58 protein-coding genes and 1 riboswitch (1 of these 59 only partly in view) are annotated in these 56790 nt (G+C 63.2%); of the genes, 35 read left to right on the forward strand and 23 right to left on the reverse strand.

All coding sequences use genetic code 11. The annotated features are described in order from the left end of the window. Positions 1-90 precede the first annotated feature (90 nt). Complete coding sequence (locus M1L53_RS25260; protein WP_003944557.1) at positions 91-2049, reverse strand: glycoside hydrolase family 15 protein; 1959 nt, start codon at positions 2047-2049, stop codon at positions 91-93. Positions 2050-2131: 82 nt separating this feature from the next. Between M1L53_RS25260 and M1L53_RS25265 the strand changes: the two genes are divergently transcribed. From M1L53_RS25265 to M1L53_RS25285, 6 genes are all read left to right on the forward strand, one after another. Next, positions 2132-2338 carry a hypothetical protein gene (locus tag M1L53_RS25265; protein ID WP_003944489.1) on the forward strand — a complete coding sequence of 69 codons (207 nt, stop codon included), beginning with the start codon at positions 2132-2134 and terminating at the stop codon, positions 2336-2338. Between the two features lie 123 nt (positions 2339-2461). Then, on the forward strand, positions 2462-2551 hold the full coding sequence (locus M1L53_RS34815; RefSeq protein WP_309599318.1) for an Ms4533A family Cys-rich leader peptide: 90 nt from the start codon (positions 2462-2464) through the stop codon (positions 2549-2551). Between the two features lie 196 nt (positions 2552-2747). Beyond that, positions 2748-3779, forward strand: a complete 1032-nt coding sequence (locus M1L53_RS25270) for a sulfate ABC transporter substrate-binding protein (RefSeq protein WP_003944569.1) — start codon at positions 2748-2750, stop codon at positions 3777-3779. 7 nt (positions 3780-3786) lie between these two features. Further along, positions 3787-4635, forward strand: coding sequence for a sulfate ABC transporter permease subunit CysT (cysT, locus tag M1L53_RS25275; RefSeq protein WP_030536617.1), 849 nt, complete (start codon positions 3787-3789; stop codon positions 4633-4635). Continuing rightward, positions 4632-5438: a sulfate ABC transporter permease subunit CysW gene (gene cysW / locus M1L53_RS25280; protein ID WP_003944503.1), complete on the forward strand. Its 807-nt coding sequence runs from the start codon at positions 4632-4634 to the stop codon at positions 5436-5438. Before cysT ends, cysW begins: the two co-directional genes overlap by 4 nt. Continuing rightward, on the forward strand, positions 5435-6484 hold the full coding sequence (locus tag M1L53_RS25285; RefSeq protein WP_007731046.1) for a sulfate/molybdate ABC transporter ATP-binding protein: 1050 nt from the start codon (positions 5435-5437) through the stop codon (positions 6482-6484). Before cysW ends, M1L53_RS25285 begins: the two co-directional genes overlap by 4 nt. A gap of 125 nt (positions 6485-6609) precedes the next feature. On the opposite strand, the gene M1L53_RS25290 is transcribed toward M1L53_RS25285, so the two are convergent. From M1L53_RS25290 to M1L53_RS25320, 7 genes are all read right to left on the reverse strand, one after another. After that, entirely contained in the window at positions 6610-7506 is an 897-nt protein-coding gene (locus M1L53_RS25290; protein WP_003944544.1) for a universal stress protein, read from the reverse strand. A 55-nt stretch (positions 7507-7561) separates the two neighbouring features. Then, positions 7562-8338: a DUF998 domain-containing protein gene (locus M1L53_RS25295; protein WP_030536614.1), complete on the reverse strand. Its 777-nt coding sequence runs from the start codon at positions 8336-8338 to the stop codon at positions 7562-7564. 94 nt (positions 8339-8432) lie between these two features. Beyond that, positions 8433-9188: a sirohydrochlorin chelatase gene (locus tag M1L53_RS25300; RefSeq protein ID WP_007731050.1), complete on the reverse strand. Its 756-nt coding sequence runs from the start codon at positions 9186-9188 to the stop codon at positions 8433-8435. Positions 9189-9192: 4 nt separating this feature from the next. Further along, positions 9193-10479 (reverse strand): sulfate adenylyltransferase subunit 1, encoded by a 1287-nt coding sequence (locus M1L53_RS25305; protein WP_020969973.1) that lies wholly within the window; start codon positions 10477-10479, stop codon positions 9193-9195. Further along, entirely contained in the window at positions 10479-11414 is a 936-nt protein-coding gene (gene cysD, locus M1L53_RS25310) for a sulfate adenylyltransferase subunit CysD (protein ID WP_007731054.1), read from the reverse strand. Before cysD ends, M1L53_RS25305 begins: the two co-directional genes overlap by 1 nt. Then, positions 11411-12124 carry a phosphoadenylyl-sulfate reductase gene (locus M1L53_RS25315; RefSeq protein ID WP_047270796.1) on the reverse strand — a complete coding sequence of 238 codons (714 nt, stop codon included), beginning with the start codon at positions 12122-12124 and terminating at the stop codon, positions 11411-11413. Before M1L53_RS25315 ends, cysD begins: the two co-directional genes overlap by 4 nt. Beyond that, positions 12121-13851: a nitrite/sulfite reductase gene (locus M1L53_RS25320; RefSeq protein WP_042450188.1), complete on the reverse strand. Its 1731-nt coding sequence runs from the start codon at positions 13849-13851 to the stop codon at positions 12121-12123. Before M1L53_RS25320 ends, M1L53_RS25315 begins: the two co-directional genes overlap by 4 nt. Before the next feature lie 502 nt (positions 13852-14353). Here M1L53_RS25320 and hemW point away from each other — a divergent pair. Continuing rightward, positions 14354-15580, forward strand: a complete 1227-nt coding sequence (gene hemW / locus M1L53_RS25325) for a radical SAM family heme chaperone HemW (protein ID WP_042450186.1) — start codon at positions 14354-14356, stop codon at positions 15578-15580. A 35-nt stretch (positions 15581-15615) separates the two neighbouring features. Continuing rightward, complete coding sequence (locus M1L53_RS25330; RefSeq protein WP_054187696.1) at positions 15616-16236, forward strand: CG0192-related protein; 621 nt, start codon at positions 15616-15618, stop codon at positions 16234-16236. Between the two features lie 26 nt (positions 16237-16262). On the opposite strand, the gene M1L53_RS25335 is transcribed toward M1L53_RS25330, so the two are convergent. Further along, on the reverse strand, positions 16263-16586 hold the full coding sequence (locus M1L53_RS25335; protein WP_003944521.1) for a type II toxin-antitoxin system VapB family antitoxin: 324 nt from the start codon (positions 16584-16586) through the stop codon (positions 16263-16265). Positions 16587-16743: 157 nt separating this feature from the next. Here M1L53_RS25335 and hrcA point away from each other — a divergent pair, with 157 nt between their 5' ends. From hrcA to M1L53_RS25360, 5 genes are all read left to right on the forward strand, one after another. Then, complete coding sequence (hrcA, locus tag M1L53_RS25340; RefSeq protein WP_003944583.1) at positions 16744-17787, forward strand: heat-inducible transcriptional repressor HrcA; 1044 nt, start codon at positions 16744-16746, stop codon at positions 17785-17787. Positions 17788-17867: 80 nt separating this feature from the next. Beyond that, the gene (dnaJ, locus tag M1L53_RS25345; RefSeq protein ID WP_003944460.1) at positions 17868-19019 is read left to right on the forward strand and encodes a molecular chaperone DnaJ; all 1152 of its coding nucleotides are present in this window, start codon (positions 17868-17870) and stop codon (positions 19017-19019) included. Positions 19020-19021: 2 nt separating this feature from the next. Further along, on the forward strand, positions 19022-19783 hold the full coding sequence (locus tag M1L53_RS25350; RefSeq protein WP_003944495.1) for a 16S rRNA (uracil(1498)-N(3))-methyltransferase: 762 nt from the start codon (positions 19022-19024) through the stop codon (positions 19781-19783). 123 nt (positions 19784-19906) lie between these two features. Next, complete coding sequence (locus M1L53_RS25355) at positions 19907-21145, forward strand: Ig-like domain-containing protein (protein WP_054187678.1); 1239 nt, start codon at positions 19907-19909, stop codon at positions 21143-21145. A gap of 14 nt (positions 21146-21159) precedes the next feature. After that, a complete protein-coding gene (locus tag M1L53_RS25360; RefSeq protein WP_050654648.1) occupies positions 21160-21936 on the forward strand; it encodes a S9 family peptidase in 777 nt (258 codons plus the stop codon). Here the strand turns inward: M1L53_RS25360 and M1L53_RS25365 are convergent. Then, a complete protein-coding gene (locus M1L53_RS25365; RefSeq protein ID WP_054187677.1) occupies positions 21928-23532 on the reverse strand; it encodes an MFS transporter in 1605 nt (534 codons plus the stop codon). The two genes, M1L53_RS25360 and M1L53_RS25365, sit on opposite strands and share 9 nt — an antisense overlap. A gap of 128 nt (positions 23533-23660) precedes the next feature. Here M1L53_RS25365 and M1L53_RS25370 point away from each other — a divergent pair, with 128 nt between their 5' ends. From M1L53_RS25370 to era, 5 genes are all read left to right on the forward strand, one after another. Then, positions 23661-24356, forward strand: coding sequence for a TetR/AcrR family transcriptional regulator (locus M1L53_RS25370; RefSeq protein ID WP_083471188.1), 696 nt, complete (start codon positions 23661-23663; stop codon positions 24354-24356). Positions 24357-24468: 112 nt separating this feature from the next. Further along, positions 24469-25557, forward strand: coding sequence for a PhoH family protein (locus M1L53_RS25375; protein ID WP_003944580.1), 1089 nt, complete (start codon positions 24469-24471; stop codon positions 25555-25557). A 48-nt stretch (positions 25558-25605) separates the two neighbouring features. Then, positions 25606-26148 carry an rRNA maturation RNase YbeY gene (ybeY, locus tag M1L53_RS25380; RefSeq protein WP_003944525.1) on the forward strand — a complete coding sequence of 181 codons (543 nt, stop codon included), beginning with the start codon at positions 25606-25608 and terminating at the stop codon, positions 26146-26148. A gap of 21 nt (positions 26149-26169) precedes the next feature. Further along, the gene (locus M1L53_RS25385) at positions 26170-27474 is read left to right on the forward strand and encodes a hemolysin family protein (protein ID WP_003944509.1); all 1305 of its coding nucleotides are present in this window, start codon (positions 26170-26172) and stop codon (positions 27472-27474) included. A gap of 24 nt (positions 27475-27498) precedes the next feature. After that, positions 27499-28416 carry a GTPase Era gene (era, locus tag M1L53_RS25390; RefSeq protein WP_003944451.1) on the forward strand — a complete coding sequence of 306 codons (918 nt, stop codon included), beginning with the start codon at positions 27499-27501 and terminating at the stop codon, positions 28414-28416. On the opposite strand, the gene M1L53_RS25395 is transcribed toward era, so the two are convergent. Together M1L53_RS25395 and M1L53_RS25400 are read right to left on the reverse strand one after the other, a co-directional pair. Next, positions 28413-28964 (reverse strand): TetR/AcrR family transcriptional regulator, encoded by a 552-nt coding sequence (locus tag M1L53_RS25395; RefSeq protein ID WP_054187676.1) that lies wholly within the window; start codon positions 28962-28964, stop codon positions 28413-28415. The genes era and M1L53_RS25395 overlap by 4 nt on opposite strands. 4 nt (positions 28965-28968) lie before the next feature. Next, positions 28969-30387, reverse strand: a complete 1419-nt coding sequence (locus tag M1L53_RS25400; RefSeq protein ID WP_050654651.1) for an amidase — start codon at positions 30385-30387, stop codon at positions 28969-28971. 329 nt (positions 30388-30716) lie between these two features. Between M1L53_RS25400 and kdpF the strand changes: the two genes are divergently transcribed. The 6 genes from kdpF to M1L53_RS25430 are packed head-to-tail and all read left to right on the forward strand — an operon-like array spanning position 30717 to position 38484. After that, positions 30717-30815, forward strand: coding sequence for a K(+)-transporting ATPase subunit F (kdpF, locus tag M1L53_RS25405; RefSeq protein ID WP_007731078.1), 99 nt, complete (start codon positions 30717-30719; stop codon positions 30813-30815). Further along, the gene (kdpA, locus tag M1L53_RS25410; RefSeq protein WP_003944472.1) at positions 30815-32500 is read left to right on the forward strand and encodes a potassium-transporting ATPase subunit KdpA; all 1686 of its coding nucleotides are present in this window, start codon (positions 30815-30817) and stop codon (positions 32498-32500) included. Before kdpF ends, kdpA begins: the two co-directional genes overlap by 1 nt. Then, positions 32497-34602 carry a potassium-transporting ATPase subunit KdpB gene (kdpB, locus tag M1L53_RS25415; RefSeq protein ID WP_054187675.1) on the forward strand — a complete coding sequence of 702 codons (2106 nt, stop codon included), beginning with the start codon at positions 32497-32499 and terminating at the stop codon, positions 34600-34602. Before kdpA ends, kdpB begins: the two co-directional genes overlap by 4 nt. Before the next feature lie 6 nt (positions 34603-34608). Then, positions 34609-35259, forward strand: a complete 651-nt coding sequence (locus M1L53_RS25420) for a potassium-transporting ATPase subunit C (protein WP_007731080.1) — start codon at positions 34609-34611, stop codon at positions 35257-35259. A gap of 7 nt (positions 35260-35266) precedes the next feature. Then, complete coding sequence (locus M1L53_RS25425; protein WP_003944466.1) at positions 35267-37807, forward strand: sensor histidine kinase KdpD; 2541 nt, start codon at positions 35267-35269, stop codon at positions 37805-37807. Continuing rightward, positions 37804-38484, forward strand: coding sequence for a response regulator (locus M1L53_RS25430; protein WP_003944545.1), 681 nt, complete (start codon positions 37804-37806; stop codon positions 38482-38484). The genes M1L53_RS25425 and M1L53_RS25430 overlap by 4 nt, the downstream gene beginning before the upstream one ends. A gap of 9 nt (positions 38485-38493) precedes the next feature. Here M1L53_RS25430 and M1L53_RS25435 read toward each other — a convergent pair whose 3' ends face one another. Both M1L53_RS25435 and M1L53_RS25440 read right to left on the reverse strand, forming a co-directional pair. Beyond that, positions 38494-39474, reverse strand: a complete 981-nt coding sequence (locus tag M1L53_RS25435) for a zinc-binding alcohol dehydrogenase family protein (protein ID WP_042924097.1) — start codon at positions 39472-39474, stop codon at positions 38494-38496. After that, on the reverse strand, positions 39471-39932 hold the full coding sequence (locus M1L53_RS25440) for a MarR family winged helix-turn-helix transcriptional regulator (RefSeq protein ID WP_007731082.1): 462 nt from the start codon (positions 39930-39932) through the stop codon (positions 39471-39473). Before M1L53_RS25440 ends, M1L53_RS25435 begins: the two co-directional genes overlap by 4 nt. Before the next feature lie 121 nt (positions 39933-40053). Between M1L53_RS25440 and dinB the strand changes: the two genes are divergently transcribed. Continuing rightward, positions 40054-41352, forward strand: a complete 1299-nt coding sequence (dinB, locus tag M1L53_RS25445) for a DNA polymerase IV (protein WP_007731083.1) — start codon at positions 40054-40056, stop codon at positions 41350-41352. On the opposite strand, the gene M1L53_RS25450 is transcribed toward dinB, so the two are convergent. Both M1L53_RS25450 and M1L53_RS25455 read right to left on the reverse strand, forming a co-directional pair. After that, positions 41349-42629 (reverse strand): LLM class flavin-dependent oxidoreductase, encoded by a 1281-nt coding sequence (locus M1L53_RS25450; protein WP_054187674.1) that lies wholly within the window; start codon positions 42627-42629, stop codon positions 41349-41351. The genes dinB and M1L53_RS25450 overlap by 4 nt on opposite strands. Then, complete coding sequence (locus M1L53_RS25455) at positions 42629-43393, reverse strand: 3-oxoacyl-ACP reductase (protein WP_046379952.1); 765 nt, start codon at positions 43391-43393, stop codon at positions 42629-42631. The genes M1L53_RS25450 and M1L53_RS25455 overlap by 1 nt, the downstream gene beginning before the upstream one ends. 17 nt (positions 43394-43410) lie before the next feature. Further along, positions 43411-43504: riboswitch (TPP riboswitch) on the reverse strand. A gap of 138 nt (positions 43505-43642) precedes the next feature. On the opposite strand from M1L53_RS25455, the gene M1L53_RS25460 reads away from it, so the two are divergent. Beyond that, the gene (locus M1L53_RS25460) at positions 43643-44083 is read left to right on the forward strand and encodes a DoxX family protein (protein WP_003944516.1); all 441 of its coding nucleotides are present in this window, start codon (positions 43643-43645) and stop codon (positions 44081-44083) included. A gap of 103 nt (positions 44084-44186) precedes the next feature. Beyond that, a complete protein-coding gene (locus M1L53_RS25465) occupies positions 44187-45176 on the forward strand; it encodes a diiron oxygenase (RefSeq protein WP_003944493.1) in 990 nt (329 codons plus the stop codon). Here M1L53_RS25465 and M1L53_RS25470 read toward each other — a convergent pair. Continuing rightward, the gene (locus M1L53_RS25470; RefSeq protein ID WP_054187673.1) at positions 45173-45922 is read right to left on the reverse strand and encodes a TetR/AcrR family transcriptional regulator; all 750 of its coding nucleotides are present in this window, start codon (positions 45920-45922) and stop codon (positions 45173-45175) included. The two genes, M1L53_RS25465 and M1L53_RS25470, sit on opposite strands and share 4 nt — an antisense overlap. Before the next feature lie 96 nt (positions 45923-46018). Here M1L53_RS25470 and recO point away from each other — a divergent pair, with 96 nt between their 5' ends. The 3 genes from recO to M1L53_RS25485 are packed head-to-tail and all read left to right on the forward strand — an operon-like array spanning position 46019 to position 48028. Then, positions 46019-46834 (forward strand): DNA repair protein RecO, encoded by an 816-nt coding sequence (gene recO / locus M1L53_RS25475; protein ID WP_029255636.1) that lies wholly within the window; start codon positions 46019-46021, stop codon positions 46832-46834. Next, a complete protein-coding gene (locus M1L53_RS25480; RefSeq protein ID WP_003944543.1) occupies positions 46791-47609 on the forward strand; it encodes an isoprenyl transferase in 819 nt (272 codons plus the stop codon). Before recO ends, M1L53_RS25480 begins: the two co-directional genes overlap by 44 nt. Next, positions 47606-48028, forward strand: a complete 423-nt coding sequence (locus tag M1L53_RS25485) for a YbjN domain-containing protein (protein ID WP_019749000.1) — start codon at positions 47606-47608, stop codon at positions 48026-48028. Before M1L53_RS25480 ends, M1L53_RS25485 begins: the two co-directional genes overlap by 4 nt. Positions 48029-48033: 5 nt before the next feature. Here M1L53_RS25485 and M1L53_RS25490 read toward each other — a convergent pair whose 3' ends face one another. Continuing rightward, entirely contained in the window at positions 48034-48465 is a 432-nt protein-coding gene (locus tag M1L53_RS25490; RefSeq protein ID WP_003944514.1) for a Fur family transcriptional regulator, read from the reverse strand. A gap of 11 nt (positions 48466-48476) precedes the next feature. Next, positions 48477-48860, reverse strand: coding sequence for a metalloregulator ArsR/SmtB family transcription factor (locus M1L53_RS25495; RefSeq protein ID WP_003944457.1), 384 nt, complete (start codon positions 48858-48860; stop codon positions 48477-48479). A 198-nt stretch (positions 48861-49058) separates the two neighbouring features. On the opposite strand from M1L53_RS25495, the gene M1L53_RS25500 reads away from it, so the two are divergent. Beyond that, the gene (locus M1L53_RS25500) at positions 49059-50450 is read left to right on the forward strand and encodes a glycine--tRNA ligase (RefSeq protein ID WP_003944491.1); all 1392 of its coding nucleotides are present in this window, start codon (positions 49059-49061) and stop codon (positions 50448-50450) included. Between the two features lie 94 nt (positions 50451-50544). After that, a complete protein-coding gene (locus M1L53_RS25505; RefSeq protein ID WP_054187672.1) occupies positions 50545-51126 on the forward strand; it encodes a dihydrofolate reductase family protein in 582 nt (193 codons plus the stop codon). On the opposite strand, the gene M1L53_RS25510 is transcribed toward M1L53_RS25505, so the two are convergent. Both M1L53_RS25510 and M1L53_RS25515 read right to left on the reverse strand, forming a co-directional pair. Next, the gene (locus M1L53_RS25510) at positions 51101-51592 is read right to left on the reverse strand and encodes a MepB family protein (protein WP_054187671.1); all 492 of its coding nucleotides are present in this window, start codon (positions 51590-51592) and stop codon (positions 51101-51103) included. The two genes, M1L53_RS25505 and M1L53_RS25510, sit on opposite strands and share 26 nt — an antisense overlap. 48 nt (positions 51593-51640) lie before the next feature. Then, complete coding sequence (locus tag M1L53_RS25515; protein ID WP_054187670.1) at positions 51641-52006, reverse strand: nuclear transport factor 2 family protein; 366 nt, start codon at positions 52004-52006, stop codon at positions 51641-51643. Positions 52007-52144: 138 nt separating this feature from the next. On the opposite strand from M1L53_RS25515, the gene M1L53_RS25520 reads away from it, so the two are divergent. Then, entirely contained in the window at positions 52145-52951 is an 807-nt protein-coding gene (locus M1L53_RS25520) for a helix-turn-helix domain-containing protein (RefSeq protein WP_054187669.1), read from the forward strand. On the opposite strand, the gene M1L53_RS25525 is transcribed toward M1L53_RS25520, so the two are convergent. Further along, positions 52926-53663, reverse strand: coding sequence for a polyprenol monophosphomannose synthase (locus tag M1L53_RS25525; RefSeq protein ID WP_003944487.1), 738 nt, complete (start codon positions 53661-53663; stop codon positions 52926-52928). The two genes, M1L53_RS25520 and M1L53_RS25525, sit on opposite strands and share 26 nt — an antisense overlap. A gap of 99 nt (positions 53664-53762) precedes the next feature. After that, positions 53763-55832, reverse strand: coding sequence for a TPM domain-containing protein (locus M1L53_RS25530; RefSeq protein ID WP_054187668.1), 2070 nt, complete (start codon positions 55830-55832; stop codon positions 53763-53765). Between the two features lie 180 nt (positions 55833-56012). Between M1L53_RS25530 and M1L53_RS25535 the strand changes: the two genes are divergently transcribed. Both M1L53_RS25535 and M1L53_RS25540 read left to right on the forward strand, forming a co-directional pair. Next, a complete protein-coding gene (locus M1L53_RS25535) occupies positions 56013-56591 on the forward strand; it encodes a YdcF family protein (protein ID WP_128638009.1) in 579 nt (192 codons plus the stop codon). A gap of 5 nt (positions 56592-56596) precedes the next feature. Then, positions 56597-56790, forward strand: the 5' end (the start) of a protein-coding gene (locus M1L53_RS25540; RefSeq protein ID WP_261949279.1) for a deoxyguanosinetriphosphate triphosphohydrolase. The gene runs 1105 nt beyond the window's last position; only the first 194 of its 1299 coding nucleotides appear in the window; the start codon lies at positions 56597-56599; the stop codon falls past the right edge of the window.

The raw sequence follows: 56790 nt of genomic DNA on the forward strand, positions 1-56790 counted from the left end.
CACCAGCCGAAGGTGCGTTGGACTACGCCTAGAAACTGCTGTGCGCCTTTATTAAACGCGGGCGGTTAATAAAGGCGCACAGCAGGGGGTCTAGGTCGCGTTGTGCGCGGGCTGGAAAGCTCCGGCTTCGGCAGCTTCCTCGGCGCGGATCACGTGGACCACGGCGTTGATCAGCGCCAGGTGTGTGAACGCCTGCGGGAAGTTACCCAGATGGCGACCGGTGTGCGCGTCGATCTCCTCCGCGTACAGCTTGAGCGGGCTCGCGAACCCGAGCAGACGCTCGCAGAGATGCTTTGCCCGATCCAGTTCGCCGATCTCGACGAGGGCGGAGACGAGCCAGAAGGAGCAGATGGTGAACGTGCCCTCTTCTCCGCTCAATCCGTCGTCGGTGGTGTCGACGCGATAGCGCAGGACCAACCCCTCTTCGGTGAGCTCGTCGGCGATCGCCAGCACCGTCGCCCGGATGCGCGGATCGTCGGCCGGCAGGAAGCGCAGCAGCGGTGCCAACAAGAGCGACGCGTCGAGTGAATCGTGGCCGTACCGCTGTGTCAGAACTCCGCGCGAGTCGACACCGTGCGCGAGGATGTCGGCCTTGATCTCGTCCGCGATGGCCGTCCATTGCTGTGCAAAGCTCTTCTCGCCCTGCATCTCTGCCAGCTTGGCGCCGCGATCGAGAGCGACCCAGCACATGATCTTCGACGACGTGAAGTGCTGCGGTTCACCGCGCACCTCCCAGATCCCGCGGTCGGGCTGGCGCCAATGCTTGATCGCTTCCTCGACCTGCTTCTTGAGCAGCGGCCACAACGCCTCGGGGACGCGCTCGCGGGTACGGATGTGGAGGTACACCGAGTCGAGCATGGTGCCCCAGATGTCGTGCTGCTGTTGATCGAACGCCCCGTTGCCGATACGCACCGGACGGGCGCCGTCGTAGCCGGACAGATGGTTGAGTTCGGATTCCTCGAGCGTGCGCTCGCCGCCGATGCCGTACATCACCTGCAAGGGATGCGGCTGACCGTTGTCCGAACTCGACACGTCGTAGATGAAGTTGAAGAAGTCGTTGGCCTCACGGTCCAACCCGAGCGTGTAGAGGCCCCACAGTGCGAAGGTGGAATCGCGAACCCACGCGTAGCGATAGTCCCAGTTGCGTTCTCCGCCTGGTGTTTCCGGTAGCGAGGTCGTCGAAGCCGCGAGTAGGGCTCCGGTCGGTGCGTAGGTGAGCCCCTTGAGTGTGAGCGCACTGCGCTGTAGGTATCCGCGCCACGGGTGATCGGGGAACTTGCCGATCGTCACCCACTCACGCCAGGACTTCGACGTCTGCCACATCTTGTCGGCGGCCTCGTCGAACGTCTGCGGCGCGGGAAGATCCGACCACGAGAGCGCGACGTACACGTTGTCGCCTTCGACCAGTCGCGTCCGGGCCCGTGCCTCACGACCTTCCAGACCCAGTCGGAGATCGGTGGTCAAGCGCAGAGTGGGATGGTCGCCGGGCTTGGCGGAGCGACACGTTGCCGTTGCTTCCTCGTAGACCTTTCCGGTGTACTCCCAATTCGCCGTGCCACGGTGATAGTCGAACGCGGGCTCACAGCTCATCTCGAGTTCGACGGTGCCGCTGACGCATTTGACCGTACGGAGAAGGGTGTGTTCGGCATCCCAGTCGGTCGGTGTGCGCTTGTGCGTGTTCGATCGCTTGTCGACGTTGTGCCAGGGACCGAGAACCAGGGCGTCGCGGACGACGAGCCAGCCGGTCTCGGTCTGCCAGGTGGTCTCGAGAATGAGTCCACCCGGCAGATAGCGCCGAGCGGCCGGCACGTTCTGGCCGTAGGGGCCGATACGGAAATGGCCTGCGCTGCGGTCGAGGATGGCACCGAACACGCTTGGGGAGTCCGGGCGGGGAACGCACATCCACTCGACAGATCCGTTACGGGCAATCAGGCACGAGGTTTCGCAATCGGAAAGAAACGCATAGTCGTCGATCGGGGGAAAGTTGCTTCGATGGTGACCCGTGGAGGCGGGAGGAATCGTCTGCACCACTTCGTCGTCAGCACTCATTCGGCCATCATCCGGCCAGAATCGGCACACGTCCAATCCACACGCTGTCGGGACCGTATCGTCCGAAGGATAGGGTGTTGGCGTGGATCGGATAGCGGATTGGTGGGACAGCTTCGAGCTGTGGATGGCGGGGCTCCCGTTCATCCCGCAGGTCGCGTTGGTCCTGATCGTCGTCGTTCCGCTGTGCCGCCTGGTGGCCATCGGTCTGGATCGCGCGTTGGCCGCCGTTCTCGCTCTGCCGCTCTTCGGCTGGTTGCGTAGGAATTCTCGAGAAGTAGAGGAAAGCTGATGCCCCGCTCACGGGTCACTCTCGCCCTGATAGCCCTGATTCTCCTCGTGATCGTCGCGTGGCTTCTCACCCGTTAGTTCTCCCGATTAGAGCGGGCGCCGGTGCTCTGCTAAAGTCCACCGCGTGTCCGAAGCAACAGCTCCCGTAATCCGCCACCAGTTGGCGTTGATTGCTGTCGGCATGCTCGACGTCGCTGACGTCGCCTGTTGTTGATTTCCTGAGTTCGACCTCTCCGGTGGTGCTGCGCACCCCACTCGAACTTCTCTGCGCGTAACTCGCGCCCCCGATTCAGGGCTCATCGCCCGTCGGCTCTCCATGTCTGAACATCCCGATGGAATCAGCCCCAGAGGTCTCGGACTTGTCGTTTGACCAACCCTCGTTTGTCAGTCCTTTCAGGAAGGTACCTGCAATGAAACGCCGTTCCCGCACACTTCTCACTGCTATCGCGACCATGGGGGCCGTGGTACTCACAGCGTGCAGTGGTGGCTCGAGCGACACCGTGGGTGGTGACAGCGCCGCCAGCGACGGTAGCGCCGGCACGATCAACCTGTTCGCCTACGCCGTGCCGAAGCCTGGCTTCGACAAGCTCACCGCAGCCTTCCAGGCGACCGACGAGGGCAAGAACGTCAACTTCAATCCTTCCTACGGCGCCTCGGGCGACCAGTCGCGCAAGGTGAAGGACGGTGCCGAGGCAGACTTCGTCAACTTCTCCGTCGAGCCCGACATCACCCGTCTGGTCGATGCCGGTCTGGTAGATCAGAACTGGAACCAGGACGCCTACAACGGAATTCCGTTCGGATCGGTAGTCACCATCGTGACGCGTCCGGGCAACCCGAAGGGCATCAAAGACTGGGACGACCTGCTTCAGCCCGGCCTCGAGGTCGTCACGCCGAACCCGTTCAGCTCCGGCTCGGCCAAGTGGAACCTCTTGGCGCCGTACGCCGCGAAGAGCGACGGTGGCAAGAACCCGCAGGCGGGTCTCGACTACGTCACCGCCTTGGTCAACGACCACGTCAAGATCCAGCCCAAGTCGGGACGCGAGGCTTCGGAAGCCTTCCTGCAGGGTAGCGGTGACGTTCTGATCAGTTACGAGAACGAGGCACTGTTCATCGAAGGCAACGGCGACCCGGTCGAGCACGTCACCCCGCCCACGACCTTCAAGATCGAGAACCCCGTTGCCGTGATCTCGAACAGCAAGGTCCTCGACAAGGCGACCGCGTTCAAGGACTACCTGTACACGACCGAGGGTCAGACGCTCTGGGCCGAAGCAGGATTCCGTCCCGTGGATCCCGCCGTCGCTGCCAAGTTCACCGACAAGTTCCCCGAGCCGACCAAGCTGTGGACCATTGCAGACCTCGGCGGCTGGAAGGCCGTGGACAGTGCTCTGTTCACCAAGGACACCGGTTCGATCGCAGTGATCTACGACAACGCGACCAAGTAAGACTGACGTGACTGACACTATTGACCCCACCCCCGTGGCTCGTCGGCGAAAACTCGCGCGGGTCACGGGGAGTGTGGGGCCGCTCGGAATCGGAGTGGCCACCCTGTGGCTCTCCGTCATCGTTCTGCTTCCGCTCGCCGCGTTGACCGCCACCGCGTTCGACGAGGGGATCTCCGGATTCTGGGACGCCGTCACCGCACCCGTCGCCTTGGCGTCGTTGCGCGTGACGTTGTTGGTCTCGGTGATCGTGGCATTGATCAACGTCGTGATGGGCACGATCATCGCGTGGGTGCTGGTCCGGGACGACTTCCCGGGCAAGCGCATCGTCAACTCGATGATCGATCTGCCGTTCGCGCTACCGACCATCGTGGCATCGATCGTGCTGCTGTCCCTCTACGGCCCGCAGTCACCGATCGACATCCATCTCAATGCAACTCAGCCCGGACTGATCGTGGCATTGGCCTTCGTGACCTTGCCGTTCGTCGTCCGTTCCGTGCAGCCGGTGCTGATGGAGGTCGACCGCGAAGTCGAGGAAGCCGCTGCGTCGTTGGGAGCTTCCAACTGGACGATCTTTCGCTCGGTTGTTCTCCCGACGTTGGCGCCTGCCGTCATCTCCGGTGCGGGCCTCGCGTTCGCCAGAGCGATCGGTGAATACGGCTCGGTCGTTCTGATCGGCGGCAACATCCCACGCGTGACACAGATGACGTCGCAGTACATTCAGCAGCAGATCGAGATCGATCGTCCGACCAACGCCGCTGCCGTCTCGGTAGCGTTGCTGGCCATCGCATTCGTGACGCTGTTCGTCCTGCGAATCTTCGCCTCGCGGGGACAGCGACGTGAGGAGAGTTCCCGATGAACGTGTCCAGAGGATCGAAGATCGGTCTGCGGACCATCGCTCTCGTCTACCTGTTCGTGTTGCTGGTCGTGCCGATCGGTGTGATCCTGACGCGAACGTTCGAGAACGGAATCGGCCCGTTTCTCGAATCGATCACGACACCGGCAGCGATTTCCGCGCTGAATCTTTCGCTGATCATCGTGGCGATCGTGGTTCCGATCAACGTGGTGTTCGGTGTCGTCACGGCTCTGGCACTCGTGCGTGGGCGTTTCCCGGGCCGCGGAGTTCTGCAGTCGGTGGTCGACCTGCCCTTCGCGGTCTCGCCCGTCGTCGTCGGTGTGTCGTTGATTCTCCTGTGGGGTGCCAACGGTTGGTTCGGCGGCATCGAATCGTTGGGGTTCAAAGTCATCTTCGGGTTGCCAGGCATGGTGATCGCGACGATTTTCGTGACGCTGCCCTTCGTCGTCCGGGAAGTCGAACCCGTACTTCACGAGATCGGCGACGAGCAGGAACAAGCGGCCGCGACGCTCGGTGCCTCGGGCTGGCAGACGTTCTGGCGGATCACCTTGCCCGCGATCCGTTGGGGCCTGACGTACGGAATCGTGTTGACGGTGGCGCGTTCGCTCGGTGAATTCGGCGCAGTCATCATGGTCTCTTCCGGCTTCCCGGGGGTATCCCAGACACTGACATTGCTGGTGCACTCGCGATACATCGACGACCACAACACCTTTGGTGCGTATTCGGCGGCAACGCTGCTGATGGGCATCGCCATCATTGTCCTGTTGCTGATGACGCTGCTGGACCGTAAGAGGAGCACCACATGATCACAGTGACCGGGGCCCGCAAGAACTACGGTGATTTCGCGGCGCTCGACGACGTGACGGTCAACATTCCCTCGGGTTCGTTGACGGCATTGCTCGGGCCCAGTGGCTCGGGAAAGTCGACGTTGCTGCGTTCGATCGCAGGGCTCGAAGAACTCGATTCGGGAACCATCACCATCGCAGGCAAGGACGTCACCGGCGTCTCGCCGCAGAAGCGTGACATCGGTTTCGTGTTCCAGCACTACGCGGCGTTCAAGCACATGACCGTGCGGGACAACGTGGCGTTCGGGCTCAAGATCCGCAAGCGCCCGAAGCCGGAGATCGAGAAGAAGGTCAACGAACTACTGGGGATCGTCGGTCTCGACGGGTTTCAGCATCGGTACCCCGCGCAGCTCTCCGGCGGTCAGCGTCAGCGCATGGCGTTGGCGCGCGCTCTGGCTGTGGATCCACAGGTGCTCCTGCTCGACGAGCCCTTCGGCGCGCTCGACGCGAAGGTGCGTGCCGACCTGCGCACGTGGTTGCGTCGCCTGCACGACGAGGTGCACGTCACCACCGTCCTGGTCACCCACGACCAGGAAGAGGCTCTCGACGTCGCCGACCGCATCGCGGTGCTGAACAAGGGGCGGATCGAGCAGATCGGTGAACCTGCCGACCTGTACGACCGCCCGTCCAACGACTTCGTGATGTCCTTCCTCGGATCCGTCGCGAAGCTCAACGGGCAGTTGGTCCGTCCGCACGACATCCGCCTCGGCCGCGATCCGAGCATGGCTCTCGCGCAGGAATCCGGAACGGCCGAGTCGCTCGGCGTCACACGCGCAACAGTCGAGCGCGTCGTGTACCTCGGCTTCGAGGTTCGAGTGGACCTGCGCAACGAGGCAACCGGCGAGCTCTTCTCGGCTCAGGTCACGCGCGGTGACAGTGCAGCGCTGCACCTCGAGGCGGGGGAGACGGTGTACGCGCGTGCTACCCGGGTGCCGGATCTGCCGGAGACCCCGGTGTCGACGCCGGTGCAGGAGCCGGTCACGGTGAGCGTGGTCGGCCAGGTATGACCCGCTCGCCCTGTTCGACCTGTTGTACCCCCACTCCTGTTTGAGCGAACGGCACTTTCGGCCTCCTGATGGCGCCGAAAGTGCCGTTCGCTCAGAGTTGGGGGCCGGGCAACAGCGAGACGAGTTCAGCCCTCTCGGCAGACGAGGACCGGGCATTGGGCGTGGTGGATGAGGCTCTGACTGGTCGATCCGACTATCGACGCCATGAACGGGCTGCGGCCGTGGCTACCGACGACTACGAGTTGCGCTTCCGCCGAGTGCTCGAGCAGTGCCTTCATCGGTCCGCTGCGCTGGACACTGCGGGTGACTTCGACATCGGGGTACTTCTCCGTCCAGCCGGCGAGGCACTCGGACAGCAGTGCATGCTCATGCTGTTCGTACGGTCCCCAGTCGACGAAGCGCCTGGCTTCGGAGTACCCGCCCAGCGAGGCGTGCTCGTTCCACGTGTGGACCGCAACCAAAGGTGCGCCGAGGAACGCGGCAAATTCGAAGGCATGCGCGACGGCGAGTTCGCTGAGCTTGCTCCCGTCGACGCCGACGACGATGGGCCTGGTGTCGGCCATCGCGTGATCACCCGTACCGCGGAATACGGCCACGGGACAGTGCGCGCGGTTGACCACCCGAATGGTGTCGGATCCGAGAAACACGGACTGCATTTCGCTGGTGCCGGCCTGACCCAGTGCAACGATGCGAGCCGACTTCGAGAGTTCGACGAGTGTGGTTGCGGGAGTACCGGTCACGAGGCCACGTTCGACGGTGACGTCGGTGTGATCATCGCGGATGGCGTCCTCGGCCTCGTCGAGCAGTTTTGCACCCTCGACGCGAAGGTGGTGGTCGAACATCTCTTCGTCGGTGACGTTTGTACCGCCACCGGACTCGGGTTGTCCTGGCAGCACGTGGGTCAGGCGAAGTGGTTCGTCGAATCTCTTTGCAGCCGAAGCTGCCCACCTCGCGGCGTTGACCGCGCTTGCCGAGCCGTCGATACCGGCCACGATTCCGTGTCGAACAGATGCACTGGTCATGGAAGTCTCCTCGCGTCGCCTCCTTACCAGTGTGTCCCTGCTCACCCCCGGTTCGCTACAAACCGGTCAGCTCCCGTGGTGCGAGAACGTCGGTGGGCACTGCCGCGCGAGATCGACGCGGGCGCAACGACAACAGAGCGGTGATGAATCCGTTACCGGACAGTGTCAGTTCCACGTTCTTCAACACGGTTCGGCGCATCAACGCGAGCAGGGCCGCGACGCCGGTGACGGCCATCCACATAGGCAGCGGGTACAGCGTCAGGCGTTCACCAAGGCCGAAAGTGAGGGTTCGTCCGAGAAGCAGTACGGCACCGACGATTCCGGTAGCCGCGCACAGCCCTGACCACACTGCGATCCATTTGCTGTGCTTCCAGAATTGAATTGCCATGAGGACGAGAACGGCATGACGTGCGACGAAGCCGGGAAGTACGGCGGTCCAATGAACGAAGGTCCCGTCGTTCGCCGGGAAGAGGCCGGTGGCCGCGGTGCTCAATGCAACGACGACGGCAAGACCGAGAATCCACTTCTTCGCACGACCGTCCGGAATGTACTTGTGCAGCAAGGCTGCACCGAGGATGGTGAGCGCACCGAGGATCATGAAGGCCGCGTTCATCACGTCGTGCATCGGCGAACACGAATCCACGCTGCATGTCGTCACGCCCAGCGAACTGATGGAGTCGCGCGCGAAGCTGTACGGCGTCTTCCATGCTCCGGCTGTGAAGATTTCGACAAGCAGGTAGAGCACCGACAGGACCCATGCGATGCCGGCTGTGCCGAGGCGAAGATTGTGAGTGATGGTGTTCCCTCTCGCGGCGCTCTGAGGGGATTGCACCCAAAGATCTGTTTCGCAGGCGAAGGAGGTACCTTCGCGAGCTGGACAGATCCAACACTACGGTAACAATCTGATAACGGCCTGTGAAACCGGATCAGGCGGAGCGGACCAGACGGTCGGGTAGTGCATCAGCGACTTGTCGGTAACGGTCGATCATCGTTTCGATCAGTAGAGAGTGCCCACCGATCGTGTCGGCGAAACGCGCGCGCGGACATGCAGTTGCTGCGGCAGCGCTGAGTCGATCGGTCAGTAGGCCGGGAGCCAAGAACCACGGTGCGACGACAACACGTTCGGCGCCGTCCTGCTCGAGTGCGGAGATCGCCTGGGCAACTGTCGGTTCCGCGGATGTCGCGAAACAGATTCGAACGCCCGACCAGTTGGTTCCGCCGAGGAGAGTGGACGCCAATTCTGCGGTCGCGGCATTGGCGCGCGCGTCGGACGAGCCGACTGCCGCAAGAGCGACACCGACCGACGGATCGTCCGGGCGGGCACCCGCTTCGAGAATTCGCTCGCGTACTGCCTCGATCAGCCGAGCATCGCGACCCAGCACGTCTGCTTGGAACACGGTCAACTGGGGGTGGCGTGTCGCGGCAGCGGCCAAGAGTCCGGGCAGATCTACCCGGGCGTGGAAGGCATTGCCCAGCAGCATCGGAACAACAACGGCGTGAGTGTGGCCGTCGTGTGCAACTCCGTCCAGGACCTGATCGATGGACGGTGCATTGAGGTCGAGGAACGCCAGCCGGACATCGAGGTCTGGCCGGACTTCACGAAGAGCTGCCACAGCAGCCGCGATCACCCGAGCAGAACGGGGGTCACGGCTGCCGTGCGCAACAGCGATGAGCGGAACCATCGACTTAGACGCGCTCGCCCAATTCGACAGCGGAAATGACGTCGCCCACCAGGCCGGCTGCGAGAGTGTTTCCACCAGCGGGATCGATCAGCAGGAAGCTGCCGGTGTGGCGGTTGACGGCGTAGTCGTCAGCCACGATCGGCTCGGCCACCCGGATCGAGATCTTGCCGATCTCGTTGAGCTCGAGAGTGTCCGGGCCCTGATCCGTGGTGAGGTCCTGCTCGTTGAAGCGTTCCACCAAGCTGCCCACGATGGCCTGCGTCGTTCGCGTGCCGTGCTTGAGCAGCAGACGTGCACCGGGGCGCAGCGACTTCTCGGCCAGCCAGCAGACAGTGGCGTCGAATTCGCCGATCGGCTCGGGTGCGTCGGACGGCGATGCGATGGTGTCGCCGCGTGAGACGTCGACGTCGTCGGCCAGGATCAGCGTGACGCTGCGTCCGGCGTGGGCGACGTCCAGTTCGCCGTCGGCCGTGTCGATACGTGTGACGGTGGTGCGCGTACCCGAGGGCAGGATCACCACTTCGTCGCCGGGCACGACGGAACCGGCAGCGACCTGACCGGCGTAGCCGCGGTAGTCGAGGAACTCTGCGGTGCGGGGGCGGATCACGTACTGCACCGGGAAACGCAGACCGACGCGATGTGGCTCGGCGTCGACCGGAATCGACTCGAGGTGCTCGATCAGTGTGGGGCCGGTGTAGTACGGGGTCTTGTCGGAGCGGATGGCGACGTTGTCACCGTGCAGTGCCGACACCGGGATCTCGACGACGTCTTCGCTTGCCCAGCCAAGTGAGCTGGTGAGTTCGTTGAACTCGGCGGAGATCGAGGTGAAGACCTCTTCGGGGTTCTCGACGAGGTCGATCTTGTTCACGGCGAGAACGAGCTTCGGGACACCGAGCAACGCGAGAACCGCTGCGTGCCTGCGAGTCTGCGCGATGACGCCCTTGCGAGCATCGACCAGCAGGATCACGAGCTGAGCCGTCGAGGCACCGGAGACCGTGTTGCGGGTGTACTGCACGTGGCCCGGTGTATCGGCGAGCACGAAGGTGCGCTTGGGGGTCGCAAAGTAGCGGTACGCCACGTCGATGGTGATGCCCTGCTCACGCTCGGCGCGCAGTCCGTCCACCAGGAGGGAGAGGTCAGGGGTGTCGAGACCGCGGTCCACCGACGCACGGGTCACGGCGTCGATCTGGTCGGCGAGAACGGATTTCGTGTCGTACAACAGACGGCCCACGAGGGTGGACTTTCCGTCGTCGACGCTGCCGGCAGTTGCCAGTCTGAGCAGATCGCTCATCAGAAGTAGCCCTCTCGCTTGCGGTCTTCCATGGCCGCTTCGGAAACTCGGTCGTCGCCACGGGTCGCGCCGCGCTCGGTCAAACGTGATGCCGCAACCTCGGCCAGGATGGCCTCGTTGTCAGCGGCATCGGAGAGGACTGCGCCGGTGGTCGAACCGTCGCCGACGGTGCGGTAACGCACCGAAAGGGTCTGCAGCTCTTCGCCGTCAGCCGGTCCACCCCAGACGCCGGGCGTCATCCACATGCCGTCGCGCTGGTACACCGGACGCTGGTGGGCGTAGTAGATGCTGGCGAGTTCGACGTTGTCGCGGGCGATGTAACGCCAGATGTCCAGCTCGGTGAAGTTGCTGAGCGGGAAGACGCGCACCTGCTCGCCGGGGGAGTGGCGACCGTTGTACAGGTTCCACAGTTCCGGGCGCTGCTTCTTGGGGTCCCACTGACCGAAAGCGTTGCGCAGCGAGAAGATCCGCTCCTTGGCGCGGGCCCGCTCCTCGTCGCGGCGAGCGCCACCGAAGACGGCGTCGAAGCGGTTCTCGGAGATCGCGTCCAGCAACGGCACGGTCTGCAGAGGATTGCGGATACCGTCGGGACGCTCGGTGAGGCGGCCGTCCGCGATGTACTCCTCGACGCTGGCCACGTGCAGGCGCAGGTTGTACTTGGCCACCACGTGGTCGCGGAAGTCGAGGACTTCCTGCAGGTTGTGGCCGGTGTCGACATGCAGCAGGGTGAACGGCAACGGCGCAGGCCAGAATGCCTTGATCGCCAGGTGCAGCAGCACGGTGGAGTCCTTACCGCCCGAGAAGAGAATGACCGGGCGTTCGAACTCGCCGGCCACCTCTCGGAAGATGTGGATCGCTTCGGACTCGAGGGCATCGAGAGTATCGAACTGTGTGCCGTCGAGCTGAGGCCGCGAAGGTGTCAAGTCAACTGTCATGATGCGTGCAACCCGCATTCTGTCTTGGAGGCACCGGCCCAACGACCGCTACGCGGATCGCTGCCGGGGGCTGGCTTGCTGGTGCAGGGTGCGCAGCCGATGGACGGATATCCCTCGTCGACAAGGGGATTGACGAGGATGGAATTGGTATCGATGTAGTTCTGCATCTCCTCGTCCGACCAGGGAGCGATCGGGTTGATCTTCACGAGTCCGAAGGCTTCGTCGAAGGAGATCAGGGGAGCGTTGGCGCGGGTGGGCGCTTCGACGCGGCGGATGCCGGTCACCCACGCGCTGTACCCGGACAGTGTCTGCTTGAGCGGCGCGACTTTGCGTAGTGCGCAGCAGCGGTTGGGATCACGGGCGAACAGATCCTTGCCCTCGGCGACATCCTGCTCGGCGACGCTTGCCAGCGCACGAGCGTTGATGACGTTGACGCCGTACACCTGCTCGACCGCGTCACGCGTGCCGATGGTTTCGGGGAAGTGGTAGCCGGTGTCGAGGAAGAGTACGTCGACGCCCGGATGCACCTGTGCGGCAAGGTGAACCAACACCCCGTCCTGCATGTTCGACGCCACGATGTACGAGTCACCGAACGTGTCCTCGGTCCACTGCAACAGTTCCTGTGCGCTGGCTCCGTCGAGTTCTATTGCACCGCGCTCGGCGATGGACCGAAGCTCGTCGGCAGTTGCTCGCGAAATGTCCACTGTCATCGCAAATCTCCTTCGTCTGCGCGCACTGCCCATTCGGCGAACCGTTCACCTTCGTTGCGGTTCTTGACGAACTGACGTACGACGCGGTCGATGTAGTCACCCATCTCGACGCTGGTGACCTTGTGCTGGCGCAGCTTGCGTCCGAAGGCGCTGTCGAATCCGAGGCTGCCTCCCAGGTGAACCTGGAAACCCTCGACTTGATTCCCCTCACCGTCGTCGACGAGCTGGCCCTTGAAGCCGATGTCGGCGATCTGCGAGCGAGCGCAGGAGTTGGGGCAACCGTTGATGTTGATGGTGATCGGCACGTCGAGCTGGCTGTTGATGTCGGCAAGACGCTGTTCGAGTTCGGGCACGAGCACCTGCGAACGCTTGCGGGTCTCGGCGAACGAGAGCTTGCAGAACTCGATGCCGGAGCAGGCCATCAGGTTCTTGCGCCAGTGCGACGGACGGGCGGGAAGACCCAGCGCGTCGAGATCGGCGATGAGCGGCTCGAGCGTCTCGTCGGCGACGTCGAGGATGATCAGCTTCTGGTACGGAGTGAAGCGGATCCGGTCGCTGCCGGCCTTCTCGGCGGCGTCGGCGACCTGAGCCAGGATGTCTCCCGAGACGCGGCCGGCGATCGGAGCGAAACCGACTGCGTTGTGGCCGTTGCGGGTCTTCTGGATACCGACGTGATCGATCGGGCGCTTGGGCTTCTCGGGCGCGGGGCCGTCGATGAGCGGACGCTTCAGGTACTCGGTCTCGAGAACCTCGCGGAACTTCTCGATACCCCAGTCCTTGACGAGGAACTTGAGCCTGGCCTTCGCGCGCAGACGGCGGTAGCCGTAGTCACGGAAGATCGAGACGACGCCCTCCCAGACATCGGGGACCTCGTCGAGCGGAATCCAGGCGCCGACGCGCTGCGCCAGCATCGGGTTGGTGGACAGTCCGCCGCCGACCCAGAGGTCGAGGCCCGGGCCGTGCTCGGGGTGGTTCACGCCGATGAAGGCGATGTCGTTGATCTCGTGAACAACATCCTGCTGACCGGAGATAGCGGTCTTGAACTTGCGCGGCAGGTTGGAGTACTTGGGGTCGCCGATGTAGCGGCGCACGATCTCGTCGATCGCCGGGGTGGGATCGAGGACCTCGTCGAGCGATTCGCCGGCCAGGGGAGAACCGAGGACGACGCGAGGGCAGTCACCGCACGCTTCGGTGGTCTTGAGCCCGACGGCTTCGAGGCGCTTCCAGATCTCCGGGACGTTCTCGACTTCGATCCAGTGGAACTGAACGTTCTCACGGTCCGACAGGTCGGCGGTGTTCCGGCCGAATTCCTTCGAGATACCGGCGATGGTGCGCAGCTGCTCGACGTTCAGAGCGCCGGCGTCGCAACGCACGCGCATCATGAAGTACTTGGCCTCGAGCAGGTCGATGTTCTCGTCGCCGGTGAAGGTGCCGTCGTAGCCTTCTTCGCGCTGGGTGTAGAGACCCCACCAGCGGAAGCGGCCGCGAAGGTCGCCCTTGTCGATGCTGTCGAAGCCCTGCTTGGAGTAGATGTTCTCGATGCGGGCCCGAACGTTGAGCGGGTTGTCGTCCTTCTTGGCCTGCTCGTTGGCGTTGAGAGGCTCGCGGTAACCGAGGGCCCACTGACCTTCGGCGCGACGCTTGGCGGGACGCGCAGCGCGTGCAGGCCGGGCTTCGGCAGCTGCTGCCGAATCGGCGGGTGTGGCGGCGTCGGTGGTCGACGTCATCGATGAACTCCTGGATCTGGGCGGTTGATCGGCACGCGGCACGCACTATCGATGAACTGTGGCGGTGTCTGATCGGGACGCACCGGTCCGTGTCGGAAATCGAGGGGGCTGTCCTCGGTCTCGGAAAGCTCGCGGCCGGCAGGTGTGCTCACGAAAACGAACAGCTGGAGAAGCTGCGTCCCTGAAAAGGCATGTCTCTGCAGAGAGTGTTTCGGTGAAGCAGATGGAGATGAGCGGGAAAGGCTGGAAGATCAGTGAAAGATCAACAGCTACACAGGTGCAGACACGACGAGCTGCACACACGCTTGAAGTCGACATGGCGACGCGCCACAAGTCGCACTCCGAGTCCGGTCATGCGGTCCATTGTGCCACGTCAACTCGATAATTCCGACTCGGGCGCATATTTCCACGAAAAACGGGGGAAATATCGAGTTCAAGCCATACGCCGACCTGCATCGCAGGCTGAATAGGTGTGCGTTCCGGATGCTGGGACACTGGAGGTGTGAATGCCACCAGCACGACTCCCACTCGACAGAGCGAGGCGACGCCCTTCGCCTTGCCCGCGCGATCGCTCGAGGGTGTCGGGAAACGGCCGTTCGGGATCTACATCCACGTCCCGTTCTGTGCCACCAGGTGTGGGTACTGCGATTTCAACACCTACACGGCCGGTGAGCTCGGAACCTCGGCGTCGCCGCAGTCGTGGCTGGAGGGTCTGCGGCGCGAACTCGATCTCGCGGCCGAGATGACGGGCGCCCCGGCGGCGGAGACGGTGTTCGTGGGCGGTGGAACGCCGTCGCTGCTCGGTGGCGACGGATTGTCCGACGTGCTGTCGGCGGTGCGGAGCAGCTTCGGCTTGGCGTCCGGCGCCGAAGTGACCACGGAATCGAACCCCGAATCGACGTCGCCGGAGTTCTTCGGTGCTCTCCGCAGTGCGGGATTCACCCGGATTTCCCTCGGCATGCAGTCGGCCGCCCAGCACGTTCTGAAGATCCTCGACCGCACCCACACTCCCGGTCGCGCCGTCGCTGCCGCGAAAGAGGCTCGCGCAGCTGGTTTTTCGCACGTGAACTTGGATTTGATCTATGGAACGCCAGGGGAGCGCGATCAAGATCTGGACGCCTCTCTCGATGCGGTTCTCTCCGCCGATGTCGATCACGTCTCGGCCTACGCGTTGATCGTCGAGGACGGCACCGCCATGGCTCGCAAGGTCAGGCGCGGCGAGCTGCCCGCCCCGGACGACGACGTGCTGGCCTCGCGGTACGAACGAATCGATTCACGCCTGTCCGAGGCAGGCTTGCGGTGGTACGAGGTCTCCAACTGGGCAAAGGCGGAAACCGCGGACTCCGGTGACACCCGGTGTCGTCACAACCTCGGCTACTGGGACGGCGGTGACTGGTGGGGTGCCGGTCCGGGCGCGCACAGCCACGTCGGCGGAGTGCGGTGGTGGAACGTCAAGCACCCGGCGCGGTACGCGGAACAGTTGGCGCTCGGCGAACTTCCCGTCGGCGGCAGCGAAGAACTGACCGCCGAGGACGAACACATGGAGCGAGTCATGCTGACCGCACGGTTGCGTACGGGACTTCCGTTGTCGGAACTGTCTGCATCCGAACGTCTTTCGGCCGAACAGGTGGTAGTCGACGGGTTGGCCGTGATCGAGAACGATCACGTGGTTCTCACCGACCGTGGTCGCCTGCTCGCCGATGCGGTGATTCGCACGATCCTGACCTGACGCGCAACCATCCTTCGCCGCGTAATGTGGCCGTGGTGGCCATCATTCATCGTGCGCAGCTGAATCCGTCCAAGAACGACCTGCTCCGAGCGTGGGTGCCCAAGCAGCCGTGGCTCGGGTCGGTCGACTGTTCGACGCTCGAACGCGTCGACGCCTATCGTTTCGACGACCCGGACGGTGAGGTCGGAATCGAGACGCACCTGATGCGCTCTGCCGACGGTCGAATTCTTCAGGTCCCGCTCACTTATCGTGGTGCTCCGCTGGACGGGGCGGAGACCGCGCTGATCGCGACCATGGATCATTCGGTACTCGGCGAACGGTGGGTGTACGACGCATGCTGTGATCCGGTCTACGTCAGCGCGGTGGCGACCGCGATTCTGACGGGTGGGGCCGGAGTCGAACTGGTCTTCGCGGACACCGCCGATCACATCCCCGTGACGGCTCACGTAGTAGGCAGCGGTACGGCCGGCGCTTCCGTACCGGCAGTGGAATCCGTGACCTGCTCGACAGTCGGCACCGACACGATCATCCGCGCGGGAAGCCTGGAACTGACTGTGGCGAGAGTGATCGACGCAGATCGAGTGTCAGGCTCGGCAACGCTCACCGGAACCTGGCCGGGGCAGACGAATCCCGCACTGCTCGCGTTCGTCGGTTGAGTCTCGGTACCCGAGTCGCGTGAGCGTCAGCGGACTCCCTCGATGACACCGGGCATCGCGTCGAAGTCGAAGACACGCGCGTGCAGCACGACGCGGTTTCGCAGGGCCGAACGAACCGCTCGGTGCAGACCGTCCTCGAGGTAGAGAGTGCCGCGCCACTGCACTGCGTGCGGGAACAGATCGCCGTAGAAGGTCGAGTCCTCCGACAGCAGGCGATCGAGTTCGAGGACCTTCGTGGTGGTCACGATCTCGTCGAGTCGAACCTGACGTGGAGGGAACTTCGACCAGTCGCGTAGAGACAGTCCGTGATCGGGATACGGTTTGCCGTCCATCACGCCTTTGAAGATCATGTGCCGCCTTGTCCATGGTTGTGCGATCGACCTTTCGCCGATCTCACTCCACAGTAAGGGCAACAGCCGTCTCTGGCGCTCGGGCGATTAGACTGCCAGTGGAAACCGATGTGTAAATGTCGGCGTTCGTTCTTTTCAGGAAACGGAGGTGGCAACGATGTCGAGTACCGACGACAGGCGTTTCGAGGTCTTACGTGCAATCGTGGCCGATTACGTCTCCACCCAGGACCCGGTGGGATCCAAGGCACTGGTCGAGCGTCACAACCTCGGAGTGTCGAGCGCCACTGTGCGCAACGACATGGCATTCCTCGAGGCCGAGGGCTACATCGCCCAACCGCACACCAGTTCCGGCCGCGTCCCCACCGACAAGGGATACCGCGAATTCGTCGATCGCATCGCCGACGTCAAGCCCATGTCCGGGCCCGAGCGTCGAGCGATCCTCGAGTTCTTGGAGTCGGGTGTCGACCTCGACGACGTTCTGCGTCGTGGTGTGCGACTGCTCGCGCAACTGACCCGTCAGGTCGCGGTTGTCCAGTACCCGTCGCTGTCCGCGTCGTCGGTTCGCCACCTCGAGGTGGTCGCTTTGACGCCGGCGCGCCTGCTTCTCGTTCTCATCACCGATTCCGGCCGCGTCGATCAGCGAATCGTCGAACTCGGAGACGTCCTCGAAGACGAAGACCTTTCCCGGTTGCGCACGCTTCTCGGCGGAGCACTGGAAGGAAAGCGCCTGGCCGCCGCGTCGATTGCCGTGGCGGAACTGGCCGACGAGTCTCCGGCCGACCTTCGCGACGCCGTGATCCGCTCGGCAACGGTTCTGGTCGAGACCCTGGTCGAGCATCCGGAAGATCGCCTCGTTCTGGGCGGAACCTCGAATCTCACGCGCAACGCCGCCGATTTCTCCGGTCTGGCCGGCTTCCCCGGTTCGCTGCGCGCAGTGCTCGAAGCACTGGAAGAGCAGGTAGTGGTCCTCAAACTGCTCGCTGCGACGCAGAACTCCGGCACGGTCACCGTTCAGATCGGTGAAGAGACGCAGGTCGAACAGATGCGCGGAACCTCCGTGATTTCGACTGGCTACGGCGCGGCCGGTACCGTTTTCGGTGGTGTCGGTGTGCTCGGACCCACTCGGATGGACTATCCGGGAACAATTGCATCGGTTGCCGCCGTTGCCAGATACATCGGCGAAGTTCTCTCCGAGCGATGACGGACGTCGACATTCGTCGGCACGCCTCCTCGCGAGGACTGAGGAAAACCTAGAAGTAAGAGAAGGACGAGAGACTCAACGTGGCACGGGATTACTACGGATTGCTCGGCGTCGACAAGAACGCGACAGACCAGGAGCTCAAGCGCGCTTACCGCAAGCTGGCACGCGAACTGCACCCGGACGTCAACCCTGACGAGGCGGCGCAGGCCAAGTTCAAGGAGATCTCGACGGCCTACGAGGTCCTGACCGACCCGGAGAAGCGTCGCATCGTCGATCTCGGCGGAGACCCGCTCGAGTCCGGTGGTGGCGGCGGTGGTGGCTTCGGCGGCGGATTCGGTGGCGGCGGCCTCGGCGACGTCTTCGAAGCATTCTTCGGCGGCGGTGGCGGCGCAGGTCGTGGGCCGCGCGGTCGCGTTCAGCCCGGAGCCGACTCGTTGCTTCGCACCAAGCTGACCCTCGCAGAATGTGCGACGGGAGTCAGCAAGCACGTGACCGTCGAGACGGCCATTCTGTGCGACAGCTGCACCGGAGCCGGAACCAACGGCGACTCCAAGCCTGTCCGCTGTGAGACCTGCAACGGTGCCGGCGAAGTTCAATCCATCCAGCGCTCGTTCCTCGGTCAGGTCATGACCTCGCGTCCCTGCCCGACGTGCCGCGGTGCCGGTGAGACCATCCCGGATCCCTGCCACAAGTGTGGCGGCGACGGCCGAGTTCGGGCCAAGCGTGACATCACCGTGAAGGTTCCCGCGGGCGTCGCCGGTGGCATGCGTATCCGTTTGACCGCGCAGGGTGAAGTGGGCCCGGGCGGCGGACACCCCGGCGACCTCTACGTCGAGATCGTCGAGCAGCAGCACGACGTCTTCGTTCGAGACGGTGAAGACCTGCACTGCACGATCCGCGTTCCGATGGTCGACGCAGCGCTCGGTACGACTGTCACCGTCGACACCATCATCGACGGCCCCAAGGAAATCACCATCGAGCCAGGCACCCAGCCCGGACACGTTGCTGTTCTTCGCGGTCATGGCATGCCGAAACTGCGGTCGGGAGTGCGCGGCGACGTGCACGCTCACCTCGAGGTGGTCATCCCGAGCCGTCTCGATCACAAGCAGTCCAAGCTGCTCAAGGAATTCAAGCTGCTCCGCGATCGTGACGAGGCCGAGGTTGTCTCGACGGCCTCGCAGAACAGCGGTGGATTGTTCTCGCGTCTTCGCGAAGCATTCAGCGGCCGCTGACGGTGGCCGCAACGGTCTTCTTTCTCGACCCGGTTCCCGGCGTCGGTGAAATCGCAGTTCTGGACGGACAGGAGGGTCGCCACGCGGCCACTGTCCGCCGGATCGGCGTCGGCGAGCGATTGGTGTTGGCCGACGGCCGTGGCCGGGTGGCCGACGCCGAGGTGACGAGCGTCGGCAAGGACCGCCTGGAACTGTTGGTCAGTGACGTTCAGGTTCTCGAGCAGCCCAAGCCGTTGGTGACCCTCGTTCAGGCACTTCCCAAGGCCGAGCGTTCCGAGTTGGCCGTCGAACTGGCGACCGAGGCGGGGATCGACGCGGTGATCCCGTGGCAGTCCTTGCGTTGTGTCGCCAAGTGGGAGGGCCCCAAGCTCGCCAAGGGCGTCGCACGCTGGCGAAGTGCGGCAGTGTCTGCGGCAAAGCAGTCCAGACGCGCGTTCGTCCCGGAAATTGCGGAACTGCACAAGACGCCGGCGGTGATCGCGTTGGTTCGTGACGCCGTTGCCCGTGGCGCTGTGGTTGCGGTGCTTCACGAATCGGCGACGACGCCGTTGGCCGGTTTGCCGCTGGCGAGCGCGGACGAGGTATTTCTGGTTGTCGGTCCCGAAGGTGGGCTCGACGATTCGGAGATCAGCGCGTTGTCGGAGGCCGGGGCCACTCCGGTGCTTCTCGGCCCGACGGTCCTGCGCACGTCGACCGCCGGGGCTGTTGCTCTGGGCGCGATCGGAGTGCTGACCGATCGCTGGGGACCACGGCCACTGCACTGATCTTGTTGTGATCCCGAGCTGAATCGGATCCGGCGCTCAGCGAAGTGTCAGATTTGCGCACTATCGTAAGGACGTCGGGGGTCGCCTTCGGCGTGAGTTGGTTCGGGGATTTCAGGAGGCCAGATGTTGTCACGTGCGCATATGCGAATCGTTGGAGCGGTGTGTGCCGCGGCGGCGTTGATGCTCGTCGCGGGGTGCACGGTCTCCACCGGAGACAACACGGGTTCCTCCAGCAGCGCCGTCACCACTACCCCGACCAGCGAGGCGCTCGTCACCGTCACACCGGCGGACGGCGGAACTCCGGTGAGTCCACTCGACCCCATCGAGGTCCAGGTCGCGAAGGGAACACTGACGACCGTCGCGCTGACCAATCCCGAGGGTAAGGAAGTCGCCGGTATCACCACGCCGGACAAGACGTCCTGGAAACCGAGCGAACCACTCGGATACGGCAAGACTTACAAGCTGGTCGTCGACGTCGTCGACGCGAATGGTGTTGCCACGACCAAGAACACGACGCTGACCACCGTCGCGCCGAGTAACCAGACCCGGGCGTACATCAACACCACCGGTGGCGCCTCGATATCGGACGGTGGCACGTACGGTGTCGGCACCGTCGTCGCCGTTCATTTCGACGAGTTGATCGGTGACAAGGCCGCGGCCGAGAAGTCTCTGCTGGTCACAACCAATCCGCCCGTACAGGGATCGTGGTACTGGGTCGACGGTCAGAACGTTCACTGGCGACCGCAGAACTACTACGCACCAGGCACGACGGTCTCGGTGAACGCGAACATCTACGGCAAGCAGCTCGGCAACGGACTGTACGGCCAGCAGGACGACACCGTGTCCTTCAAGATCGGCGACTCCCACGTCTCGGTCGCCGACGACAACACCAAGATGGTGACCGTCTACGAAAACGGTCAGGTGATCAAGGAAATGCCGACCTCGATGGGAATGGGCGGCACCGAGACGATCGGCGGCACGACGCTCTCGTTCTGGACCCAGCCCGGCACGTACACCGTGATGGACAAGGCAAATCCCGTCATCATGGATTCGTCGACCTACGGTCTGCCGATCAACTCGCGCCTGGGCTACAAGGAATCCATCAACTGGGCCACCCGCATCAGCACGGACGGTATCTATCTTCACGAGTTGGAGAGCACCGTCTGGGCGCAGGGAAACACCGACACCTCGCACGGTTGCCTCAATCTCAGTGCGGCCAATGCCAAATGGTTCTTCGATTTCTCGCAGCCGGGAGATGTCGTCGAGATCAAGAACACCGGCGGCGCTCCGCTGGAGGTGTGGCAGAACGGCGACTGGACCCTTTCCTGGGCAGACTGGGCCGCAGGCAGCGCCCTCGCCTGAGATAGATTTCCTCGGTGCCTCGATTCAAGATTCCGTACGGCCGACACGAGCAGCAGTTCGGGCATCTCTACGTTCCCGACGGAGTCGTTGACGGCCCGATCCCGGTCGTCATGCAGATCCACGGCGGCTTCTGGAGCGGGCAGTACGGATTGACTCTGGGCACCGCATTTGCTGTCGAACTCGCGCGGCACGGCGTCGCGGTGTGGAACATCGAATACCGCCGTCTCGGGGCGGGCGGTGGTTGGCCGGAGATGTCCGCCGACGTGAAAACGGCATACGACGAAATCCCCGGACTGGTTGCCGCGAAGTCCTCGGCCGAATTGGATCTGAATCAGATTCGCTTGCTCGGGCATTCGGCCGGAGGACATCTTGCAGTGTGGCTGGCGGGGGAGAAGGACACGTTCACCCGGCCTGAACGGGTCATCGCCCAGGCGGCCGCACTCGATCTGGCGTCGGCAGGCGAGCGTGGACGACGGATCAGCTTCATCGAGGATCTGTTCGGCGTTCCGTTCGACGCGGACCCGGATCTGTATCGCAGTGCGTCGCCGCAGCATCGATTGCCGATCGGCGTCCCCGTTGTGTGCGTTACGGGTGCGGAGGACCTGCAGGTGCCGGCCAAGGTGAGCTCCCGGTACGCGAAAGCCGCGGAAGCGGCTGGTGATCCCGTGTCACTGCGTGTGATCGAGGGCGAAGGACACGACGCATTTCTCTCACCCTCAACCGAGTCGTGGCGGGTCTCCCGCGAGTTGGTTCTCGCCGAAGACCCGCTCGCTCCGAGCACGTCAGACTGACGCGGGGTCCACTTCCACAGGGGCCTTCTTGCCCGGCAGGATGAACGCCACGACAACTGCCCCCACGAACAGTGCAAGACCGCCCGCCCAACTGGCCGCCGAAATCGCGTCGGCGTAGGCACTGCCTGCGGCGTCGAGCAACGGCCCTGCCTGAGCTGCAGCCAACGGGTTGCCTGCCATCTCTTCGGCGACCAACGAAGCGCCGCCGACGGATTCGCCCGACACCTCCATCGCGTACGCGGCCTGTTGCGCAAGTTCGCCCGTCAACTGCGGAACCTGCATTCCATCGATGAATCCGGCAATCGAATCCTTGTAGCTCGCAGCGAGGATCGAGCCGAGGATCGCGATACCCAGCGAGCCGCCGAGTTCGATGGCGGTGTCGTTGAGGCCACCCGCAGCACCGAGATCGTCCTCGGAGAAGTTGTCCATGATGGCGTCGGTGGCCGGCGGTTCGCTGAGACCGATGCCCAGGCCGAGCAGGATCAGTGGGACTGCGAACATCCAGTAGCCCGAATCGCCGTCGACCTGCGTGAGAATCAGAACGCCGATCGCGGCGACCACCATGCCGCCGACGATGGATGCCCGGACGCCGATCAGCGGAGTGATCCGCCCACTGACAACGGCGCCGATCGAAACGGCAATTGCCAAGGGCAGCAGACGAACACCGGTTTCGAGTGCGCCGTAGCCGAGGATGAACTGGAATTGCTGTGAGATGAAGTAGATGGCGCCGAAGGCGGCCAGGAACAGCAGAAGTACGGCGAGCGTCGCGCCGCCGACCATTCGCTGGCCGAGTTTACGGACGTCGAGTAGTGGCTGCGGGTGACGCAGTTCCCAGACGACGAACGAGACGAGGCCGATCGCAGCGAGTACGGCGGCACCGATTGGTCCGCCGGTCCACCCGAAGTGGAATCCGTTGATGATCGAGTACACGAGCGAGCCGATGGTGACCACCGAGAGTGCGCCGCCGATCCAGTCGATCCGGCCCAGGTGCTCGGCCTTGCTCGGCGGCACCAGAATTACGGCGGCGACGGCAGCGACTGCGGCGATCGGGACGTTGATCAGGAAAGTGATGCTCCAGGAATGACTGTCGAGAATCCATCCGGCCAACAGCGGACCGAGTGCAATCGCGAGACCCGATGTCGCCGCCCACGCCGCGATGGCGCGTGATCGCTCCGCTTTGGGAAAGGTAGCGACCAGAAGCGAAAGCGTCGCGGGCATGATGATCGCGGCGCCGACGCCCATGATCATTCGTGCCGCGATGACGGCGTTGGTGGTGTCCGCGATGCTGCCGAAGACGGCGCCGCCGGCGAACACGGCGAGTCCGGCGAGAAGTGCGCCGCGGCGACTGTACTTGTCACCGATCACGCCGAACAGCAGCATCAATGCGGCGTAGGGAACGGTGTAGCCGTCGATGACCCATTGAAGTTGCGTGCTGGTGAGGCCGAGGTCTCTGGTCATGTCCGGCGCCGCGACGATCAGCGCGGTATTCGCCATCACGACGATCAGCAGACTCAGGCACAACACCCCGAGCGCGGCCCACCGCCGTGAGTACGGCTGGTCCATCTCCGAGACAGGTTTGCTCATGAGTGTCGTCATGACGCGACTCCGTTCCTGATGATCGAAGACACTCCTCGATCTATTTGCACACTGATGTGTAAGTTAATAACTTGCACACCGATGTGCAACTATGATTGACCTAGATCACAGTTGGGCAGTCGAAAGAGGTGGAACGCGCATTGACGCATTCGGGCACAGTCGTTTCGGGAACTGCCGAATCGGGCGGACGGCAGCGTCGTAGTCAGGCCGCGGCCAATCGCAATCGCATCATCGAGGCGGCGATCACGGCGTTCGCTGCTGATCCGGATGCGAGCATGGACGACGTCGCAAAGGCCGCCGGTGTGGTCAGGCGAACCGTGTACGCGCATTTCGACAGCCGAGAGGCGCTGATCAACGGCATCGTGGACGAGGCGTCGACCGATCTCGTAGCTGCGCTGAGCCAAGCCGGCGAGCCGCCCGAGCGCCCGGATCTGGCGACTGCCGTACTGGCATTGCTGTCATGGCCGGTCGGTGATCGCTTCCGGATGCTGCTCAGCTTTGCTCGCAAAGAGTTGGGGGAGCAGCGGATTCTCGATCTGATGGAGCCCGCGCGCGCCGTGAGTATCAGCGTCGTCGAGCGCGGTCAGCGTGACGGAACCTTCTCGAAATACCTGCCGGCCGAGACTCTGGTAGCGATGACCGAGGCGATCACGATCACTTTGTTCGATCAGGCCAACAGTGGGCTCATCACGGACTCGGGCGAATCCTTTGCCGCCGTGTGCCTGGTCATCGCGGGTATCAGTCCGGACAGAAGCTCCGAGATCGTCACCGAAGCGTCGGAATGGATCCGCGAATCGCTGCCACCCGGTCGCCGCGAGGATTAGGCCGGGACGATTAACAAGTGGGCCGTGTCCGACTCTGGCGCTAGACTTCGAAGTATCGAGGCTCACGAGTCGAGTGGGCTGATCGGACCAGAAAGCAGGCCATATTCACCACGTGAGTGAACACAGTGAACTCGACGGGAACCGTGTAACCACCATCACCGAGCGCGCTCTGCCCGCAGAGCGCACCGTCCGTTCGAGTATGGATCTGGCGCCGGAGACCGTGCGTCAAATCCTGGGGGCGACGGACGAGAATCTCACCGCGATCGAACGTGAGCTTCGTGCCGACATTCATGTACGTGGCGGAACCATCTCCTTGTCGGGGACGGCTGCAGACGTGGCGCTGGCAGAACGTGTGTTCAGTGAATTGGCGTCGCTGGCCGGTCGAGGGCAGCCCATTGCCCCGGACGCTGTTCGACGAACCATCGGCATGCTCACCAACGAGGTCGGCGAGTCTCCGGCCGAGGTGCTCTCCCTCGACATTCTTTCGCGTCGGGGCAAGACGATTCGGCCGAAGACCCTCAACCAGAAACGCTACGTCGACGCCATCGACGAGAACACCATCGTGTTCGGAGTCGGCCCGGCCGGTACCGGCAAGACCTACCTCGCCATGGCCAAGGCCGTTCAGGCGTTGCAGGCCAAGCAGGTCTCTCGGATCATCTTGACCAGGCCGGCAGTCGAGGCCGGGGAGCGACTGGGCTTTCTGCCCGGCACGCTGCACGAGAAGATCGATCCGTATCTCCGCCCGCTGCACGACGCATTGCACGACATGATGGATCCCGAGGCGATTCCGAAGTTGATGCAGGCCGGAGTCATCGAGGTCGCTCCGCTCGCCTACATGCGTGGCCGGACGCTCAACGACGCCTTCATCATCTTGGACGAAGCGCAGAACACCACGGCCGAGCAGATGAAGATGTTCCTGACCCGCCTCGGGTTCGGTTCCAAGATCGTGGTCACCGGAGACGTGACCCAGGTCGATCTGCCGGGCGGGGCCCGTTCGGGTCTGCGCGCGGCATCCGAAATCCTCACCGGGATCGACGATATTCATTTCGCCACTCTCGACAGCAGCGACGTCGTACGTCATCGGCTGGTCTCTCACATCGTCGACGCTTACGAGCGTCACGAATCGGATCGGTCCGGCGAGTTGGCGGTCGGAAACCGGGCGCAGCGCCGCGCTGCACATGCTCATTCACCGCGACGGTAGGCTGAGCGACGCATCAACCCCTACTTTTCCCAGGAAAGAGCGTCGCACATGAGCATCGAGGTCTCGAACGAATCGGGCATGGACATCTCCGAACCGGAGTTGATCAGCGTTGCCCGTTTCGTGATCGCTCGGATGGATGTCCATCCGGCGGCCGAGCTGTCGATGGTTCTCGTCGACTCCGCGACGATGGCGGATCTGCACGTTCGCTGGATGGACCTGCCGGGTCCGACCGACGTCATGTCGTTCCCGATGGACGAACTCGAGCCGGGTGGCCGTCCCGATTCCCCCGAGCCGGGGCCGTCGATGCTCGGCGACATCGTGCTGTGTCCGTCTTTTGCCGCGGATCAGGCTGACAAGGCCGGGCATTCACTGGCTCACGAACTTGCCCTCCTGACCGTCCACGGTGTGTTGCACCTTCTCGGCTACGACCATGCGGAGCCGGAAGAGGAGAAGGAGATGTTCGGCTTGCAGAACAGCCTCCTCGAAGAGTGGTACGAAGACCTTCGCCGTATCGACCGCGAAGCAGCACTGGCCGAACGCGATCAGAAGCTGCTCGGTAAGACCGGTTTCGTCGACGGAGTGGACCGATAACAGTTATCCGGGGGTTCTGTAGTGAGTAGCGCCATAGCGCTCTTTGTTCTGGCGATTGCTCTTGTCCCGGTCGGTGGTGTCTTCGCGGCCGTCGACTCGGCGCTCAACACCATTTCGTCGGCGCGGATCGACGAAATGGCAAAGGAAGAGCGAGCCGGCGCCGCGCGAGTGCAACGCATCCTGACCGATCGTCCGCGATACGTGAATCTGATGGTCCTGCTTCGCATTTTGTGCGAGATCACGGCCACCGTCGTACTCGTGGGCGGCCTGATCGACGTCCTCTCGCTGGGCTGGGCACTGACCGTCACCGCGGTGATCATGGTTCTCGTCTCGTACGTGGTCATCGGCGTCGGACCGAGAACGCTTGGGCGCCAACATGCGTACTCCATCGCGATGGCCGCGTCGCTGCCACTGCTGTGGATCGGGGTTCTGCTCGGGCCGATCAGTCGCGTCCTGATCCTCGTGGGTAACGCATTGACCCCGGGTAAGGGCTTCCGCAACGGCCCGTTCGCGTCGGAAATCGAGTTGCGTGAACTCGTGGACATGGCGCAGGAACGCGGCGTCGTGGCCGACGAAGAACGCCGAATGATCCAGTCCGTCTTCGAACTCGGAGACACGTCGGCGCGCGAGGTGATGGTGCCCCGCACCGACATGGTGTGGATCGAGAACGACAAGAATGCCGGGCAGGCAACGTCGTTGGCCGTCCGCAGTGGTCACTCGCGCCTGCCGGTCATCGGGGAGAACGTCGACGACGTGCTCGGTGTCGTCTACCTCAAGGATCTGGTCAAGCAGACCTACCACCTGCCCGACGGCGGCCGGAACGTCAACGTCTGCGACGTCATGCGGCCCGCCGTCTTCGTTCCCGACTCGAAGCCGCTCGACAGCTTGCTGGCCGAGATGCAGCGCGACCGCAACCACATGGCGATACTCGTCGACGAGTACGGCGGAATCGCCGGGCTCGTCACGATCGAGGACGTCATCGAAGAGATCGTCGGTGAGATCGCCGACGAGTACGACGAGGACGAGACGCCGCCCATCGAGGATCTCGGTGACGGAATGTTCCGCGTATCCGCGAGACTTCCCATCGAAGACCTCGGTGAATTGTTCGATCTCGAACTCGAACTCGACGAGGTGGAGACCGTCGGCGGGCTGATCGGATACGTACTCGGCCGAGTGCCACTTCCCGGTTCCGAAGTGGAGTACGACGGTTTGATCCTGCGCGGCGAGGGAACCAATACGGGCCGAGGCCGGGTACGCATCAGCACGGTGTTCGTGCAGCGCATCCCGCCGTCCGAAGACGAAGAGACAGAAGACACCGATGACTGAGCGAGAGTTCAGCGAGGAGCAGTTATGAGCAAGAACGAATTCCGGTCAGGCTTCGTGTGTTTCGTGGGTCGACCCAATACGGGCAAGTCCACGCTGACCAACGCGTTGGTCGGCAGCAAGATCGCGATCACGTCCTCGCGCCCGCAGACGACGCGCCACACGATTCGCGGCATCGTTCACCGCGAGCATGCGCAGCTGATCCTGGTCGACACCCCTGGACTGCACAAGCCCCGCACTTTGCTCGGGCAGCGCCTCAATGACTTGGTTCGCGACACGTACTCCGAGGTCGACGTCATCTGCCTGTGCATCCCGGCTGACGAGGCCATCGGGCCCGGAGACCGCTGGATCGTGCAGCAGGTCCGTCAGATGGCGCCCAAGACCAAGCTTGTCGGCATCGTGACCAAGATCGACAAGGTCAGCCGCGACGCCGTCGGAAAGCAGTTGCTCGCGCTGTCCACCCTGCTCGGCCCCGAATCCGAGGTCGTTCCGGTGTCCGCGAAGTCGGGTGAACAGGTCGAGATCCTGGTCGACGTCCTCGCCGGTCTGATGGACGAGGGCCCGGCCTTCTACCCGGACGGCGAATTGACGGACGAGCCCGAAGAGGTGCTCATGGCCGAACTGATCCGTGAGGCTGCGCTCGAGGGGCTCGGCGAAGAATTGCCGCACTCTCTGGCTGTGGTGATCGAGGAGGTCATCCCGCGTGAGGGTCGCACCGAGAAGCAGGGCGAGATGCTCGACGTGCATGCGTTGCTCTACGTCGAGCGGCCCAGTCAGAAGGGCATCGTCATCGGTAAGGGCGGGGCGCGTCTGCGGGAAGTCGGTACCAGTGCGCGCCTGCAGATCGAGAAGCTGCTCGGTGTGCGGATCTTCCTGGAGCTGCACGTCAAGGTCGCCAAGGACTGGCAGCGCGACCCGAAGCAGCTCGGCCGGCTGGGCTTCTAGGGCCGGAGGACCCTGAGGATCGCCGCGCCGATGTCCTGCTCGTCGACACCGGTGGCCAGGCGTCGGAGTTGGAGCCCGGTGATGACGGCGACGAGCGTCGATGCAATCGACTCCGGATCAGGTACACCGAGTGCCGTCAGAATCGTGACGGTCAAATCGTCGTAGGCGGCGAAGCATTCGACGGCGACTCCGTGGAGTTCGTGGTCGCGCCCGGCGGCGATGTACATCTCGAACGGCGCGATCCGCTCGGCCGAGAACGAAAGATCTCGCGTCACCTTTTCGGCTATTGCCGCGGCGTCCTCGACGCTCAGACCTTTGTCGCGGTACTCCTCGGCCAAGGCGCGCAGGCGCGTCGTCTCGTCTGTCACGAAACGAGACAGAGCAGCGCGGAGCATGTCCGACTGGCTGGCGAAGTGATACGTGATCGATCCGAGTGAGACGCCGGCCTGCGCGGCGATGCGCCGGTTGCTCACACCCGGGATGCCGTCGGTACCGACGACGTGCAGAACGGCGTCGAGTATTCGCGCGCGGACGTCCCGGTTACTCATCGAGTCACCACCACGGCTCGGGGCGGACCTGATCCCAACGCAGGACCGATTCCAATTGTGAAGCGAGGGAGACCAACAGAGGTTCGGTGTTCTCGTTGCCCATCAACTGCGCACCGATGGGAAGGCCGGTGTTGCTGAATCCGGCCGGTACGTTGACCGAGGGCCAGCCGAGGACGTTCCACGGCCACGCGTAGGGGCAGGCGCCGGTCATGACCTTGTCGGTGTCCCAGCCACCGATGCCGTCGATCGCGGTCGCCATGATCGGTGGAGTTGCCGTCGTGGGTGCCAGGACGACGTCGTAGGTGTCGAAGATCGCTCCGATCCGCTTTCGCATCCGCGGCTCGGCTGCGCGGGCCGCGCGCAGAGGTGCGCCGCGAAGTAGCTTGCCGTTCTGTGCATTTCCGCGTGTTCTGGCATCGACGAGTGTCGGGTCGGGAACGCGTCCGAGCCAGTCGTGGACCCCGACGAGCGAGCGGGGCAGAAAGTTCAGGCCGAAGATCAGGCCGTATGCGGGATCGTCGACGACGACGTGGTGTCCGAGCTCCCGCAGCGTGTCGGCGATCGAATGCACGGCCAGGCGCACTTCCGGGTCCAGCTTCACGGGAGTGGCGGTGAACGGATTGCGAAGGGAAAGCGCGATTTTCAGTTTTCCGGGGTCGCGTCCCACCGCGTCGCTGACGGTGACCGGTGTCGGCTTGTGGAGGTCGCCGTCATGGTTGCCGGCAGCGACGTCGAGCAGCAGTGCCGCGTCGGCGACGGTGCGAGCGAGCGGTCCGTTGACCGTCAGGCCGTAGAACGCTTCGGCGTCGGGCCAGGTTGAGATGCGCCCGCGCTGCGGTTTGATTCCGACGAGGTTGGTCCAGGCCGCAGGGATTCGGATGGAACCGGCACCGTCGGAACCGATTCCGGCGCTGACCAATCCGGCGGCGACGGCCGCGGCGGTGCCGCCCGACGATCCGCCTGGAGTGTGGTGACGCGACCACGGATTGCGCGTGTAACCGAAGGCTGAACCGCTCGTGAGCGGCCACTGGCCCAATTCCGGACTGTTGGTCTTGCCCACGATCACTGCGCCGGCGTCGCGGAGGCGTCGAATCATCTCCGAGTCCTCGGTCTTGGCCGGGAAATCGCCAGGGCAACCGAAGGCCGTGGGTTCGCCGGTGATGTCGACGTCGTCCTTCACTGCGATCGGCACACCGAGCAGCGGCAGACGCTCGCCGCGTGCGAGACGTCTGTCGGCCTCGGCAGCTTCCTCGAGTGCCTTCTCGCGCCGCACGATCTTGAACGCATTGAGGTGAGGCTGAGTGGCCTCGATCCGGCTCAGCGTTGCCTCGGTGGCCGCGACGGACGAGGTAGCGCCCGAGGCCAGACTCGCAACCTGGTCGACAAGACCGGGGGCGAGATCGTGGTCGGTTCGAGAAGTCATCAGGTTCCCTTCGCAAAACTGTTCGTTCGAACGAACAGTAACTTGTTTCAGTATTAGTGAACTTCGGTTTCGCGTCAAGATCGCGTCAAGACGCCAGGTCAGTGCGTAAGCGGATCGTCAGAGACGCGGAATCGGCCTTTCCGGAGGTCGAAGCTGAGAGAGCGCATCCGGTCGAGGGCGACCGCGCGTCATGGCTGCGATGCACAGCAGCACGGCAAAAGATTTCGAAGAGGGAAGCTCATGGCCGATCTGGCCTACGTTGCTCTGATTCTCGGCGGTTTTCTCGTGTGCGCGCTGGTACTGCGCGCCCTACAGGCGAGCGCTCCCAAATGACGGTTGCCGGTGTGGTCAGCGTGGTTCTGATCGCCGTCGCCGCGGCATTGGTCATTTACCTGCTCGTTGCACTCGTAGATCCTGAGAGGTTCTGATGTCGCCCGCTCTTGCAGCCGGCCTGCAGATCGCTTTTGTCCTCGTCGTTCTGGCAATCGCCTACGTCCCGGTGGGCGACTACATGGCGCGTGTTTACTCGTCGACGCGAGATCTTCGGGTCGAGAGTGTGATCTACCGCGTCGGTCGGATCGACTCCAGGGCCGAGCAGACGTGGTACGGCTACGCCGCAAGCGTTCTCGGATTCTCACTGGCCAGCGCATTGTTCCTGTACTTCCTGCAACGGATTCAGGGAGTACTGCCGCTGAGTGACGGTCTGTCCGGGGTCAGTCCCGCCGTAGCGTTCAACACCGCGATTTCGTTTGTGGCGAACACCAACTGGCAGTCGTACACGCCGGAAACGACGATGAGCAACTTCGTTCAGCCCGTCGGTCTGGCGGTGCAGAACTTCGTCTCGGCAGCGGTCGGCATGGCGGTGGCCATCGCATTGGTTCGCGGCTTCATTCGGGTGGCCAGGGGCGGCGAGATCGGCAACTTCTGGGTCGATCTGACGCGTGGTTCTCTGCGCATCCTCCTCCCGTTCTCCTTCGTGATCGCCCTGATCCTGTTGAGCCAGGGTGTGATCCAGTCGTTCCACAGCGGTTTCGCCTCCACCGGCCTCGACGGCAATGCGGTGACCAATGCACTGGCCCCCGTCGCGTCCCAGGAAGCGATCAAGGAACTCGGCACCAACGGTGGCGGGATCTTGGCTGCCAACTCGGCGCACCCGTTCGAGAACCCCACCCCGTTGAGCAATGTCGTCGAGATTCTGGCGATCCTGTTGATTCCGGTCTGCCTCACCCGAACGTTCGGAACTCTCGTCGGGGATCGTAGGCAAGGCCTCACCCTGCTGGCAGTGATGGGAATCCTGTGGAGCGGGCTGCTCGCAGTCACGCTCGCTGCCGAATCCGGCGCACGCGGTGTTGCCGCCACAGCAGCTGGTTCGATGATGGAGGGCAAGGAAGTTCGCTTCGGAATCCCCGGATCGGCGTTGTTCGCGGTGGCGACCACGGGAACGTCGACGGGCGCGGTGAACTCGGCCCACGACAGCATGTCACCCCTCGGCGGCGGCGCGGTCCTGCTCAACATGTTGCTCGGCGAAATTGCGCCAGGTGGAGTCGGAACCGGCCTCTACGGGATTCTTGTGCTGGCATTGATCGCAGTGTTCGTCGGCGGACTGCTGGTCGGTCGCACGCCCGAATATCTCGGCAAGAAGTTGGGTCGACGCGAGATCACCCTTGCGGCGCTGTCGATTCTGGTCATGCCCGCGCTGGTCTTGATCGGTACCGCCATCACCGTCATCCTCGGTTCGACCACCGGTTATCAAGGCAATGGGGGAGATCCGGGCACGCCGGGATCGATCCACGGGTTCAGTGAGGTGCTTTACGCCTTCGCCTCCGCCTCCAACAACAACGGCAGCGCCTTCGGCGGTCTGACGGTCACCAGCGACTGGTTCCAGTCGTCTCTCGGAATCTGCATGCTTCTCGGCCGATTCCTGCCGATCATCTTCGTTCTCGCTTTGGCCGGTGCTCTTGCCTCGCAGAAGAAGGTGGCGCCGACGGCCGGCACCCTCCCGACGTCCGGACCGATGTTCACCGGTTTGTTGACCGGCACCGTCGTTCTTGTTGCTGCACTTACATTCTTCCCGGCCCTCGCGCTGGGCCCGCTAGCGGAGGCTCTTCAATGACCGTGCGTATCAGTGAGAAACCCGTGGTAGCGCAAGACGCCGCCGACAAGGCTGATCCAGGGCAGTCCCGTCAAGTACACGCAGGCGTTTTCAACCCGCGGCAGATGATCACCGCGTTGCCGGGGGCCGTGCGCAAACTCGACCCACGCCATCTCGCCCGCAACCCGGTCATGTTCGTGGTGTTCGTCGGTTCCGTCATCACCACTGTCATGGCGATCGCCGATCCCTCGGTGTTCTCCTGGGTGATCACCCTGTGGCTCTGGTTCACGGTGATCTTCGCGAACCTCGCCGAATCCGTGGCCGAAGGGCGCGGCAAGGCGCAGGCGGCGAGCCTGCGAAAGGTGAAGCAGGACACCACAGCACATCGGATCACGATGAGCGGTGCGATCGAATCGGTTTCCGGCACCGAACTGGTGGTCGGCGATCGGGTGATAGTGGTTGCCGGCGAGGTCATCCCCGGCGACGGCGACGTGGTCGAAGGTATTGCCTCCGTAGACGAATCGGCGATCACCGGTGAATCCGCGCCGGTGGTCCGTGAATCCGGTGGTGACCGGTGCGCCGTCACCGGTGGTACGACGGTTCTCTCGGACCGCATCGTCGTGGAAATCACCGCAGCACCGGGCAGTTCGTTCGTGGACCGGATGATCGCGCTCGTCGAGGGTGCTTCACGTCAGAAGACACCCAACGAGATTGCGCTCAACATCCTGCTCGCGTCGTTGACCGTCATCTTCCTCCTCGCCGTCGTAGCCATCGGCCCGATGGGCTTGTACGCGGGGCACGAGCAGGATCCGATCAAGCTGATCGCACTTCTCGTCTGCCTGATCCCGACGACCATCGGAGCGCTGCTCTCGGCGATCGGTATCGCGGGCATGGACCGCCTCGTCCAGCGCAACGTTCTCGCGATGTCGGGGCGCGCGGTGGAAGCTGCGGGCGACATCGACACCCTGTTGATGGACAAGACCGGAACCATCACTTTCGGTAACCGCCGGGCCACCGCACTCCATCCGGCGCCCGGTGTATCCGCCGACGATCTTGCTGCGGCAGCTCGCTTGTCGAGCCTTGCCGACGGAACTCCCGAGGGACGGAGCATCGTCGAGCTGTGCGCAGCGGAGTTCGGTCTCGCTGCCGAGCCGACGCTGGACGAGGAACGCGCCGAGTTCGTTCCGTTCACGGCACAAACCCGGATGAGCGGACTCGACCACTCCGGACGCCAAATCCGAAAGGGTGCAGCAGATGCGGTGATGAACTGGGTCGTCAGTGGCGGTGGACACGCGGAGAGCGCGGTGACCGACACCGTGAACGGCATCGCCCAAGCGGGCGGAACGCCGCTGGTAGTTGCCGTCAAGCATGGTGAGAGTACCTCGATCCTCGGCGTGATCGCGTTGTCCGACGTCGTCAAGCCGGGAATGGCTGACAGGTTCGCCGAACTCCGGGCGATGGGTATTCGCACGATCATGATCACCGGCGACAATCCGTTGACCGCGAAGGCGATTGCCGACGAGGCGGGCGTCGACGACTTCATGGCGGAGGCCACTCCGGAAGACAAACTGGCCCTGATCCGGAAGGAACAGGAAGGCGGACGTCTCGTCGCGATGACCGGTGACGGGACCAATGATGCTCCCGCCCTTGCCCAGGCGGATGTCGGGGTCGCGATGAACACGGGAACCTCGGCAGCCAAAGAGGCCGGGAACATGGTCGATCTCGATTCCGATCCCACCAAGCTGATCGAGGTGGTGGAAATCGGCAAGCAATTGCTGATCACCCGCGGCGCGTTGACCACATTCTCGTTGGCGAACGACCTGGCGAAGTATTTCGCAATCCTGCCGGCCTTGTTCAGCGGCATCTACCCGCAGCTGGACGCGTTGAACATCATGCGTCTCGCCACCCCCGAATCAGCGATCGTCTCGGCCGTGATCTTCAACGCCTTGGTGATCATCGGTTTGATTCCGTTGGCACTCAAGGGTGTTCGATACCGACCGTCGACGGCATCGCAGTTGCTCGGACGTAACCTGCTCGTCTACGGTCTCGGCGGTGTGATCACACCGTTCGTCGGTATCTGGTTGATCGATCTCGTCGTACGTTTGATTCCTGGAATTGGGTGACCTGACATGCGTTTCACTATCGGTTTTGCCAAACAGGTGTGGGCGGGTTTGCTCGTATTGCTCGCGCTCACCGTCGTTCTCGGTGTGGTCTATCCCGCCGCGGTGTGGGGTGTCAGCCGGATCAGCTCCGGATCTGCCGAAGGCTCACCGGTCACCGATGCCGCCGGTTGCGTGGTCGGCAGTGCCTGGGTGGGTGTCGATCCGCAGGTCGCCGAAGGGCAGCAGGACCCGTTCTTCCACAATCGTGTTGTCGGATCCGTTTCGGACGAGGATCCGTTTGCCACCGGTGATCCCGCTGCGGCACTGCCGTCCAACCAGGGGCCGAGCAGCGAGATTCTGGCCGGATTCGTCATCGAGCGCCGGGCAGCCATCGCGGCACGTGAGGGTGTCGACCCGGCATCGGTTCCCGTCGACGCAGTCACCGGTTCGGGCTCGGGTATCGATCCCCACATCAGTCCGGCGTACGCCGAACTGCAGGTCGCGAGGGTGGCGGCCAACAACGGCATCTCGGAAGACCAGGTGCGGGACTTGGTGGCCGAGCACACCGACGGTCGGCAACTCGGATTTCTCGGAGCCGAGCGAGTCAACGTACTGGAATTGAACCTGGCACTCGGATTGACGGCACCTACGTGTGCTGCACCGACGACTGGTGGATGATTGTCACGTGAGTTCTTCGGAGAAGGTCGGTCAATCTTTCGGTAGGGCACGCAAACGTGGTGAATTGCGTATCTACCTCGGCGCTGCGCCCGGCGTCGGAAAGACCTTCGCGATGCTCGGTGAGGCTCATCGGCGTCGAGATCGTGGCTGTGACGTGGTCGCGGCCGTCGTGGAGACACACGGCCGCGCCCGCACCGCGGCGCAGATCGGAGACCTCGAAACAGTGCCGCCCAAGCTGGTGGATTATCGCGGAACACGGATGCCGGAACTGGACGTCGAGGCCGTGTTGGCTCGGCGTCCGGCCCTTGTCCTGGTGGACGAGTTGGCACATACCAACACGCCAGGGAGCAAGAATCACAAGCGCTGGCAGGACGTACAGGAACTGCTCGAAGCCGGGATCGACGTTCTGTCCACGGTCAACGTGCAACACCTCGAAAGCCTCAACGACGTTGTCGCGCACATCACCGGCGTGGTTCAGCAGGAGACGGTTCCGGACGCGGTAGTGCGTAGTGCGGCGCAGGTCGAGCTGGTCGACATCACCCCGGAGGCGCTGCGCCGCAGACTTTCTCACGGAAACGTGTATTCACCAGAACGGGTCGATGCGGCCTTGGGCAATTACTTCAGACGCGGAAACCTCACGGCGCTACGCGAACTGGCTCTGCTGTGGGTGGCCGATCAGGTGGACGCCGCACTGGCGAAATACCGGGCCGAGAACAAGATCACCGATACCTGGGAAGCGCGCGAGCGTGTCGTCGTTGCCGTGACCGGGGGACCGGAGTCGGAAACCCTGGTACGACGCGCATCTCGAATCGCGTCGAAGTCGAGCGCCGAGCTGATGGTGGTCCACGTCGTACGCGGTGACGGACTCACCGGCGTCTCGGCCCCCGAGATGGGCAAGGTGCGCGCGTTGGCTGTCGGAGTCGGCGCCACGCTTCACACCGTTGTCGGTGACGACGTACCGTCGACGCTCCTCGAGTTCGCGCGTGAGGAGAACGCCACACAGTTGGTGCTGGGAACGTCGCGGCGTTCCCGCCTGGCTCGCATCCTCGACGAGGGGATCGGCGCTGCGGTGGTTCAGCAGTCCGGTGGTATCGACGTTCACATGGTCACGCACGAGGAAGCGACGGCGCGACGACGCATTTCGGTGCTGGGGCGCTCGGAGCGCCGGGTCCTGTCGTGGATTGCGGCGATCGTCGTGCCTTCGCTCGCGGCCGCGATCATGGGTCTCGTCGACCGAATCTCCGGGGTCAACGGCGAGAACGCGCTGTTCTTCGTCGTGGTCGTTCTGGTCGCCCTCCTCGGCGGCGTCGGCCCGGCGATATTGTCGGCCCTGATCTCGGGACTGCTGCTCAATTACTTCTTCACCGATCCGCGGTACAGCTTCACCATCGCCGAACCTGACAACTTCATCACCACTGTCGTGCTGTTGATCGTGGCTGTGGCAGTTGCCGTTCTGGTCGACGCCGCAGCAAAGCGCGCCCGCGAGGCGAAGCGCGCATCCGAGGAAGCCGAACTGCTCACACTGTTCGCGGGATCAGTTCTCCGCGGAGCGGATCTGTCGACACTTCTGGCGAAGGCACTCGAAATCTATCGCCAGCGAGGGGTTTCCGTCATTCATCACGACGACGGAGTCATCGCCGCCGTGGGTACGCAGCCGCCGACCACGGACGACGAAGCGGATACGGTCTGTGAGGTCAACGACGGGGAATACGCGCTGTTGTTGGCTGGGCCCGACCTGAGTGCGCGGGATCGACGAGTGCTGACGGTGGTGGCTCACCAAGCAGTTGGGATGATCCGCCAGGAGAAACTGACAGTCGAGGCGAGCAAGGCTGCCGCGCTCACCGAGGCTGATCAACTGCGTCGAGCCCTGCTGTCAGCGGTAAGCCATGACCTGCGAACGCCTCTCGCCGGAGTGAAGGCGGCGGTGTCGAGTCTGCGCAGCGACGACATCGAGTTCTCGCCCGAAGACACCGCTGAATTGTTGGCAACCATCGAGGAGTCGGCGGATCAGTTGACGGCGCTGGTCGGGAACTTGCTCGACTCGTCCCGACTTGCCGCCGGGGTGGTGAAACCCACGCTGCGGCCGGTGTATCTGGACGAGGTGGTTCACCGCGCGTTGCTGGGCCTCGGCATCGGTGGACGCTCGGATTCGCGGGCTCGAAGTGTAGTCGTCGACGTGGGTACCGTTGCAGTGCAGGCAGATCAAGGTCTGCTCGAGCGGGTGATTGCGAACATCGTCGACAACGCTCTGCGCTACGGGGGAGAAACCCCGGTGCGCGTCGGGGCGGCGCAACTCGGTGATCGTGTGGTGATCAGTGTTGCCGATACGGGCCCAGGTGTTCCGCGAGGTGAGGCCGAAACGATGTTCCAGCCGTTCCAACGGATGGGAGATCGCGACAACACCGGCGGAGTGGGCCTCGGACTTTCCGTGGTGCGCGGATTTGTCGATGCGATGGGCGGAACGGTCAGCGCCACAGACACACCTGGTGGGGGATTGACGATGATCGTGGAGTTGGCTGCGGCCGGTACGAATGGGAATGGATCATGAGTCGAATCCTGGTAGTGGACGACGAACCGCAGATTCTGCGAGCTCTGCGTATCAATCTTTCGGTGCGCGGGTACGAGGTGGTGACCGCGTCGACGGGCGCCGGTGCCTTGCGGGCTGCTGCCGAGCGTCCACCGGACGTCGTGGTACTCGATCTCGGACTGCCCGACATGGACGGCACCGAAGTGCTTGCCGGCCTGCGTGGCTGGTGCACGGCGCCGGTCATCGTGCTGTCGGCGCGCACGGATTCCGCGGACAAGGTCGAGGCTCTCGACGCCGGTGCGGACGACTACGTCACCAAGCCCTTCGGGATGGACGAGTTTCTGGCCCGCGTGCGCGCTGCGGCGAGGCGGGGAACCTCCGCGGCGGACACTTCGGAACCGTCGGTCGAGACCGCGTCCTTCACGGTGGACTTGGCTGCGAAAACAGTGAGTCGGCGCGGTGAACAGGTGCACCTGACTCCGACCGAGTGGGGCATGCTCGAGATGCTTGTGCGCAACCGCGGAAAGCTGGTCGGGCAGAAGGAGTTGCTTCGGGAAGTGTGGGGACCGGCGTACGACACCGAGACCCACTATCTACGTGTCTACCTGGCTCAACTTCGTCGGAAGCTCGAGGATGACCCGGCGAACCCCAAGCATCTGATCACCGAGGCAGGAATGGGTTATCGATTCGTGGTGTGAGAAGCCAGGTCAGAGCACAACTACCAATTTGCCACGTGCCGTACCGGCTTCCATCTTGGCATGTGCTCGCGCGATGTCCTCGAACGCGAACACCTCGTCGATCGGTACCACCGCCTCGCCTGACGCCACAGCGGAGAGGAAGTCTTGCAGTACGCCGGCAGGCAGGTCGGACGCGTCCCCACCGTACGAGGTCAATCGCACTCCGCGTGGAATGTAGTCGATCGGATAAAAGTCTTTGACTGTCCACTCGTTGGACAGCATTCCCGTGAAACACACGGTGCCGTGAACGCGGGTCGCGCGCAACGTGTCGGGAAGTGTTGGTGTTCCGACCAATTCGAGGGCCAGATCAACACCGCCCGGGAGGATGTCTCGAACCTGGCCGGCCACAGCACCGTCGTCGACGATAACGTGGTCAACCCCGATCGCGGTCAACGACGACGCTTTGTTCGCATCTCGGGTGGTCGCAAGGACAGTGAGTCCCCACTGCTTCGCCAGGACTGCGGTTGCCATGCCGACCGAGGAGGTTCCTCCCCGGATCAACAGGGATTGACCGGATTTCGCGTCCAGTCCTACCGTCAGCGAGCCGTAGGACGTCTGCAGCATCTCGGGAACAGCTCCCACTGTCGACCAGTCCAGTTCGCTCGAGAAGGGAACGACCTGACTGACGGGAACGCACGTGTACTCGGCATAACCGCCGTCGAACGTCCTCCCCATCCCACCCATCATGGCGGCGACTTGCCGGCCTTCGGTGAGCTCCCCGCCGGGGCAGTTCACCACTTCGCCGACGGCCTCGATGCCCAGCACCCTCGGGAATGTCACGCCTTCGGCGAGGCCGAGGCGGGTGTGAAGTTCGGATCGATTGAGGCCGAAAGCCTTCACCCGGACCAGTACCCAGCCCGCAATCGGCACGGGTATCGGAATCACTTTGATAGTCAATGCTTCTGGCGGGCCGGGGGCGTCGAGCACGATTGCGCGCATTGTGTCGGTCATGCTTTTTCCTTCGTGGTCGGTGTCAGGTTTCGATTGGCTTCACGCAGCGTGGCCAGTGTGGCGCCGAATCGATCGAGAGCGTCGGGCGTCAGCACGGAACCGAGACGGCGCTCCAATTCGCCGTCGAACGTTGCCTTCGCCCGCCGCAACAGCTCATTGCCCTCGGGAGTCAACTCGATGAGTGAGGATCGTTTGTCGGTGGGATTGGATTTTCGACGGCAGTGTCCAGCCGCTTCGATTCGATCCACCAGCTTGCTCGTGCCACCGACGGTGATCGCGAGGGCCTCGGCGATGTCGAAGACCCGACAGGAGCCGAGCCTGTCGATGATCTGCATCGGCTCGAATCGACTCAGTGGCAGGTCGTGCTCGATTCGGAGTCGCTGGTCGACGGCCGTCCACAGTTCGGTTTCGAAGCGGACGAGGTTGTCGAAGTGCCTGCTCAGGGCTGATCTGGTCACGAGCAGACTCCGAACCGATATGCATTCCGTGGAATCATTTTCTCACCGTACGCCCGATTGGTGATTAATTCCATGGAATCTATTTGCGGCCTTTCATTGTGTCGGTGGCGCATGGGAACATATGTTCGTGTCGCATGAACCGCTGGATCAAGAAACGCCAGGTAATCACCCTGGCGGTGCTCGTTCCGGCGGTAATCATTCTGGCGGTAGTCGGTCCACAGGTGACGCAACAATCCTGCATGCGGACCTCGATTCGTTCTACGCATCAGTCGAGCAACGCGACGACCCGACTCTGGCCGGCAGGCCGGTCATCGTCGGTGGTGGGGTGGTCTTGGCGGCAAGCTACGAGGCCAAGGCGTTCGGGGTTCGCACAGCCATGAGCGGTGGTCAGGCCCGATCACTGTGTCCTCAGGCGATAGTCGTCCCTCCGCGAATGTCGGCGTACTCGCAGGCGAGCAAAGACGTGTTCGACGTCTTTCACGACACGTCGCCGCTGGTCGAAGGAATCTCCATAGACGAGGCCTTTCTCGAGGTCGGCGGGCTCGCCAAGATCGTGGGAAACCCGCTGCAGATCGGAGCCAACCTCAGACGCGATGTGGCCGAGCAGGTCGGACTACCGATCACGGTCGGAATCGCACGCACCAAGTTCCTGGCCAAGGTCGCCAGTGCATTCGCGAAACCCGACGGATTGCTGCGAGTGCCGCCGGAGGGCGAGACCGAGTTCCTGCATCCCTTGCCGGTCGAGAAGCTGTGGGGCGTCGGCAAGATCACGGCCCAGAAGCTGCGAAACTTCGACATCGTGACGGTGGGTGACATCGCTCGGCACGACGAATCCTCGATCGTCTCGATTCTCGGGGGCGGCGCCGGTCGCCATCTCTACGCACTCTCACACAATCGAGATCCGCGCCCCGTCCGCGCCTATCGTGGCCGCAGTTCGATGGGTGCTCAGCATGCGCTGGGTCGCGGATCCCATCCCCGCGCAGAACTCGATGCGTCGTTGATGTCCCTTGTCGACCGTGTCAGTCGACGCATGCGTTCGGCGCAGCGGACGGGGCGCACGGTCACGCTCCGGCTCCGCTTCGCGGATTTCACGCGGGCAACTCGATCTCACACGCTGCGCCGGTCCACCGCCGACACAGCGGAATTGCTGAGCGCCTCGATGGTGCTGCTGGACGAAGCGATACCGATGATCGCGGACAAGGGCATCACGTTGATCGGTGTCGCTGTCTCCAACCTGGATCGGGACGGCGCCGAACAACTCGAATTGCCCTTCGACGGTCCAGGATTCGCGGGTCCGGACACTGCCGCCCTCGACTCGGCAATGGACAGTGTCCGGAAGAAGTTCGGCTCCGCGGCCCTCACGAGGGGAGTGCTCCTGGGACGCGATCCGGACCTGTCGGTGCCGCTACTGCCGGACTAGGTGAGGTTTTCTCGCAGAGTCGCTCCCTCGTATTCGCGACGGAACAACCCACGCGCCTGCAGCACCGGAATCACGTGATCGACAAAATCTTCCAGACCCTGCGGATAGGTCGGCGGCATCAGATTGAAACCGTCGGCACCGCGGCCGTTCAACCAGGATCCCATCTCGTCGGCAATCGACTCCGGTGTTCCGATCATCGTTGCGTGACCACCACCCGCAGCGAGCGTCCCGAGGAGCTCCCGCACAGTCGGTGCGTCCTTCTCGACGATCCGCAAAATAGTGGCGTAGCGTCCCTGCGGCCCTGTGAACGCTTCGAGTGGAGGCAACGGGGGCACGGGCCCGTCGAGATCCCAGTTCTCGCAATCCTGTCCGGTGAACAACGAGAGTTGGCGTATCGACTGTTCGGTGGGCAGCAGGAGATCGAGTTCGGCCTTCTTCGCCCTGGCCTCGGCGACGGTGCTGCCGACGTAGGTGACCAGTCCCGGCATCACGGCGACAGAGTTCGAATCCCGGCCGGCTCGCTCGATTCTCGATTTCACGTCCGCGTAGTAGGTCTGTGCGCTGGGTAAGTCGTAGGCAACCGAATAGATTGCCTCGGCGCGACGCGCCGCCAGATCGCGGCCCTGCTCGGACGCCCCGGCCTGGAACAAGACCGGCCGGCCTTGCGGGGAGTGCGGAACCGTCAACGGCCCGTCCACCCGAAAATGTTTGCCGTCGTGATTGATTCGAGAAATCCTGTTTGCGTCGGCAAAACGCCCCGACCGGTCGAGAATCAGCGCGTCTTCCGACCATGAATCCCACAATGCGAGGGCCACTTCGACAAATTCGTCGGCTCGTTCGTATCGGGATGCATGATCGGGCATCGCCTCGAGTCCGTGGTTGCGCGCCTCCTGGTCGAACATCGAGGTCACGACGTTCCAGCCGGCCCGTCCGCCGCTGATGTGATCGAGCGAGGCCAACAGTCGCGCCGCGTGAAACGGCGTGTAGAAAGTGGTGGAAATGGTGGTCACCAGGCCGATGTCCGCTGTCGCTCGTGCCATGGCAGTCAATGCGGTGATCGGCTCGAGAAACCACGACGCACCCGACTCCGGTTCGCGAACACTGTGACCGTCAGCGAAGAAGACGGCGTCCAGCTTTCCGCGTTCGGCGATCTGGGCGAGCGACTCGTAATACGTGATGTCGCCGAGACTTTCGACCGGTGAGTCGCGATGACGCCATGCCGCACTGTGATGTCCGCACCCGAGCAGGAACGCACCTATCCGTAATTGCGCGCCCATCAGTTCTTGACGAGTCCGCCGTCGACAACCAGGTTCTGACCGGTCACGGCCCGTGACCATGGTGAGGCGAAAAAGAGTGCAGCGTCGGCAAATTCGTCCGGCGTGGTGACTCGGCGCAGGGGAGTGCTTGCCGCGATCATGTCGAACACGGCTTCCGGTGTTGCGGCGCTCGCATCGGTGGTGCGGAGCAAGCCGCCCGAGACCATGTTGACTGTGATCCCGTCCGGACCGAGGTCGGCGGACAGCGTCCGTGTCAGTGCCAACAGTGCGGCCTTGGCAGCGGTGTAGTCGTGGTACGGAACTACCGGATTCTGGACCAGATTGGTTCCGACAGTGATGATTCGGCCGAAGCCGAGTTCGCGCATGCCTGGTAGCGCTGCCTGGGTGGTATTGAGTGTTCCGGCAACAGCTCCGCGTAGTTGAGAGTCGAAGTCGGCCCAGGTGATCGTGTCCGCGTTCGGCCGTGCATCGCCGTTGAACGAGAAGTCGACCAGTGCATTGTCGACCACGGTCGAGATCGGTGCGTCGAATCTCTCGCGTGCAGCGGAGAACAACTGGTCGACGGAACTGCGGTCCGTCACGTCCGCCTGGACTGCGAAGGTGCGATCCTCACCCAGTTCGGCGACCAGGGCCTCGGCGGCATCGCGGCTCTTGTTGTAGTTCACGATTACTCTGGCGCCCGAGCGGGAGAATGCTCGGCTCAGTGCGGCGCCGAGCCCGCGGGCGCCACCGGTGATCAGAACGATCTGCTCGTCGAGGTTCAATGCGCGCTGAAATTGCTGTTCGGTCACGTCGACATCCCTCCGCCAGTGCTAACTGGTCAGGTTCATCGGGTCTGATCTCAGCCGACTTTTTCGGCACCCCGTGTCACCGTCCATCAGACCACGTGAGGTGAATCGTCCTGAACGCCGGGTGCGTTGTAACGGCCGGCGCGATGAGTTTTCGATCGCGCGGGAGTCGTAATTGCAAGCGAAGTGGCAACCGGCCGCTCGCCTTCGCCCCAGGAGATTCCGATGACCACCCAGCCCGTCCACAACGAAACTGTTTCCGGTAACGCCACGACGACGACACCTTCGGCCACGGCTCGCAAGCTCGGATACGTCCTGAGTGGGCTGTTCGTCGTTTTCATGCTCTTCGACGGCATCATCCACATTCTCAACCTTCAGACAGTCAAGGATGCGTCGGCTGAACTTGGGTTGCCGGACTCGCTGGCATTGACGGCTGGGGTGGTGCAACTGATCTGCCTTGCGCTGTACGTGATTCCGCGAACGTCGATACTCGGCGCGATTCTGCTCACCGGTTACCTGGGGGGAGCGGTGTTGACCAACCTTCGAGCTGAACAGCCTCTGCTGAGCACGACCCTGTTTGCCGTCTACACCGGAATCGTCATGTGGGCGGGACTGTATCTCCGGGACGAGAAGGTTCGCGAGATCATCCCGCTGCGTCGGGCCTGAAATAGGCCCCCGAGGGGGTTGCGTGGGACGCGGTGTCCCATTATGTTTGACCTCATTCAAGTCCGTCGACTGCAATCGACGGACTGGCCGTGAGGAGACACCGATGGCTCGGTCAGCGTCGATCGAAGTGGAAAAGCCGTACCACCAGGTACTGCAGACTTTGTCCGAGGGCTCAGTTGCCCGCAGTTTCGATCCCTATCTCGACATCGACTGGGATTCACCAGAGTTCGCGATCGATCCGCATGATCCGAGATGGGTGCTCTCGTCCGTGTCGGACCCCCTCGGGGCGACGCAGTGGTACCAGGATCAGTCGTTGGAGCGTCGAATCGCCATGGGAATGTGGCGTCAGGCGAACGTGACCAAGGTGGGTTCGGCCTTCGAGAGCATCTTGATCCGGGGAATGCTGCAATACATCATGGCGCTACCCAACCAGTCGCCTGAGTTCCGGTACTGCCTGCACGAGATGACCGAAGAGTGCAATCACATCCAGATGTTCCAGGAACTCGTCAATCGCATGGACATCGACGTGCCGGGTATGCGTCCGATGTTCCGGCGGCTGTCGCCGATCATCGGAGTGCTGGGAGCAAAGTTCCCGGTCATCTTCTTCATCGGCATTCTGGCTGGTGAAGAACCGATCGACCACTTCCAGAAGGATCTCATCCGTGAGGGTAAGGACACGCCGCCGGCGATGCTCCGCACCATGGAGATTCACATCGCCGAAGAAGCGAGACACATCTCGTTTGCTCACGAGTTCCTGCGCAATCACGTCCCCAGACTCAGTCGTACGAGTCGAGCCATCACATCGGTCGCCTTCCCCGGCGCGATGCGTTGGCTTGCGGGTGAAATCATGTCACCGCCAAAGGAATTCGCCGAAGAATTCGGAATCCCGGACGAGGTGATGAAGAGCGCCTTCTGGGGGAGCCCGCATTCACGCCGCATCCTGGGTAACTACTTCGGCGAAATGCGAGCCCTGGCAGACGAACTCGGATTGATGAATCCGGTGTCGAAGCGTGCGTGGCGAAAGCTGCGCATCGACGGCGACTACGCCCGCTACCGCGGCGAGCCGAAGCGTTCCGACAAGACCCGGATCTAGTCCGGCCGCGAAGTTCCTCCGTCGGAGGACACCAGCTCGGCTATGAGCGTGGACAATTCGACATGGGGATCGATCTGTAGTCCGCTCGAGCGGGCAACGCCGTCGAACATGTACCAGGTGTATTTCGCGAGGTCGGCGACGATCTCTTCGCGGCTCGGCTTCGGATCGGTGCTTCGGACCCAGTGGGTGAGCGTGCCCTCGACCATTGTCACCACTGCGAACGGTAGTGAATCGAAGGGTGAGGAGTCGATCCCCACGGATCGACCGACTTCGGTGATAGTGGTGAGGGCGGAGTCGGCGATTGTGGCCTTCAGACTGCTGATCGCGTCGATGCTCTCGTCGTCGTAGTCGGTGGGGCCGGTACCCATGAACTCGTGAATCCGCGGATGCTCGGTGATCCACTCGGCGACGGCGCTGATGGTTCGGGTCAGGATCTGGTCGAGAGTGCCTACCGAAATGCTCATCGACGCGTCCAGGGCCGCCGCAAATTGTCCGAGCACAAACGCTCGGACTCGTCGATCGAGGTCGTCTCGGCCGCTGAATTGGCGGTACACCACCGACTTGGCGAGGCCGGCACGATCGGCGATCTGCTGGACGGACACCTCGGCACCTGCCGCACGCTCTTCGAGCAGTTCGACCGCCGAGGTGAGTATCCGTTTCTGACGCTCGGAGTTGTGTCGCTCCCACCGCGCTTCGCGACCGGTCAACTCTGCAGTGACAGGTTGCGCAATTGCGTCGCTCGGCATCGCGCCAGTCTATCCGGACGGACCTGTCGTGTTTCCGACTTGTCATCGGGCGCGGCATCGGGATCGGTCGTCGGTACAACGTGGGACACTGGTCGAGTGAGGTTGTATCGAGACACGGCAGTGGTGCTGCGCCTGCACAAACTGGGCGAAGCCGACCACATCGTCACGTTGCTCACCCGTCAGTTCGGGTTGGTACGTGCCGTGGCCAAAGGTGTCCGCCGAACCACCTCCAAATTCGGTGCCAGACTCGAACCGTTTGCTCACATCGACGTGCAACTACTTCCGGGCAAGAATCTCGACATCATCACTCAGGTGCAGACGGTCGACGCATTCGCCACCGACATCGTCGACGACTACAGCCGGTACACCACGGCCTGCGCCGTACTCGAAACTGCCGAGCGGTTGGCCGGCGAGGAACGCGCGCCGGCCCCGCAGCTTCAGCGATTGACGGTGGGAGCGCTGCGTGCGATTGCCGAGCAGGCACGACCGGTCGAGTTCGTGCTCGACGCGTTCTTGTTGAGAGCCATGGGCTATGCGGGTTGGGCGCCTGCCCTCGAAGAGTGCGCCCGCTGCAGTGCTCCTGGACCGCACCGGGCCTTTCATGTCGCCGCAGGCGGAGCCGTGTGTACCTATTGCCGCCCGGCGGGTGCTGCGACGCCGTCGCCCGGAGTGCTCGACTTGATGGAAGCCCTGCTCCGAGGGGAGTGGGAGGGTACCGATTCGGCGCCCGCGACGCTGCGGACGCAAGCCAGCGGACTGGTCGCGGCACACCTGCAGTGGCATCTCGAGCGCCAATTGCGGACGTTGCCGCTGATCGAGCGTTCGAGGCCGCATGCAGCCGTCGAGGTCGACTTGCCCGTGAGGCAGGATGGAACACGTGATTCGACGACGCGAACCGCGAACTCCGCTTGATTCTGCTGCTGACCGGGTGATCCGACCACCGGACCCACATCCGTCCGGGGCAACCCCGCCGATCCTGCAGACCGAACTGATCCCGCGCCACGTCGCTTTGGTGATGGACGGCAACGGACGATGGGCGCAGGAGCGCGGTCTGCCCCGAACCGCCGGGCACGAACGCGGCGAAGCTGTCCTGATGGACACCGTCTGCGGGTGCATCGAGATGGGTGTCGAGTGGCTCTCCGCTTACGCCTTCTCCACCGAGAACTGGAAACGGAGTCCCGACGAGGTTCGATTCCTGATGGGCTTCAACCGTGATGTCATCCGCCGCCGACGCGACGAGATGAACGAAATGGGTGTGCGTGTTCGGTGGGCCGGTCGTAAGCCGCGCCTGTGGGCCAGCGTGATCAAGGAACTCGAGATCGCCGAAGAACTGACCAAGAACAACACCGTCATGAACTTGACCATGTGTGTGAACTACGGCGGCCGGGCCGAAATTGCCGATGCGGTAAAGGAAATCGCGAAGCGTGTCGCGGCCGGTGAGATCAATCCGGACAAGATCACCGAGGCGACGGTTGCCAAGTACCTCGACGAACCCGACATGCCCGACGTCGACCTCTTCCTGCGTCCGTCGGGGGAACAGCGGACGTCCAATTTCTTGATCTGGCAATCCGCCTACGCCGAAATGGTGTACCAGGAGAAGCTGTTTCCCGATTTCGACCGCCGCGACCTTTGGGCCGCCTGCGTCGAGTACGCCTCACGCGACCGTAGATTCGGTGGCGTCAAATGACAGGGGAGAACATGACCGACACCACCGACGAAGCAGCCCGCCTACAAGAACGCGCGGCCGCCTCGCTGGCGCATTTCGTGACGGTCGATGTTGCTGCCGACGGATCACTGGGTTTCCAATACTCCGGCGCGCTGTGTTCCATCCAGGCGATGAATCTGTCCGAGGGTCTGGACGTGTTGTCCATGACGTGCGTTCTCGCATGGGACCGACCGGTGAGCGCGGCACTGCATCGCAAGGTGGCCGAGCGGAATCGCACCATCCAATTCGGCTCCATCGCGGTGTTCGGCCACGGCAGTCTGGCGGACGTCATCCTGCGTTACACGTTCCCTGCCGCCGGACTGGACGACGAGGCACTGACCACGATGTTGCTACTGGCGCTCACCGGTGCCGATACCGCCCGGCAGGGTTTGATTCCCTGACGCTCTCAGGCGGCGGCGCAGTCGCGGCAGGTGCCGAAGATCTCGACGGTGTGACTCACTTCGGTGAAACCGTTGTCCTCGGCGATGGTCTGTGACCACTGCTCGACCGTCGGGCCCTCGACCTCGACGGTGAATCCGCAGTTGCGGCACACCAGGTGATGGTGGTGCCCGGAGGAGCAGCGTCGGTAGACGGACTCACCTGTGTCGGTGCGTAGGACGTCGATGGTTCCGGCGTCGGAGAGTGCCTGCAGCGTGCGGTAGACGGTGGTCAGGCCGATGCCTTCACCTCGCTTGCGCAGTTCGTCGTGCAATTCCTGTGCCGACTTGAATTCGTCGATGTCGTCGAGCAGGGCGGAGATGGCGCTGCGCTGTTTCGTGGAACGAACGCCGACTGTGGCCGGTCCACGTTTCGAGGTCGTACTGCCCGGGGTGTTCATGCGGTGGAATCTCATCCTTCTTCGGCGTGGGCGACAGCGTCGACGACGATGTGTGCAAGGTGATCGTCGACGAGTCGATAGAGAACTTCTCGTCCGTTGCGCTCGCCGCGGACGACGCCCGCTGCTTTGAGTACGCGCAGATGCTGGCTGATGAGTGGCTGAGTGACACCGAGAGCTCCGACGAGTTCGTGAACGCAACGCTCCGACTCGTGCAACTGAAGCACGATCGCGATCCGAACGGGTGCAGCGAGCGCCCGCAGAATTTCGCCGGCGGCCGCCAGGGTTTCCTTGGGCGGCACGGGCGCGGGCGGTGCGGCTTCGAACGGGTCGTGCGTGTGTCCGAGGTCGGAATGATCATGGCTTTTGTGGAGATCGCCGGTATCCGCAATGCTCACAGCGAGGCTCCTTCGAGGGGTAGATCATGATGTCCGGGCATAGCCATCTCACCACATTATTGCAAATCACTTTCATTTTGATATGCACAAGTATGCATGTCAACCTTGGACGGAAGTGCGTGGCAGCCGCCAGATAGGCTGATGGTGCGAAAAGCGCACGAAAATCATGCATCTATTACCCAGATGGAGAGCAATCGAGTGGCACCCAAGTCCAAGATCGAAGCCGTTGTCAATCTCGCCAAGCGGCGAGGCCTGGTCTACCCGTGCGGTGAGATCTACGGCGGTACCAAGTCCGCATGGGACTACGGCCCATTGGGTGTCGAGCTCAAGGAGAACATCAAGCGCCAGTGGTGGCGCAACATGGTCACCAGCCGCGAGGACGTCGTCGGCCTCGACTCGTCGGTGATCCTGCCCCGCGAGGTGTGGGTCGCGTCCGGTCACGTCGGTGTCTTCAACGACCCGCTCGTCGAGTGCCTCAACTGTCACAAGCGTCACCGTCAGGATCACCTGCAGGAGGCGTACGCGGAGAAGAAGAAGCTCGACAACCCGGACGACGTCTCGATGGATGTCATCGGTTGCCCCGATTGCGGCACCGTCGGCCAGTGGACCGAGCCGCGCGACTTCAACATGATGCTCAAGACGTACCTCGGCCCCGTCGAGAGCGAAGAGGGCATGCACTACCTTCGCCCCGAGACTGCTCAGGGCATCTTCGTGAACTTCGCCAACGTGCTGACCACCTCGCGTAAGAAGCCGCCGTTCGGCATCGGCCAGATCGGCAAGAGCTTCCGCAACGAGATCACCCCCGGCAACTTCATCTTCCGCACCCGTGAGTTCGAGCAGATGGAGATGGAATTCTTCGTCAAGCCGGGCGAGGACGAGCAGTGGCATCAGTACTGGATCGACTACCGCCTTGACTGGTACACCGGCCTCGGTATCAACAAGGACAACCTGCGTCTGTACGAGCATGCGCCGGAAAAGCTTTCGCACTACTCGAAGGGCACGACCGACATCGAGTACCGCTTCCACTTCCAGGGCAGCGAATGGGGCGAGCTCGAGGGCATCGCGAACCGTACCGACTTCGATCTCTCGACGCACTCCAAGCACTCGGGCACCGAGCTGAACTACTACGACCAGACGACGGGCGAGCGGTACACGCCGTACGTCATCGAGCCGGCGGCCGGTCTCACGCGTTCGCTGATGGCCTTCCTGGTCGACGCCTACACCGAGGACGAGGCGCCCAACTCCAAGGGCGGCGTCGACAAGCGCACAGTGCTCCGCCTGGATCGTCGACTCGCTCCCGTCAAGGCTGCCGTTCTGCCGCTCTCGCGTAACGCGGACCTGACGCCGAAGGCCAAAGATCTTGCAGCGCAGCTGCGTCAGAATTGGAACGTCGAGTTCGACGACGCCGGCGCCATCGGTCGTCGTTACCGTCGCCAGGACGAGATCGGCACACCGTTCTGCATCACGGTCGACTTCGACACTCTCGAAGACCAGGCTGTGACGGTGCGTGAGCGTGACTCCATGGCGCAGGAACGCGTCGCCCTCGATCAGGTGGAAAGCTACCTGGCCGCACGGCTGATCGGCTCCTGATTCTCGTTCGAAGCTGACGGGCGGTCCTTCTCAATCGAGAAGGACCGCCCGTTTTCTCTTTCCCCGATGGTCCTTCAGGCGCAGGATCGAAGTTATGAGAAAACTCAGCGTGACCAACAGCGTGACTCTCGACGGTGTCATGCAGGCACCTGGTGGGCCGGACGAGGACCGTCGTGGCGGATTCGAGCACGGTGGGTGGGCAGCACCCTTCAACGATTCCGTCATGGCGCAGAAGATGGGGGAGGGGATGGCGAAGAAATCGGAGTTGCTGTTCGGCCGCAGAACGTACGAAAACTTCGCCTCGTACTGGCCGTTTCAGACCGACAATCCGTTCACCGAGGTGCTCGACAACACGCAGAAATACGTAGTTTCAAGAACTTTGGGTGAACCGCTGCCGTGGAAGAACTCGACCTTGTTGAAAGGTGATGCCGCCGACGCGGTCGCCACGCTCAAGGAAAGTGAGGGCCCGGATCTGGCGATTCTGGGCAGCGGCGACTTGATCACGTCCTTGGCCGAGCGACGTCTCGTCGACACCTACACTCTGCTGATACATCCGCTGGTTCTCGGAACCGGGCGCAGATTGTTCCCCGACGGAGCTGCGCTCGCTCAGTTCACCCTCACCGACAGCGTCCCCACGACAATAGGCGTCATCATCGCGACGTATCAGTTGAGCTGAACGCAGTTGAGCTGAACACAGTCGAGCTGAGTACATCAGGGAACTCGCCGAAATGCCGAATCTGCCAGCGCTGAGTTCTGACTGCTTGCGCGCTGGTCGGCGTAACCCAGGGCGCATAGACCCGGACAGCGCGCTTACCGCCGGAGAAGTTCGTCGAGACGATGTCGTGTTCGACGAGGGTTTCGACGGGAAAGACGAAGTGCCCCGAATGCTCTTCGTCGTATACCTTCACCACGAACAGCATCACGCGGTCGCCGATGTCGAAGGGGCGGATGGGCCCGGCCTCGGAACGGCGCCACAGTGTGACGAACTGACCGAGCTTGGTCGGCGTCGTCTTGGCGGTTCGATAGACGGTGGGAAGGCCGTTGACGGTCAGCGTGTGAGCGTCGTACTCAGCACCCTCGGACTCGGGAATCGGTGTGGACCAGGTAAATCCGTCGGCGTTCATCGGCACCGATGATGCCACGAACCACCGACAACCTTCGTGACGAACGCTGTCGGTGGTAGTCCCGATTCAGGCCGAAGGCACCTTGTCGAGAAACCCGAGGACAAGCGTCACCCGGCCGTCGTCGTCGCGTTCGAGTACGTCGAATCCGTCGATCAGTGACTCGGCCCCCGACGGGCCGAGAGCCCAACCGAATCGGGCCTGTCGGTGATGCGCGTCCACCGGTCCGACGAGGGTGAAGTGCATGCCCGGAAATTGTTGCTGCACAGCGTTGATCATCGCGTCGATCTGATCGTGTCCGGTAACGTCCGCGAGCGGATCGGTGTAGCGACCGCCGGGTGCGAACAATTGCTCGATCCGTGCTTTACGGGCGGTGGTATCGGTTTCGTTCCACATGTCGATGTAGGCGTCGGCGATTGCGTCGAAGTCGCTCATGGTCGCTCCCTTGATCAGTTTCCGGTGGTGAATGTCCGGCGGCCTCGCCGGCTGAGACCACTGTTCCTCCGAAACTGCTTCGGGTCGATTACCTCTGAGGTCATGGCCTCGGCTACCTCGGGTCGCTAACTTGAAAGAATGACCTTCGAGACGATGGACGTGGGCTCCGAACTCAAGCGGTGGCGGGAGCGGCGAAGGCTCACTCAGTTGGGACTCTCGGCGGCGGCAGGAGTGTCGACCAGGCATCTGAGCTTCATCGAAACCGGCCGCTCCAAGCCGAGCCGGGACATGATTCTTCACCTGTCCGAATGTCTGGATGTTCCTCTACGACAACAGAACACGCTTCTGCTGGCAAGTGGCCACGCGCCGGAGTACTCGCAGAAGTCGTTAGCAGAAGCGCCGATGTCAGCGGTCAGTGAGGCCATCGATCGCATCATCGACGCGCATGACCCGTATCCGGCCGTGGTGGTCGATCAGCAGTGGGAGATGGTCGCCGGGAACCAGGCCGTGGGAATTTTGACCGCGGGCGCCGCTGATTTCCTCCTGGAACCACCGGTGAGCGTATTGCGTCTGAGCTTGCATCCCGAGGGCATGGCGCCGCGGATCGTGAACCTCGCGCAGTGGCGGGCCCACCTGCTCACAAGGCTGGCTCGGGAAGTGGAGGTCAGTGCGGATGCGCAGCTGTCGTCGTTGCTCGACGAGCTGCGCGCCTATCCCAGCGGCGGAGACTGGCACGACGACCGCGCGAATTCCCTGCTGGTTCCGTTGCGTGTACGCGTCGGCGATACCGAACTGGCGATGTTCAGCACCACCACAGTGTTCGGTACGCCGCGCGACGTCACGCTCGCAGAGATTGCGATCGAATCGTTCTACCCGTCGGACACGCAGACGGCCGACTACTTTCGATCGGCCGCCGAGGTCACAGGGACTTCTTGCCGAACTTGAGCTTCCACGGCACCAGTGCAGACTCCAACTGAACCGAGAGACTCATCTTGGAGACGCCTTCGGTGCGCTCCTCGAAGCGGATGGGCGTTTCGGCGATCTTCATGCCGCGCTGAACAACTCGGTAGTTCATCTCGACCTGGAACGCGTAGCCGTTGCTCTGCACCGATTCGACGTCGATGTCGCGCAAGGTCTTTGCATGCCACGCCTTGAAGCCGGCGGTCGCATCCTTGACGTGCAGTCGCAGAATGGCATTGACGTAGAAGTTCGCCCAGGCGGACAAAGCCTTGCGGTGCCACGGCCAGTCGCCGGCGACTGCGCCGCCTTCGACATAGCGGGAGCCGAGAACGACTGCCGCATCGGTAGTGGTGAGGATCTCGATCATGGCGGGGATCGCCTCGGACGGGTGCGAGAGATCTGCGTCCATCTGAATGACGATGTCTGCGTTCTCCGCCAGAGCCCGGCTCATGCCCGCGACGTAAGCACGGCCGAGACCGTCCTTGACCGTGCGGTGAAGCACTCCGACCGGGATGGGACCGTCGATACCCAACTTGTCCGCAACCTCACCCGTGCCGTCGGGGGAGTTGTCATCCACCACGAGGACGTGCAGGTTCGGGATCTTCAACGCGGCGAGGCGATCGACGAGCTTTGGCAGGTTCTCACGCTCGTTGTATGTAGGTACAACGACGGTTATCTGCGGGGCGACGCTTTCCATAACACCTTCGTATGATCTGTGATCCCGACTTGCCGGATGAAGCGTACGACGAGTGCGGTCGTGAACAAAGTAGGGATTTTACTACCTCGACGGGATCCGTCAGAACCGGCCGCCGCCGCCTCGACTGGTTCGGCCGCCGCCCCCGCCGCCGAAACCACCGCCGCCGCCACCGCGACCGGAGCGTCCGCTGCTGCTCGGTCCGCCGTACGAGCGGGGCCCGCCGCCACCTCGCAGAATGCTGTTGATCAGGATGCCGCCGAGGATCGCTCCCGTCGCATCGCCGCCGCCGCCACCGCGGGGTCGTTGGTTTGCTTCCCAGGTGTTGACGTCGTTCTGCGCGGCGCGAAGTGAGTGCGTCGCCAAGGTGGTCGCGGCCTGGGCGTGTTGCAGTGCCTTCGACGGATCCGAGGCCTGCAATTGCTGGGCCGCCTGCAGGTGCCGCTGAGCCTCGGCGTAGCGAGTGCGCGCCTCCGCCCCGATCGCGCCGCGCCTGGTTCCGAGGAAGTCGCCTGCAGCGGTCACCTGAGCCTGTGCGGCCAGAATGTCCTGGGCGAGGCGCTGCTGTGCACGTTCGAGCTGCTGCTTCTGCTCCTGAGCGTCGGCAAGAAGCGCGTCGAGTTGGGCGTCGGCTGCGACGATCTGGTTGAAGGCTGTCAGCGGATCGCTGTCCTTCGACGTCTGAGCATTCGCCAACGCTGCCTGGGCTGCGGCCTTCGCGTCCGCCAACTTCTGCCCGCCTTGCGCCAGGTAAGCGTCCGCAGCGGTGATGCCCTGTTGGACGTCGTCCATCGCGGACGGAAGTGTCGCGATGGCGTTTCGGATGTCGTCGGCGGCGTGATCGACGCCGTCGAGTAGCTTGCGTGCCTGATCGAGGGCGGCTTCGGCCGTGCGAATCGCAGTGACGGCAGCGCCTTGCTTACCGGCCGGCAGCGCGGTGGCATCGCGGCCTTCCTCGATCGACTTCTCGGCGAGCGTCAGGCGTTCACTGGCCATCGTGACGTTGTTCACGACAGATGCCAGCGTCGGCGCGGGGAATTGATCCTTCAATTTGGTCAGAATCGCCTCGGATTCGGGCAAGCGCACGCTGAGAGAAACAACACTCTGCGTCAACGCATCGAGACGTGCGGGGGCGTTGATGAGAAGGTCGCGAAGCCCGTCGAACTCCTCGACGCGAGCTTCGAGTTCTTGGTCGGCTCGACCGCACGAGGAAATGATGTCGATCAGCATCTGTCGGCGTTGATCGGGAGTTTCCGGGATGGCGTCGTCGAGTCGCTGCCTGATCGCGAAGGCTTCGGCGAGGGTGGCCTTGGCCTTGTCGAATGCTGCCGAGAAGGGTGCGACGGCGGAATCTCCGAACTCGCTGCGGGCCAGATCGAGCTCCTCCTGGCTGCCGGCGATCGCGTTGTCCGTCTCGACGAGGATCTCCTTCGCGCGTTCGTCGAGCGTCGGCAGCGGGAGTGCGTTGAGGCTGGCGATGTCGTCGGGGGAGATGTTCTTCGCGGCTTCGACGCTTGCCTTGTTCTTGTCGTTCTTGCGCTTACGTGAGTACAGGACCACACCGCCCGTCCCGACCACCACAGCGCCGCCCGCGATGAGGAGTGTTCCGACTCCCATTCCGCCGCTCGTGTTGTTCGCGTCGCCGAGTGCGCCGGCTGCGGCAATTGCCGCGCCGGTCCAATCATCCTCGGCAAGAGCCGGTTCCACCGCGCCGGTATTGATCGATTCGATGTCGGAATCCGTGATGTTGCTCAGCTCAGCGGGCACATCGAGGTAGTAAGCACGCTCCGCCGTGGCAACTGCAAGCAGGACGGACTTGGTACTCAGCGTCGACTTCGTGGCTGTCTGCTGTGCCCACGCCTGGCCACCCAGGTTGTTGAAATCGGGGACGAACGCGACCCACAGATCGATCTGGTGGTCTTCGCCGAGTTGATCGATCGCGGCTTGTATATCGCTGCGTTGCCCGGAATCGAGGACCCCGGAGGTGTCGGTGATGTGATTCGGCAACACCATCGGGGCGTCCGCCGAGGCGAGCGCAGGACTGAAGACGAGCGCCAGCAAAGCGAAAATCGCAGCGACGGCGGCGGCGCTTCCCCGACGCCGAACGGGTCGGGTGGTTGTCCGACTCTGCTCTACCGAGGACAACTGCGCGAAGTGTGGTGCGAGGGCCATGACGCAAATCTATCCGTTGTGGCGCGTCGGCATCGGAGGTGATCGCTGCGAACTGGCAGAATTGCGGGAGTGAAACCTGCTTTCGGTAACCGCCCCCACGACCCATCACCCTCGCGAGCGGGCGGCTTCGGGGCAGGATTGGCTCGCTGGACGCGCCGTCTGATCGCCGGTGCGGTGTTGATGGCCGTGGTTCTGGTCGGGGGTACTGCGTTCCGGGTGTGGCAGGTGGCGCGCATCGACGACACGCGGCCGGCCGACGCGATAGTCGTTCTGGGCGCGGCTCAGTATTCCGGCACTCCGTCGTCCGTCTTCGAGGCCCGACTCGAGCAGGCGTACAAGCTGTACAAGCGCGGAGTGGCTCCGCAGATCATCACTGTCGGCGGTAAACAAGAAGGCGACGAGTACACCGAAGCGGCGTCGGGAAAGATGTATCTGACCGATCGCGGAATTCCTTCGAGTGCGATCACCGCGGTGGAGACCGGTTCGGACACACTGCTCAGCATCGACGCAGTCAGTGCCGAGATGTCTTCGCAGGGAATCAATTCCGCCGTCCTGGTCAGTGATCCGTGGCACTCCTTGCGAACACGGACGATGGCCCGCGACACGGGCCTTCAAGCGTGGACCGCACCTACTCGTCAAGGCCCGGCTGTGTTCACCCGCGAATCCCAGTTACACGGAATCGCTCGCGAAACCGGCGCACTGCTCTGGTATCAGCTCACGCACTTCTCGGCAGACTTCCCCTACACGGCAGGGCAATAGAGACCATGACAGCTCACACCACCTACGGAGGCGGCACCTACTCCGAACACGACCTCGAACGTCGTGTCGTCGAGGCGCCGAAGCGAGCGGGGTTGCCGGGTTCGCAGATCGCAGCGGCGCAGCATCGTTCGGACTTCTCGCGAGATCGGGCCCGCGTCCAACACTCCGCGGCTTTGCGGCGGCTGGCCGACAAGACCCA

Source organism: Rhodococcus sp. T9N, assembly GCF_024436645.1.
GTDB lineage: Bacteria > Actinomycetota > Actinomycetes > Mycobacteriales > Mycobacteriaceae > Rhodococcus_F > Rhodococcus_F qingshengii.

Bases quoted from the DNA above. Each gene is read 5' to 3' on its own strand.
- M1L53_RS25490 (WP_003944514.1), bottom strand. From the start codon at position 48,465: ATGAACACCCCGGGCAGTACGACCTCGAAACGTGGACCGGCCACAGTC.
- M1L53_RS25460 (WP_003944516.1), top strand. From the start codon at position 43,643: ATGACCACCCAGCCCGTCCACAACGAAACTGTTTCCGGTAACGCCACG.
- M1L53_RS25270 (WP_003944569.1), top strand. From the start codon at position 2,748: ATGAAACGCCGTTCCCGCACACTTCTCACTGCTATCGCGACCATGGGG.
- M1L53_RS25535 (WP_128638009.1), top strand. From the start codon at position 56,013: ATGGCCGTGGTTCTGGTCGGGGGTACTGCGTTCCGGGTGTGGCAGGTG.
- M1L53_RS25505 (WP_054187672.1), top strand. From the start codon at position 50,545: ATGAGAAAACTCAGCGTGACCAACAGCGTGACTCTCGACGGTGTCATG.
- M1L53_RS25365 (WP_054187677.1), bottom strand. From the start codon at position 23,532: ATGACGACACTCATGAGCAAACCTGTCTCGGAGATGGACCAGCCGTAC.
- M1L53_RS25520 (WP_054187669.1), top strand. From the start codon at position 52,145: ATGACCTTCGAGACGATGGACGTGGGCTCCGAACTCAAGCGGTGGCGG.
- M1L53_RS25400 (WP_050654651.1), bottom strand. From the start codon at position 30,387: ATGACTTCTCGAACCGACCACGATCTCGCCCCCGGTCTTGTCGACCAG.
- M1L53_RS25430 (WP_003944545.1), top strand. From the start codon at position 37,804: ATGAGTCGAATCCTGGTAGTGGACGACGAACCGCAGATTCTGCGAGCT.
- M1L53_RS25260 (WP_003944557.1), bottom strand. From the start codon at position 2,049: ATGAGTGCTGACGACGAAGTGGTGCAGACGATTCCTCCCGCCTCCACG.
- M1L53_RS25525 (WP_003944487.1), bottom strand. From the start codon at position 53,663: ATGGAAAGCGTCGCCCCGCAGATAACCGTCGTTGTACCTACATACAAC.
- M1L53_RS25300 (WP_007731050.1), bottom strand. From the start codon at position 9,188: ATGGTTCCGCTCATCGCTGTTGCGCACGGCAGCCGTGACCCCCGTTCT.
- M1L53_RS25480 (WP_003944543.1), top strand. From the start codon at position 46,791: ATGGAACACGTGATTCGACGACGCGAACCGCGAACTCCGCTTGATTCT.
- dinB (WP_007731083.1), top strand. From the start codon at position 40,054: ATGTTCGTGTCGCATGAACCGCTGGATCAAGAAACGCCAGGTAATCAC.
- M1L53_RS25290 (WP_003944544.1), bottom strand. From the start codon at position 7,506: ATGACCAGTGCATCTGTTCGACACGGAATCGTGGCCGGTATCGACGGC.
- M1L53_RS25305 (WP_020969973.1), bottom strand. From the start codon at position 10,479: ATGAGCGATCTGCTCAGACTGGCAACTGCCGGCAGCGTCGACGACGGA.
- M1L53_RS25335 (WP_003944521.1), bottom strand. From the start codon at position 16,586: ATGATCTTCAAAGGCGTGATGGACGGCAAACCGTATCCCGATCACGGA.
- M1L53_RS25470 (WP_054187673.1), bottom strand. From the start codon at position 45,922: ATGCCGAGCGACGCAATTGCGCAACCTGTCACTGCAGAGTTGACCGGT.
- M1L53_RS25450 (WP_054187674.1), bottom strand. From the start codon at position 42,629: ATGGGCGCGCAATTACGGATAGGTGCGTTCCTGCTCGGGTGCGGACAT.
- M1L53_RS25420 (WP_007731080.1), top strand. From the start codon at position 34,609: ATGCGTTTCACTATCGGTTTTGCCAAACAGGTGTGGGCGGGTTTGCTC.
- hrcA (WP_003944583.1), top strand. From the start codon at position 16,744: ATGTCGAGTACCGACGACAGGCGTTTCGAGGTCTTACGTGCAATCGTG.
- M1L53_RS25515 (WP_054187670.1), bottom strand. From the start codon at position 52,006: ATGAGCGACTTCGACGCAATCGCCGACGCCTACATCGACATGTGGAAC.
- cysD (WP_007731054.1), bottom strand. From the start codon at position 11,414: ATGACAGTTGACTTGACACCTTCGCGGCCTCAGCTCGACGGCACACAG.
- M1L53_RS25355 (WP_054187678.1), top strand. From the start codon at position 19,907: ATGTTGTCACGTGCGCATATGCGAATCGTTGGAGCGGTGTGTGCCGCG.
- M1L53_RS25485 (WP_019749000.1), top strand. From the start codon at position 47,606: ATGACAGGGGAGAACATGACCGACACCACCGACGAAGCAGCCCGCCTA.
- M1L53_RS25315 (WP_047270796.1), bottom strand. From the start codon at position 12,124: ATGACAGTGGACATTTCGCGAGCAACTGCCGACGAGCTTCGGTCCATC.
- M1L53_RS25395 (WP_054187676.1), bottom strand. From the start codon at position 28,964: ATGAGTAACCGGGACGTCCGCGCGCGAATACTCGACGCCGTTCTGCAC.
- M1L53_RS25530 (WP_054187668.1), bottom strand. From the start codon at position 55,832: ATGGCCCTCGCACCACACTTCGCGCAGTTGTCCTCGGTAGAGCAGAGT.
- M1L53_RS25320 (WP_042450188.1), bottom strand. From the start codon at position 13,851: ATGACGTCGACCACCGACGCCGCCACACCCGCCGATTCGGCAGCAGCT.
- M1L53_RS25285 (WP_007731046.1), top strand. From the start codon at position 5,435: ATGATCACAGTGACCGGGGCCCGCAAGAACTACGGTGATTTCGCGGCG.
- kdpF (WP_007731078.1), top strand. From the start codon at position 30,717: ATGACGGTTGCCGGTGTGGTCAGCGTGGTTCTGATCGCCGTCGCCGCG.
- M1L53_RS25465 (WP_003944493.1), top strand. From the start codon at position 44,187: ATGGCTCGGTCAGCGTCGATCGAAGTGGAAAAGCCGTACCACCAGGTA.
- era (WP_003944451.1), top strand. From the start codon at position 27,499: ATGAGCAAGAACGAATTCCGGTCAGGCTTCGTGTGTTTCGTGGGTCGA.
- kdpA (WP_003944472.1), top strand. From the start codon at position 30,815: ATGTCGCCCGCTCTTGCAGCCGGCCTGCAGATCGCTTTTGTCCTCGTC.
- M1L53_RS25435 (WP_042924097.1), bottom strand. From the start codon at position 39,474: ATGACCGACACAATGCGCGCAATCGTGCTCGACGCCCCCGGCCCGCCA.
- kdpB (WP_054187675.1), top strand. From the start codon at position 32,497: ATGACCGTGCGTATCAGTGAGAAACCCGTGGTAGCGCAAGACGCCGCC.
- ybeY (WP_003944525.1), top strand. From the start codon at position 25,606: ATGAGCATCGAGGTCTCGAACGAATCGGGCATGGACATCTCCGAACCG.
- cysW (WP_003944503.1), top strand. From the start codon at position 4,632: ATGAACGTGTCCAGAGGATCGAAGATCGGTCTGCGGACCATCGCTCTC.